Origin of the sequence: Phyllobacterium trifolii, assembly GCF_014192095.1 — a bacterium.
Lineage (GTDB): Bacteria > Pseudomonadota > Alphaproteobacteria > Rhizobiales > Rhizobiaceae > Phyllobacterium > Phyllobacterium trifolii.
Map to the genome: position 1 here is coordinate 1 of NZ_JACHXN010000019.1, position 57,671 is coordinate 57,671.

The 57,671-nt window shown below is 56.6% G+C and carries 53 protein-coding genes and 5 pseudogenes (1 of these 58 running past the window's edge); 20 read left to right on the forward strand and 38 right to left on the reverse strand.

What is annotated here, in order from left to right; all coding sequences use genetic code 11:
- Positions 1–214: 214 nt before the first annotated feature.
- Both FHS21_RS22890 and FHS21_RS22895 read right to left on the reverse strand, forming a co-directional pair.
- Entirely contained in the window at positions 215–1,990 is a 1,776-nt protein-coding gene (locus FHS21_RS22890) for a thiamine pyrophosphate-binding protein (RefSeq protein WP_112532065.1), read from the reverse strand.
- Positions 1,990–3,582, reverse strand: coding sequence for an FGGY-family carbohydrate kinase (locus FHS21_RS22895; protein ID WP_112532064.1), 1,593 nt, complete (start codon positions 3,580–3,582; stop codon positions 1,990–1,992). The genes FHS21_RS22890 and FHS21_RS22895 overlap by 1 nt, the downstream gene beginning before the upstream one ends.
- Positions 3,583–3,878: 296 nt before the next feature.
- Between FHS21_RS22895 and FHS21_RS22900 the strand changes: the two genes are divergently transcribed.
- The 5 genes from FHS21_RS22900 to FHS21_RS22920 all read left to right on the forward strand — a co-directional run bounded on the left by FHS21_RS22900 (position 3,879) and on the right by FHS21_RS22920 (position 8,684).
- Positions 3,879–5,591 (forward strand): glycerol-3-phosphate dehydrogenase/oxidase, encoded by a 1,713-nt coding sequence (locus tag FHS21_RS22900; RefSeq protein WP_183664113.1) that lies wholly within the window; start codon positions 3,879–3,881, stop codon positions 5,589–5,591.
- Entirely contained in the window at positions 5,588–6,379 is a 792-nt protein-coding gene (locus FHS21_RS22905) for a GntR family transcriptional regulator (protein ID WP_183664115.1), read from the forward strand. Before FHS21_RS22900 ends, FHS21_RS22905 begins: the two co-directional genes overlap by 4 nt.
- Before the next feature lie 828 nt (positions 6,380–7,207).
- Complete coding sequence (locus FHS21_RS22910; RefSeq protein ID WP_112532060.1) at positions 7,208–7,477, forward strand: antitoxin; 270 nt, start codon at positions 7,208–7,210, stop codon at positions 7,475–7,477.
- Positions 7,474–7,878 (forward strand): type II toxin-antitoxin system VapC family toxin, encoded by a 405-nt coding sequence (locus FHS21_RS22915; RefSeq protein WP_183664117.1) that lies wholly within the window; start codon positions 7,474–7,476, stop codon positions 7,876–7,878. Before FHS21_RS22910 ends, FHS21_RS22915 begins: the two co-directional genes overlap by 4 nt.
- A 452-nt stretch (positions 7,879–8,330) precedes the next feature.
- On the forward strand, positions 8,331–8,684 hold the full coding sequence (locus FHS21_RS22920; protein WP_183664119.1) for a type II toxin-antitoxin system prevent-host-death family antitoxin: 354 nt from the start codon (positions 8,331–8,333) through the stop codon (positions 8,682–8,684).
- A gap of 213 nt (positions 8,685–8,897) precedes the next feature.
- On the opposite strand, the gene FHS21_RS22925 is transcribed toward FHS21_RS22920, so the two are convergent.
- From FHS21_RS22925 to FHS21_RS22960, 8 genes are all read right to left on the reverse strand, one after another.
- Positions 8,898–10,337 carry an amidase gene (locus tag FHS21_RS22925; RefSeq protein WP_183664122.1) on the reverse strand — a complete coding sequence of 480 codons (1,440 nt, stop codon included), beginning with the start codon at positions 10,335–10,337 and terminating at the stop codon, positions 8,898–8,900.
- Positions 10,338–10,362: 25 nt separating this feature from the next.
- Positions 10,363–11,208 (reverse strand): BtpA/SgcQ family protein, encoded by an 846-nt coding sequence (locus FHS21_RS22930; protein WP_112532055.1) that lies wholly within the window; start codon positions 11,206–11,208, stop codon positions 10,363–10,365.
- Positions 11,209–11,229: 21 nt separating this feature from the next.
- The gene (locus FHS21_RS22935; RefSeq protein WP_183664124.1) at positions 11,230–12,171 is read right to left on the reverse strand and encodes a carbohydrate kinase family protein; all 942 of its coding nucleotides are present in this window, start codon (positions 12,169–12,171) and stop codon (positions 11,230–11,232) included.
- A complete protein-coding gene (locus FHS21_RS22940) occupies positions 12,168–13,307 on the reverse strand; it encodes a hypothetical protein (protein ID WP_158482321.1) in 1,140 nt (379 codons plus the stop codon). The genes FHS21_RS22935 and FHS21_RS22940 overlap by 4 nt, the downstream gene beginning before the upstream one ends.
- Before the next feature lie 74 nt (positions 13,308–13,381).
- Complete coding sequence (locus tag FHS21_RS22945; RefSeq protein WP_246411149.1) at positions 13,382–14,272, reverse strand: ABC transporter permease; 891 nt, start codon at positions 14,270–14,272, stop codon at positions 13,382–13,384.
- 97 nt (positions 14,273–14,369) lie between these two features.
- The gene (locus FHS21_RS22950) at positions 14,370–15,857 is read right to left on the reverse strand and encodes a sugar ABC transporter ATP-binding protein (RefSeq protein WP_183664128.1); all 1,488 of its coding nucleotides are present in this window, start codon (positions 15,855–15,857) and stop codon (positions 14,370–14,372) included.
- 81 nt (positions 15,858–15,938) lie between these two features.
- Positions 15,939–17,042, reverse strand: a complete 1,104-nt coding sequence (locus FHS21_RS22955) for a substrate-binding domain-containing protein (RefSeq protein WP_112532050.1) — start codon at positions 17,040–17,042, stop codon at positions 15,939–15,941.
- Positions 17,043–17,140: 98 nt separating this feature from the next.
- Positions 17,141–17,893, reverse strand: a complete 753-nt coding sequence (locus FHS21_RS22960) for a glutamine amidotransferase (protein WP_183664130.1) — start codon at positions 17,891–17,893, stop codon at positions 17,141–17,143.
- A gap of 171 nt (positions 17,894–18,064) precedes the next feature.
- On the opposite strand from FHS21_RS22960, the gene FHS21_RS22965 reads away from it, so the two are divergent.
- Positions 18,065–18,817, forward strand: a complete 753-nt coding sequence (locus FHS21_RS22965) for a GntR family transcriptional regulator (RefSeq protein ID WP_162702089.1) — start codon at positions 18,065–18,067, stop codon at positions 18,815–18,817.
- Here FHS21_RS22965 and FHS21_RS31600 read toward each other — a convergent pair.
- From FHS21_RS31600 to FHS21_RS22980, 3 genes are all read right to left on the reverse strand, one after another.
- Positions 18,722–19,054, reverse strand: a complete 333-nt coding sequence (locus tag FHS21_RS31600; protein ID WP_183664272.1) for an autotransporter outer membrane beta-barrel domain-containing protein — start codon at positions 19,052–19,054, stop codon at positions 18,722–18,724. The genes FHS21_RS22965 and FHS21_RS31600 overlap by 96 nt on opposite strands.
- Positions 19,000–19,356: an autotransporter outer membrane beta-barrel domain-containing protein gene (locus FHS21_RS22975; RefSeq protein WP_183664132.1), complete on the reverse strand. Its 357-nt coding sequence runs from the start codon at positions 19,354–19,356 to the stop codon at positions 19,000–19,002. The genes FHS21_RS31600 and FHS21_RS22975 overlap by 55 nt, the downstream gene beginning before the upstream one ends.
- A gap of 743 nt (positions 19,357–20,099) precedes the next feature.
- Positions 20,100–20,276 (reverse strand): hypothetical protein, encoded by a 177-nt coding sequence (locus FHS21_RS22980; RefSeq protein WP_162702087.1) that lies wholly within the window; start codon positions 20,274–20,276, stop codon positions 20,100–20,102.
- A 687-nt stretch (positions 20,277–20,963) separates the two neighbouring features.
- Between FHS21_RS22980 and FHS21_RS22985 the strand changes: the two genes are divergently transcribed.
- Positions 20,964–22,238: a hemolysin family protein gene (locus FHS21_RS22985; protein ID WP_183664134.1), complete on the forward strand. Its 1,275-nt coding sequence runs from the start codon at positions 20,964–20,966 to the stop codon at positions 22,236–22,238.
- Positions 22,239–22,458: 220 nt separating this feature from the next.
- On the opposite strand, the gene FHS21_RS31605 is transcribed toward FHS21_RS22985, so the two are convergent.
- The 7 genes from FHS21_RS31605 to FHS21_RS23015 all read right to left on the reverse strand — a co-directional run bounded on the left by FHS21_RS31605 (position 22,459) and on the right by FHS21_RS23015 (position 26,611).
- Entirely contained in the window at positions 22,459–22,728 is a 270-nt protein-coding gene (locus tag FHS21_RS31605; RefSeq protein WP_376772193.1) for an SDR family oxidoreductase, read from the reverse strand.
- 63 nt (positions 22,729–22,791) lie between these two features.
- A complete protein-coding gene (locus FHS21_RS22995; RefSeq protein WP_281386138.1) occupies positions 22,792–23,232 on the reverse strand; it encodes an oxidoreductase in 441 nt (146 codons plus the stop codon).
- Positions 23,233–23,294: 62 nt separating this feature from the next.
- Complete coding sequence (locus FHS21_RS31400; protein WP_312879918.1) at positions 23,295–23,699, reverse strand: zinc-binding dehydrogenase; 405 nt, start codon at positions 23,697–23,699, stop codon at positions 23,295–23,297.
- Complete coding sequence (locus tag FHS21_RS31405) at positions 23,683–24,174, reverse strand: alcohol dehydrogenase catalytic domain-containing protein (protein WP_376772191.1); 492 nt, start codon at positions 24,172–24,174, stop codon at positions 23,683–23,685. The genes FHS21_RS31400 and FHS21_RS31405 overlap by 17 nt, the downstream gene beginning before the upstream one ends.
- A 157-nt stretch (positions 24,175–24,331) precedes the next feature.
- Entirely contained in the window at positions 24,332–25,225 is an 894-nt protein-coding gene (locus FHS21_RS23005; RefSeq protein WP_183664138.1) for an alpha/beta hydrolase, read from the reverse strand.
- Positions 25,226–25,237: 12 nt separating this feature from the next.
- Positions 25,238–26,200 (reverse strand): enoyl-CoA hydratase/isomerase family protein, encoded by a 963-nt coding sequence (locus FHS21_RS23010; RefSeq protein ID WP_183664140.1) that lies wholly within the window; start codon positions 26,198–26,200, stop codon positions 25,238–25,240.
- A 60-nt stretch (positions 26,201–26,260) separates the two neighbouring features.
- Entirely contained in the window at positions 26,261–26,611 is a 351-nt protein-coding gene (locus tag FHS21_RS23015; protein ID WP_112532452.1) for a DUF1330 domain-containing protein, read from the reverse strand.
- A gap of 100 nt (positions 26,612–26,711) precedes the next feature.
- Here FHS21_RS23015 and FHS21_RS31235 point away from each other — a divergent pair, with 100 nt between their 5' ends.
- Entirely contained in the window at positions 26,712–26,840 is a 129-nt protein-coding gene (locus FHS21_RS31235) for a hypothetical protein (RefSeq protein WP_281386139.1), read from the forward strand.
- A gap of 113 nt (positions 26,841–26,953) precedes the next feature.
- On the opposite strand, the gene FHS21_RS23020 is transcribed toward FHS21_RS31235, so the two are convergent.
- Both FHS21_RS23020 and FHS21_RS23025 read right to left on the reverse strand, forming a co-directional pair.
- A complete protein-coding gene (locus FHS21_RS23020) occupies positions 26,954–27,385 on the reverse strand; it encodes a helix-turn-helix domain-containing protein (protein ID WP_162702145.1) in 432 nt (143 codons plus the stop codon).
- Between the two features lie 422 nt (positions 27,386–27,807).
- A complete protein-coding gene (locus tag FHS21_RS23025; RefSeq protein WP_183664142.1) occupies positions 27,808–29,334 on the reverse strand; it encodes an ATP-binding protein in 1,527 nt (508 codons plus the stop codon).
- A gap of 386 nt (positions 29,335–29,720) precedes the next feature.
- On the opposite strand from FHS21_RS23025, the gene FHS21_RS23030 reads away from it, so the two are divergent.
- On the forward strand, positions 29,721–30,359 hold the full coding sequence (locus tag FHS21_RS23030) for a response regulator transcription factor (RefSeq protein WP_112532449.1): 639 nt from the start codon (positions 29,721–29,723) through the stop codon (positions 30,357–30,359).
- A 293-nt stretch (positions 30,360–30,652) separates the two neighbouring features.
- Here FHS21_RS23030 and FHS21_RS23035 read toward each other — a convergent pair whose 3' ends face one another.
- Positions 30,653–32,308, reverse strand: a complete 1,656-nt coding sequence (locus FHS21_RS23035) for a PAS domain-containing sensor histidine kinase (RefSeq protein WP_183664144.1) — start codon at positions 32,306–32,308, stop codon at positions 30,653–30,655.
- Between the two features lie 209 nt (positions 32,309–32,517).
- On the opposite strand from FHS21_RS23035, the gene FHS21_RS23040 reads away from it, so the two are divergent.
- Entirely contained in the window at positions 32,518–34,104 is a 1,587-nt protein-coding gene (locus FHS21_RS23040) for an ABC transporter substrate-binding protein (RefSeq protein WP_312879915.1), read from the forward strand.
- Positions 34,105–34,187: 83 nt separating this feature from the next.
- Here FHS21_RS23040 and FHS21_RS23045 read toward each other — a convergent pair whose 3' ends face one another.
- Together FHS21_RS23045 and FHS21_RS23050 are read right to left on the reverse strand one after the other, a co-directional pair.
- Positions 34,188–34,844: a GNAT family N-acetyltransferase gene (locus tag FHS21_RS23045; RefSeq protein WP_183664146.1), complete on the reverse strand. Its 657-nt coding sequence runs from the start codon at positions 34,842–34,844 to the stop codon at positions 34,188–34,190.
- Between the two features lie 24 nt (positions 34,845–34,868).
- Complete coding sequence (locus FHS21_RS23050) at positions 34,869–35,303, reverse strand: response regulator transcription factor (RefSeq protein ID WP_376772192.1); 435 nt, start codon at positions 35,301–35,303, stop codon at positions 34,869–34,871.
- 429 nt (positions 35,304–35,732) lie between these two features.
- Between FHS21_RS23050 and FHS21_RS23055 the strand changes: the two genes are divergently transcribed.
- From FHS21_RS23055 to FHS21_RS23065, 3 genes are read left to right on the forward strand one after another with little or no spacing between them, the layout of a single operon-like run.
- Positions 35,733–36,668 carry an ABC transporter permease gene (locus FHS21_RS23055; RefSeq protein WP_246411151.1) on the forward strand — a complete coding sequence of 312 codons (936 nt, stop codon included), beginning with the start codon at positions 35,733–35,735 and terminating at the stop codon, positions 36,666–36,668.
- Positions 36,665–37,516, forward strand: a complete 852-nt coding sequence (locus tag FHS21_RS23060) for an ABC transporter permease (protein ID WP_246411152.1) — start codon at positions 36,665–36,667, stop codon at positions 37,514–37,516. The genes FHS21_RS23055 and FHS21_RS23060 overlap by 4 nt, the downstream gene beginning before the upstream one ends.
- The gene (locus tag FHS21_RS23065; RefSeq protein ID WP_183664148.1) at positions 37,513–39,141 is read left to right on the forward strand and encodes a dipeptide ABC transporter ATP-binding protein; all 1,629 of its coding nucleotides are present in this window, start codon (positions 37,513–37,515) and stop codon (positions 39,139–39,141) included. The genes FHS21_RS23060 and FHS21_RS23065 overlap by 4 nt, the downstream gene beginning before the upstream one ends.
- 824 nt (positions 39,142–39,965) lie before the next feature.
- Here FHS21_RS23065 and FHS21_RS23070 read toward each other — a convergent pair.
- From FHS21_RS23070 to FHS21_RS23090, 5 genes and pseudogenes are all read right to left on the reverse strand, one after another.
- Positions 39,966–40,334: a response regulator transcription factor gene (locus FHS21_RS23070; protein WP_112532443.1), complete on the reverse strand. Its 369-nt coding sequence runs from the start codon at positions 40,332–40,334 to the stop codon at positions 39,966–39,968.
- 106 nt (positions 40,335–40,440) lie between these two features.
- Positions 40,441–41,076 carry a response regulator transcription factor gene (locus FHS21_RS23075; RefSeq protein ID WP_246411153.1) on the reverse strand — a complete coding sequence of 212 codons (636 nt, stop codon included), beginning with the start codon at positions 41,074–41,076 and terminating at the stop codon, positions 40,441–40,443.
- The gene (locus tag FHS21_RS23080; RefSeq protein WP_246411154.1) at positions 41,073–42,665 is read right to left on the reverse strand and encodes a sensor histidine kinase; all 1,593 of its coding nucleotides are present in this window, start codon (positions 42,663–42,665) and stop codon (positions 41,073–41,075) included. The genes FHS21_RS23075 and FHS21_RS23080 overlap by 4 nt, the downstream gene beginning before the upstream one ends.
- Positions 42,662–43,462 (reverse strand): SDR family NAD(P)-dependent oxidoreductase, encoded by an 801-nt coding sequence (locus FHS21_RS23085; RefSeq protein WP_183664150.1) that lies wholly within the window; start codon positions 43,460–43,462, stop codon positions 42,662–42,664. Before FHS21_RS23085 ends, FHS21_RS23080 begins: the two co-directional genes overlap by 4 nt.
- A gap of 564 nt (positions 43,463–44,026) precedes the next feature.
- A pseudogene (locus tag FHS21_RS23090) lies at positions 44,027–44,374 on the reverse strand (LysR substrate-binding domain-containing protein); the annotation flags it as partial.
- Positions 44,375–44,491: 117 nt separating this feature from the next.
- Here FHS21_RS23090 and FHS21_RS23095 point away from each other — a divergent pair.
- Positions 44,492–45,610 (forward strand): mechanosensitive ion channel family protein, encoded by a 1,119-nt coding sequence (locus tag FHS21_RS23095; protein WP_183664152.1) that lies wholly within the window; start codon positions 44,492–44,494, stop codon positions 45,608–45,610.
- Between the two features lie 43 nt (positions 45,611–45,653).
- Here FHS21_RS23095 and FHS21_RS23100 read toward each other — a convergent pair.
- From FHS21_RS23100 to FHS21_RS31610, 4 genes and pseudogenes are all read right to left on the reverse strand, one after another.
- Positions 45,654–46,114: pseudogene (locus FHS21_RS23100) on the reverse strand (YbhB/YbcL family Raf kinase inhibitor-like protein).
- A gap of 534 nt (positions 46,115–46,648) precedes the next feature.
- Positions 46,649–47,110: pseudogene (locus FHS21_RS23105) on the reverse strand (IS6 family transposase); the annotation flags it as partial.
- A gap of 73 nt (positions 47,111–47,183) precedes the next feature.
- A complete protein-coding gene (locus FHS21_RS30840; RefSeq protein WP_246411156.1) occupies positions 47,184–47,555 on the reverse strand; it encodes a group II intron maturase-specific domain-containing protein in 372 nt (123 codons plus the stop codon).
- A 75-nt stretch (positions 47,556–47,630) separates the two neighbouring features.
- Positions 47,631–47,888: pseudogene (locus FHS21_RS31610) on the reverse strand (reverse transcriptase domain-containing protein); the annotation flags it as partial.
- Between FHS21_RS31610 and FHS21_RS23115 the strand changes: the two are divergent.
- From FHS21_RS23115 to FHS21_RS23130, 5 genes and pseudogenes are all read left to right on the forward strand, one after another.
- Positions 47,823–48,539 (forward strand): IS6 family transposase, encoded by a 717-nt coding sequence (locus FHS21_RS23115; protein ID WP_183664156.1) that lies wholly within the window; start codon positions 47,823–47,825, stop codon positions 48,537–48,539. The pseudogene FHS21_RS31610 and the gene FHS21_RS23115 overlap by 66 nt on opposite strands.
- A 341-nt stretch (positions 48,540–48,880) precedes the next feature.
- Positions 48,881–48,990, forward strand: a pseudogene (locus FHS21_RS31615) (non-homologous end-joining DNA ligase); the annotation flags it as partial.
- A 137-nt stretch (positions 48,991–49,127) separates the two neighbouring features.
- Complete coding sequence (locus tag FHS21_RS23120; protein WP_183664158.1) at positions 49,128–49,868, forward strand: DUF6088 family protein; 741 nt, start codon at positions 49,128–49,130, stop codon at positions 49,866–49,868.
- A complete protein-coding gene (locus FHS21_RS23125; protein WP_183664160.1) occupies positions 49,849–50,937 on the forward strand; it encodes a nucleotidyl transferase AbiEii/AbiGii toxin family protein in 1,089 nt (362 codons plus the stop codon). The genes FHS21_RS23120 and FHS21_RS23125 overlap by 20 nt, the downstream gene beginning before the upstream one ends.
- Positions 50,924–51,094, forward strand: a complete 171-nt coding sequence (locus FHS21_RS23130; RefSeq protein ID WP_183664162.1) for a hypothetical protein — start codon at positions 50,924–50,926, stop codon at positions 51,092–51,094. The genes FHS21_RS23125 and FHS21_RS23130 overlap by 14 nt, the downstream gene beginning before the upstream one ends.
- A gap of 375 nt (positions 51,095–51,469) precedes the next feature.
- On the opposite strand, the gene FHS21_RS23135 is transcribed toward FHS21_RS23130, so the two are convergent.
- A complete protein-coding gene (locus FHS21_RS23135; protein WP_183664164.1) occupies positions 51,470–51,796 on the reverse strand; it encodes a hypothetical protein in 327 nt (108 codons plus the stop codon).
- 99 nt (positions 51,797–51,895) lie between these two features.
- Complete coding sequence (locus tag FHS21_RS23140; protein WP_183664166.1) at positions 51,896–52,132, reverse strand: hypothetical protein; 237 nt, start codon at positions 52,130–52,132, stop codon at positions 51,896–51,898.
- Between the two features lie 131 nt (positions 52,133–52,263).
- Between FHS21_RS23140 and FHS21_RS23145 the strand changes: the two genes are divergently transcribed.
- Entirely contained in the window at positions 52,264–52,968 is a 705-nt protein-coding gene (locus FHS21_RS23145) for an IS6 family transposase (RefSeq protein WP_183664168.1), read from the forward strand.
- A 202-nt stretch (positions 52,969–53,170) separates the two neighbouring features.
- On the opposite strand, the gene FHS21_RS23150 is transcribed toward FHS21_RS23145, so the two are convergent.
- Together FHS21_RS23150 and FHS21_RS23155 are read right to left on the reverse strand one after the other, a co-directional pair.
- Positions 53,171–53,695 carry an invasion associated locus B family protein gene (locus tag FHS21_RS23150; RefSeq protein ID WP_210283599.1) on the reverse strand — a complete coding sequence of 175 codons (525 nt, stop codon included), beginning with the start codon at positions 53,693–53,695 and terminating at the stop codon, positions 53,171–53,173.
- Positions 53,696–53,820: 125 nt separating this feature from the next.
- Positions 53,821–57,671 carry the 3' portion of an autotransporter outer membrane beta-barrel domain-containing protein gene (locus FHS21_RS23155; protein WP_376772195.1) on the reverse strand. It continues 2,260 nt past the right edge of the window, so only the last 3,851 of its 6,111 coding nucleotides appear in the window; the start codon falls outside the window, past its right edge; its stop codon occupies positions 53,821–53,823.

Consider the following 57,671-nt stretch of genomic DNA (forward strand, 5'->3'; position numbering starts at 1 on the left):
GACATTCAGCGTCGCATGTTCCAAAGTCAGCGAAATATCGCTGAGATGGGGTTTTCCGCCCACTACCTTGGATACATTCCGCAGTTCCAACATTCCTACTCCTCCCAAATGCTTTCATTCTGAGCCTTGTTCATTTCAGTTCTTCGGCCTCCACAAGAGATCTGAAATGCGGTGAATCCTTAAGCCCCTCCACACTTTGGATCGCCGGCCATGCCTACTCCTCCAGTGCTGGCGATATCTTCCAGTCTCTCAGTTTGTAGACGGTTCCGGGCCGGGGCCGTGGTTCGCTCGCCCCCTCCTTCATCCGCCGTTTGAAACTGTGGATGGGCGTTGCAAGATCATCGATGCGAATTTCAACAACGGATGGACCGTCGCAAGCGAAAGCCTTGTCCAGCGCCGGCCCGATCTGGTCGGGTGTTTCGACGTAAAAGCCTTCGAGACCCAATCCCTGCGCTGCAGCTGCAAATCCAGGCTTGCAGCTTTGGTTCTCCAACAGTGCAGATTGAACGTTCTTGAAGAAAATATCCTGCCACAGCTGAATCCAGCCGAGCCGACCATTGTTCAGGACAATATTCACAACCCGTTGCTTGTGTTGCAGCTGGCTCGCCAATTCGCCGATCGTGTAGGAAAACCCTCCATCTCCGGCCACGGTCACGACACGGACACCAGGGCGTGTGGCAGCTGCACCAACGGCCGCGGGGGTCGAATATCCCAGTCCGCCTTGTCCACGTGCATAAAGGAAGCTACGGCCGGCCTTTTTGGCCGGGAGAAAATTGGCGATCCATCCCGCAGAGAAGCTGGCATCAGAGATCACGATATCGTCTTCACCAAGTCGTTTGGCCAGCTCGAACATTGCACGTGGCGGCGAGATCGGAACTTGGTCGCTAACAATCTCGATGCGTTTTTGTTCTTCGCCTTCCGCCTTTACCGCGCTAATCCGCTCGATCCATTGAGGATGCGACTGATTATCGAGCGCAGCGTTCAACAGACTAAGCGTCTCGCGAACATCGCCGAACAGCGGGACTGTCGGACGGAAGGTTCGTCCATGCTCCAACGGGTCAGCATCGATGGTGATTGTAGCCTGTTCCGGAAGAGGCAATGTCCAATTCATCGCGGTATTCTGGCTGGCTTTCGAGCCGCACCAGATCACAAGATCGGCCTCTTTGATCAGCTCGATAGCTGCCCAGGAACCAAGTGGATTCAATGCGCCAGCGGCGTATGGCAGCGTCTCTGCCACAGCGCCGCGGCCCGTCAAACTGGTGACTACGAGGCCCTGGAGCTTTTCTGCGAAAACACCAACATCCCCGGTTGCGTCCGATCCATGTACGCCTCCGCCGCACACCAGTGCCGGACGTTTGGCCCTGCGAATAAGGCTGATAGCCTCTTGGATCGGACCTGCAGGCGGCGCCGAGCGCAGGTAGGGCGCACGGATCGCTCGATCGTCGATTGCAATCTTGATTTTCTCTTCATCCCATTCGGCATCAAAAATGTCGTGTGGAATAATCAACGCCACCGGACCTTGGCGCGGTGACGTGGCTGTGCGAAACGCTGTCCGGATCAGTTCGGGCAGCGCTGCCACGGATGGAACCAGCCAAGCTTCCTTTGAAATGGATTTGAAGAAAGTCAGCTGGTCAAAGCCTTGGGAGGCAATTCCTTTGTCCTTAAGCGGCAGCCAGTCGAGCGGCAATTCACCGACAATGCCAATCATTGGAATGGAGGCATTCAGGGCTTCTACAAATCCAGCGGAGAGCAGATTGGCTCCCGGACCGACTGTCACATCGCAAACACCGGGCTTCCCGGTCAACCGCGCATAAGCGTCAGCGGCGTAGGCCGCATTGCGCTCATCGCGCATCAAGATATGACGAATTCGGTCGGTACGGCGAGAGATGCCGTCATGCAACGCTGTCGTCTGGCCGCCGGGCATGCCGAATATGAGCTCCACGCCATATTGCGCCAGCATTTCCGATACCAGATCTCCTATATGAGCCATTACAATTCTTCCCTGCGTGTTTGTGTGTGTTCGTGTGCCAAGGCGCGTTGACTCCCCGGCGGGGGCGACGTTTTGCTTCTTGTCGGTTTGTTCCAGATGGCGGCGATGCTGGTGACCGTTTCCTTGTAGGTGGAATACTTTTCTTCAATCGCAGAAACCCTTTCGGTAACGGGATCAAAGCGCCGTTCGACCACGACCATTTTCTCGATTGCCGTTTCAATGTCCGCATAAAGCCCGCTTGCAACAGCGCCGCATATGGCAGCACCCTTGGCACCGAATTCCGTACCGTTGGCTATCTCAACGGGAAGGTTTAAGCCGTCCGCGAACATCTGCGCCCACACGTTGCTCCGCGACGGTCCTCCAGCGAGCCGCACGACGTCGGGGATGGCCGCATCAGGTCCTTTCAGGTGGGTCTCGAGGTCGTACTTGTGCGCAAAGACAATGCCTTCATAGACGGCTCGCATTACGTCACCTAGATCGTTGTCAGCCGTCAGACCGAGAAAGCCTCCAGGAGCACCTTGAGGACCGCCAAAAAGGAAAGGGAAAAACAAAATATCGTTGTCCTTCTTGAGGGCGATATCTACCAATGCGTTGCAAACATCATAGATGGATTTACCTTCCTGCAAGGCGCGATCACCCTCTGCTGAAAGCATCGTCTTACACATCCATTCCAGGTTGCTTGCCGATGTGGGCGTGGCTGAAGTCGCAAGAAAGGTCCTGGCAACCGGGTAGGCCGCTTGAATGGTCGGCAGGGGGTTCAAGGTTGGGCGATGATGTAGGGTGGAGTTGATACTGAATGTTCCCGCCACAACGGCCAGCTGGTTGGGAGCCGTGACACCTGACGCAAGTGCGCAGCCCACTACATCGTAAACGCCCCGCGCCACGGGCGTACCGGCAATCAACCCAGTCTGATGTGAGGCAGCTTCGCTCAGACCTGCGGCAATATCTGTCGATGGCAAGACCGGCGGCAGCTTACCGATCCACTCGCCGAGGCCGAGCTGTTCAAGTGCGGTGCTCGCGATTGTACCGGTATTGACATCAATAATACCGGCACAGCCGCCGTCCGTTGCATCCGTGGAAATATCGTTACACAGCCGCATCCTCAAAAAGTCCTTGCATAGGAGGACGTGTGCGGCGCGGTGGAGTGTCTGCGGTTCAAATCGCGAGAACCATGCCAGCAGAGCCAAGGTCTGTCCGGGCCATATCTGCTGTTGTATGTGTGTCGAAAGATCCTTCGACAGTCCTGCCTTCGACCATTCATCAATCAGGGCAGCGCTGCGGGAATCAGTGGAAACAACGCCGTTGCGCACCGGTCGCCCTTCCTTGTCGACGATGAAGACACCTGCTCCAAATCCTGATGGTGTGATCGCAATGATTTGCTCCGGCGCAGTGCCGGTCTTCTCCATCACGCTTCGGATCGCCTGGCACGTCGCCTGCCACATGGCGTCGGCGTCGCGTTCGGTCCAGCCCGCTTTGGGAAACAACATTTTGTTCGGGCGACGCTCGCATGCCAGTTCGTTTCCGAAAGGATCGAACAGGGCAACCTTCGTCATTGTCCCGCCGGCGTCTATGCCGATGAGGCGCTCACGCATTTCTCCTCCCTCTTGCCGCTTTACTCGCCCACTCCTCTGAGCACTGCCAAAATTCTCACTTTGGATCACGACAACTTGTTATTATGAGTTAGCCTATCCAAACTTTTATAATAGTCAATCACCCATTTCCGTTTCCGAAAGAATTGATGGTTTTGTCAACCACATTGGCATTTTTGGCAAATTTTCGTGTTCTTTACATCCGAGAGCTGCTTTCCAAAACTCTGACTTGTAATTATAAGTCTACGCAACCGACTTGCCATTGAACGGCGGAGTTGGACCCGAGGGAGGGCGTAGCAATGCGAACCAGAGCTGATGTTCTTGAGCGATTGAATGCAATACAGGGTCGCTCAGGCAATATCTTGATTGTCGGTGGCGGAGTTAATGGGCTGGGGCTGTACCGTGATCTGGCGCTGCAGGGCTGTCCAGCAGTGCTTATCGACAAAGGAGACTTTGCGTCTGGTACAAGTGCGGCTCCATCCCGGCTTATTCACGGCGGTCTGCGTTATCTCGAGACCGGTGAATTCGCATTGGTGAAAGAGTCGGTTATCGAGCGCAATCACCTGCTTCTCAACGCATCGCACCTCGTCCATCCCTTGCGGGTATGGGTGCCCGCATTCAGTTGGGTGGGCGGCGCATTCTCGGCAGCATTGCGATTCCTGCGGCTGAAGAAAACGCCAGGTGCCAAAGGCATCTTCGTCATAAAGCTCGGACTTTCGTTTTTCGATCGCTTCGGCAAGGCCAATCAGACAATGCCGCGCCATCGGCTCGTGGGATCCAAAGAAGTAAGGAAACGTCTATCCCAGCTTTCAAAAAAGGTGCGGGCTGTTGCCGAATACTACGATGCGCGCGTAACACATCCAGAAAGACTTGCGCTCGAGCTGGCCGGGGACGCCGAACGCGATTGCCCTGAATCGATCGCGATACCATACATGTCTTTGCGGAGTACGATTGACGGCAAGGTCGAACTTTACGATGAGATCGGCAGGCAATCATTTTGGTTGCAGCCTTCGATAGTCGTTAATTGCGCTGGCCCCTGGGTCGATCAGGTTAACCGCGGCCTTGGTATCGATCGTCGCCTTATGGGAGGTACGAAGGGTTCGCATGTTGTCCTTGACAGACCAGATCTCGCTCTAAAACTGGATGGTCTAATGTTATATTTCGAGACTCACGACCATCGCGCCTGCCTGATTTATGCGCTCGATAAAAGGCACGTTTTGCTCGGGACGACTGACCTGCGAACCAGCGATCCAGACGATACGGTTTGCTCCGACAATGAGATCGACTACCTGTTCGAGGTTTTGGAGCAGGTGCTGCCGGGCGTGAAGCCAAGAAGGCAAGACATGGTGTTTTCCTATGCTGGCGTTAGACCCCTTCCCTATAATGATGGCGGAGCCACTGGTGCAATTAGTCGCGATCATTTCCTGACGACTTTTGGCCCTGATGACGACCGCCCTTTCGCTGTCGTGAGTTTGGTCGGTGGCAAATGGACCACTTATCGGGCGTGCGCGGCGCAGATGTCGGATGTGGTATTGCGACATTGCGGCAGGTTAAGGATCCACGACACTCTTGAGGTTGAAGTTGGCGGAGGCAAAGGGTTTTCGCCAAAGCCGCATGACGTGGCGACAAGGAGCCAGGCGCTCGCACGATCTCGCCGCATGGAGGTTGATGACGCAATAAGGCTGTTCAACCGCTACGGCAGCACTGCCGAAGCTATTGCTGCCGAGGTTGAAGCCTGCAATCATGAGCGTCTAACCTTTGCACCAGACTATTTTGTTGGCGAAATCGTTTGGATCGTTAAAAATGAACGCGTGACCAGGCTTGCCGATATTATTTTGCGACGGACATTGATGGCATTTGAGAACAAGGCAAGTGACGGGGTTATCCGGGAAGTCGCCGGCATAGCTGCTTCAACATTGAAATGGCATGAAGCTCACATGGAACATGAAATTCACCAGACGATCGATTCGCTTCGCTTGCGCCATCATGTTCGGATACCCTTGCCGATATGAATACATCTGTAAAACAACGAAAGTTGGTCACCAAAACGGCGAACAGGCGCCTTCCCGAACGTCGCCCGATAAGTGACGGCGGAACGCCACTATGGGCACAGGTAAAATCTTCGATAATCGAGATGATTGCAGACGGCAGGATGGAGCCTCGTTCAAAACTTCCTTCCGAAACCGAGCTTTGCGAAACATTTGATGTCTCCCGAACGGTTGTGCGTGAAGCATTGAAGCAACTCGTCTTCGAACGTTTGGTGTACAAGCATCAGGGAAAGGGGACCTTCGTCGCGGAACGGCGTGATGAACAGGATTTTATTGGATCAACAGTTGGTTTCAGCGATGAGTTGATGGGCAAGAACAAGCTGGTAACACGTCGTGTGATTCGCCAGGAAGTAGCCCTTCCCACCTCGCGGGCGCGCAAACTGCTGCGGCTCGAAAGGGATGAGCGCGTTGTTTTGATTGATCGCGTTATGATTGTCGATGGGGAACCGAGAACCCTCGTGCGCATCAGTCTGCGCCAAAGTGCAGTACCAGGAATTGAAGCGCTGCCGCTCGAAAACCGCTCACTTTATGAAACCCTCCGCCGACAATATGGCATCAGCCTCAAGCGCGCTGAAAGGTGGATCGAAGCCTATACGCCAACCGCAGAAGAAGCGCAGTTGCTGCAAGTTCCAGCTAATAGGCCTTTGGTTTCAATTGAGTCCTGCTCTTACGGAGATGGCGACGATCCTATTGAATATTTCGTAGCTATCTACAGGACCGATCGTGCCAGACTTCATTTCGTAATCAAATAGTATCGAAACCAGCAGGCTTGCAAACATCCTCAATTTCGGATCAAACGCGTGGCAGTGAGTCCTATAAGCATTGTTAAACCGTGAATATTTGAACTTTGAGAATGCCGTGGGACACGAACCGGATCGGTCTCGCGGACGAACAAATTCAAGCACAAGAAGTCCTTGACTTCGGCGTTTGTTCAGAGCCGCAACCTGCGGATAAACCTTCCTTTGAAAATGCCGATAATTCCTGATTTGTGACGAATTTGATTGGTGCCTTAAAGGCTACAATTCTGATCAACAGCAGTTCAACGTCCATGAAGGAGCGCGCGCGCCGCCACCAAATCGCCGATGTGAAAACTACTGTCAAATCGCGCATACACTGCGGCTAGCTGCGAAGGCAAGGTCGCTATCGGCGACCTGCCCTGCGCCGTTGCTCTTTGTATCCGCAGTAAGCCTAACTAATGATGTCTACTTGACAGCTTTTAAGCGGCAGAACCAAAAAATATTCATTGACAAGCACTTAGCTTGACTGAATTGAGCTCTGACCTACCGCATACCATCAAAAAACCAACCATAGAAACAAACGGTCGGACCGCGCGAGTGTTTTTGCGCGTCCTGCACGGGAAAAAATTGATATCTCGTCTAGTGAGCAAGCTGCACACGTGTTCACCGGCGGCTCCCGCCGCAAAGATTGGAGATCGAGATCACAGAGAGCGCTCTGGTCCGCGACAAACAGAGAGCGGCGCAGCCGCGCCGCCTTCATTCGATAGGATACCCGGCCGCCAGCTACTTGTAATCTACCTCGGCACAATGTATATGTCTTTGTATATGCAAAAAGAGGTCAACATGCCCCAACTCCGACACCATGAGCCAGAGCCGTCAAGGGAGGCCAAGCTCTTCCGCAACAACAAGAGCCAGGCCGTGCGTATCCCGGCCGACTTCGAGCTTCCCGGCGACCGAGTGATGATCCATCGTGAGGGTGATCGGCTCATCATCGAGCCGGTGCGCCGCAAGAACCTGCTGGAAGTACTGGCCGGTCTGGAACCGCTCGGGCCTGCAGATCAGTTCCCCGAGATTGATGATACCCTGTTGCCGCTGAAGGATATCGACCTGTGAGCAACCGCTACATGCTGGACACCAACATCGTGTCCGAACTGGCGCGCAACCCGCATGGCGCTGTCACCAGACGCATCGCCGAAGTTGGACCGGATGCGATCTGCATCAGCATCATCACGGCCGCAGAGTTGCGATATGGTTGCGCCAAGAAGGGATCTCCGAAGCTGATGGCGCAGATCGAGGCCATCCTTGGGAGCTTGCAGGTGCTAGCGCTCGATGTGCCCGCTGATGCCGAATATGGCGGTATCCGTGCCGAACTGGAAGCAGCTGGAAAGCCCTTCGGCCCGAATGACCTGTTCATCGCCGCCCATGCCTATGCACTTGGGGCGGTGCTGGTGACGGCCAATACCGGGGAGTTCACGCGCGTCCGCGCCCTGCGGATCGAAAACTGGCTGGGCTAGACGTTTGCAGCGCAACCGCGCCGTCTTCTTGCATCCCGAGCGGTAACCACAGAAGACGTTATGCGATCTTCGAAGCACAGATCGAGAACATTGCCAGGGGTGTGTTGAAGCTAGCTTTGATCACCGTTTCGTTCGGCTTATGGTGCGAGTGTTGTCCAGAACAGGCGATACTCAATAGCGACAATCATGCATGCCATGGCGCACCATTCTGACCGAGCGACCGAAAAGCGCTGTTCGCCTTGGGTATCTCGATCGCAACTGATGATTTGGAATTCACCGAGCGATCAAGCGTGTGCTTTCGCACCGAAATGGGCGATCGTGCTGTATCCAAAAGATGTCGTTAGCGATATGCACTAGACTGATGGCTTCAAACAAAACTCGAAGACGAAGCGGCAACTGATCATTTACAAGGGATACAAAATACATATAATATATATTTTAAGGAGGCGATCATGCTCACATTCTCGTCAATCGAACTTCAAAAACAGATCGGCGACGTCCAAAGAGCAGCGTCTCGCGATGCTGTCGTTATTACATCCCACGGAAAGCCCAGGAACATTCTGCTGTCGGTGGAGGAATTTCGCCGTCTAAAGGAAGCGGCCGGCGAAAAGGTGCCTAACGACCTAAAGGCTAAACGGGCTGTAACCGTTCATCATCTTCCAGATCCACTCGGTTATGACGTATCCGACTTTAAGGCCGCCGCCCGAAAGATGGCCGAAGACGCTTTGTCTGGAAAAACCAAGAAGGCGGTAAATCAGGAGCTTGCGGCTGTGCGGACACGCTTTCCTAAACTGAGAGCCAAATGATCGAGACGGCTGGTCCTGAAGATATTAGGTCCCCAAAATTCCTGATCATGGACAACACACCACTGTCGCTTCTGGGAGCCCATCGAGGCCTTGGACTGGTTTTTTGAGCCAGGCTGCGATGTATGGGGGTCTGCCAAACAACATGTTCCGCTAAGAAACGCCTACGCACACGCGGAGGCACCTTCCAAGGATCGTGGCTGATAGCACCCGAAACTATGGGGCACTTATGGGAGGCCGACGTTTGTCCCAATGCAACTCCTGTTCCATAGTATGAGCAAGCCGCAGCAGAGTGGCTTCATCTCCGTAACGCCCGACCAATTGCACCCCGACAGGAATTCCGCTGTGCGTTTCGGCCACGGGGACTGACATGGCCGGCAGACCGGACATGTTGAACCCAAACAAATAGCCAGCATCGGACCAACGATGTAAATATCGTTTGAGATCACCGTCTTCCATCGACCAATAACCGACAGGACGTGGAGTCTGAGTTAAAGTTGGGGTGATGAAGACATCGTACGCGGCAAGGTCTTTCGCGATTTCTTGACTTGCTTTTCTGACGGCCGCGATACCATGAGCATAGTCGATTGCAGAGAGAGATCGACCGTATTCCAATAAGGACCAATTGAAGGGGGCAAGTTCCTGTTGTTCCACCGGTCTGCCGCTGACGCCTGCTAGTCTATCGAAATCGGCCGCAGTTTCCACGGCATTGATGACATTATAGTGCAGCCAAGCCGCTTCGAGGGAGACTGACAATTCGTGTTGTTCCACGTGGTGACCGAGATTTGCGCATAAGCGAAGCGTTGCTTGAAGGGAGTCCATAACCTCGGGAGCGTATGGCTCCCCCCAAGGCTGCTTGAGTGCATAACCAATGCGCAACCCTTTGGGTGGAATCGCCAGCTGGCTCAACCACGGGCTTATGGGCATGGGTGCTATATAGGGATCTCCGGGTACCGAGCCTGCAACACTATCAAGGTAAGCAGCTGTGTCCCGGACTGTGCGTGTTACGCATAATGTTGCAATGCTACCGTGCCAAAGATCAACGGTTTCCGGACCATACGTGATGCGCCCCCGTGAGGGCTTCAGACCGACGAGCCCACAGCATGATGCTGGCACGCGAATGGAGCCGCCGCCATCCGATGCCTCTGCGAGCGGCACCATGCGGGCGGCAACAGCAGCTCCTGCCCCCCCGCTCGAACCTCCCGATGTTATCTCTGGATTCCACGGATTTAGTGTAGGTCCGTACAGCCGCGGTTCTGTTCCAATCGACCAGCCCCCCTCCGGCGCATTGGTGCGACCGAGCAGCAGAAAACCGGCGGCCTTGATCCGGCTGACCATATCTGAATCATGATCACAGACGAAATCCCGCATGTAACTAAGTCCGTTCGTCAGACTTGTTCCACGCCACATAGATCCAATATTCTTCAAAAAGAACGGGACGCCACCGAACGTTCCTACAGGTGGATTTAAGGCTGCCTTACGTGCCAAATCGAAAGTTTCGATTACCATTGCGTTGAGCCGCGGATTTAGCGCTTCGACAATAGCGATCGCGGTGTCCAATAGTTCCACTGGAGTCACCTGACGCTGGCGCACCAGCATCGCGAGTTCAAGCGCATCGCTTCTTGCATAGAGCTCTGTCAGATCGGAGGTCGCCATGGCCGTAATTCCTCATCGCTCATCATCAGTCGGCATTGTCGCGCAAAGGCCTGACTTGCTCCACCAGCCTGCGGACCCGCTCGATCTCAACGGCGTTCCACCAGACACCATCGAACTTGAGGCTTGAACCAACGATCGCGCCGTCAAGTTTACGCAAGAGTTCGCCAGCATTGCCTGCCGTAATCCCGCTTCCCGCAATCACGGGTAGCTGTGTTCCGCTGCGCACTGCAGAGATTTCGGTCTCGGGCACAGAGTCTCCGGTACGATTTCCGGTGGCAATGGTAACATCCGCACCGTAGAACTCCGCGTCAGCGGCCTGCTCACCGATCGAACGATCCCCGACGATGGCGTGCGATCCGTGTTTCACATGCACATCTGCAAATATGGCAACATCCTGTGCGTCGATCTGTTTGCGGTAACGCAGCGCCTTCGCGCTTTCTCCTTCGATAATACCCTCGTTGCTGACATAGGCATTTACCCACTGGTTGACGCGGACAAATTTAGCCCCGCTGGCTTTCGCGATCGCAAGCGATCCAATCGAACCATTGGCGAGAAGATTTATGCCAACAGGAACGCCAACATTGCGCGCCACTCTATCTGTAATCACCGTCATTGCCGCGATGATTTCCGGGCCGATTTCATGTGGTTTCAAGAACGGAATATCGCCGTGGTTTTCTATAATGATGCCGTCCATACCACCCGCAACGAAGGCATCTGCATCGCTCAACGCCCGACTGATAATTGCTTCCATCGTTTCATTTGCATATCGCGGGGTTCCAGGGAGAGGCAAAAGATGGACGTCCCCGATCAGTGGCTTTCTGATCTTGAAAATTTTGTCGAGGTAGGATGATCGTTGTTCCGAGATAAGCATCTTGCTTCCAATTTATTGAGTTCATGATCGACTGCCGCCGGAAGACAGCGGGCGTATTGCTGCCTCCACTATTTGCAGCCTTGTCAGTTTCTCGTCGGCTGTTGGCTGCTTGGTGGCCAGCGCACCGGATGCTTCCACGATGTAGGATGAGGAGACAGTCGCCATTGCCGCGCAGCCGACTGGAGACTTGCCTGCAGCCAATCCTGCGACAAATCCACCGCAATAACCGTCTCCAGCCCCGGTAGTGTCCCTGACATTGGCGGGCAGTGCGGGCACGTGGGTGAGCGTTCCCGTTCGAGCCTCACACACAAGCGACCCTCGCGCTCCAAGCTTGGCAACCATATGGCATTTGTAACGAATAGCATTTTCCTGAAGCCAGGATTCAAGGCTGGATGGCTGCCATATGCGCTCAATCTCCGCTTGGCTTGGCAAGAAGGCCGTAAGATGGGAGAGGAAATCCAGTTCAAGGTACATCGAAGATTCGATGAAATTGTCGGACAGAATGTCCATCGCCAAAATTGGTTTGGTTTTTAGTGAGCCAAGTTTTTTCGCATTGGAAATGGAACTCGCGGGCCCCTGCGGAGCAATATGGAACGCGCTGGCTCGGGCGTAAGATTCCGGTAGCGGCCCGCGTTGTTCATCAAGACCGAGAGCATCGGAAGAGGAAAGTTTTGGTACCTGCTGTTTGTGAATGTCGCTCTCATGCAGCAACCACAATTCCAGGCCATTGCCTTGGCATTGACCGATGCCTGACGCGTCAATCCCGCGTTCTTCAATCAGCCTGCATGTTTGAGCAAAATAAGGCTTGCCGGCCACTGAGTGAATGCCAACCCCTTCGCTCCATATGTGAGCGCCCACCGCCGAATAGAGTGCGCCTCCGCCCTGCACGGCCATCGAGCATGTGCCGTTGGCGAGGATAATATCGTCCGTTGTCAGCCAACCAATAGTGACAACGTTTATCATACGTGGCCTCCACGGTCATTCAGACAACGGATAACTGGCTGGAGCATTGCCGCATAGACAAGGGCTTTGGATAGATCCACGATGTCCGAGAGAGCGGCCTGAGGTGAAGCGAGATCGAAGTGGCGGTTTATGCCAGGGAATCCAAGGAGCAGAATATTGGGCGTCTTTAGCATCACGCTGATATCGTCACTACGTGAGGTGTAAATGTTGTTGGATTCTTGAACCTTTGTACCCAGTCCCGGCAAGAGATCGATTAAATGCCGCGCCAATGCATATAAGCTTGGTGGCGTCACCGCGCCTCGGGCAAGACTCGAGAATTCACTGAGGACTGCACCCTCGCCTATGCGTACGGAATTCTGGGGCTCGGAGGTCATTTCTTCCGTGTTCAAGGTCATACCGGCCTGCTGCATATCGGCAATGATCGCCAGATCCGGAGGCGGAAGCTGATCGATGATGCGTGATCCTCCCCTACCCATGACCTGATTACCGGATCCGGTCGGTCCTTCTTCCTCATCCGGGAAAGCGAACAGCGCATTGACACCCGCTTCGGCCAAGAGTGGAGCGGCCACTGCCAGCGCGGACACTCCGCCGGCATTGTCAAAATGCCCGGTCCAATATCCATCCTCCTGCGGCAAGCACGGCGTTACCGGAACCACGCGATCCCCTGGTCGAAGACGGGTCGATTGATCCTTTGGCCTAAAAAAGGCATTTCCCAATTCCGACTCAATCCAGCCGTCGTCGACGACAAAGTAACGCTCGTTCAGCAGATCGTAACGGTAGGCTTGTGCCTGCCGTGTTCCATTAATGGTGAGATGGTAGCAGAATGGGACAAGCGGGAATCTGCGTCCATCGAACGGTCGCGTCAAGTAACTGATCGTGTCCATATGTGCGAAATACCATAGGGGCTTTGGCAATGACTGGTCACCTGCAATCAATACCGTGCTGGCTGTATTGCGAAAGTTGGAATCAAGAACCAGCTGCCCGTCTTTCAATGCCCCGTCGCTTCTGAGAAGATCTTGCAGGACCGGCGCGCGCATGGCAGTTGCTGCCGTTGATGGTGCAGGTGTGTCAGCGATTGCCGTCAGATAGCGGGCAATCCTGTCGGGGGTGATGTAGGCGTCGACGCCCGGTTGCATATCCCGCAACTTTTCTGAAAGGTTGGCCAAATGATCTGCAATGGATGCTAGGGACGAGAGATTTGAATTTCGCATCAGGACCGGCCAGACCGAGACATGAAATATACGGCAACAACAATTAGGGCACCCTTGAAGAGTTGCTGTACATAGGGGTCGACGCCCGTAAGGTTGAGGATGTTTGCCAGAACACCGATAATCAAAGTGCCAAGAAACGTGCCCCCAACGGAGCCTTTACCGCCAAAGAGTGAGGTGCCGCCGACAACAACAGCGGCGATCGCATCAAGTTCGTAGCCTTGGCCTGCGATTGGTGTGCCGATGCTCAGCTGCGAGGCATAAACGAGCCCGGCCAATCCCGAAACCCCGCCAGCTATGACATAAACGATGATCTTGTAGAGGCGCACCGGAACACCCGACAGTCTCGCCGCTTCTTCGTTGGACCCGATGGCGTAGACACTGCGGCCGAATGCCGTGAGGGAGAGAATTATTGCGCTAACGGCAAGGATTGCGAGAAGGATGAGCGATGGAATGGGGATACCGAACAGGTAGTCGTTGCCAAGATCATAAAAGGCTTCGTTGAGGATCGGGATGGGCGTACCGCCAGTGTAGAGAAAAGCTAGGCCACGTGCGAAAGACAGCATTCCAAGTGTCATGATAAACGGTGGTATGCCAGCAGATGCGACACCCAGACCATTGACCAGACCTGCGGCCATTGCCACCAATAGTCCGAGCGGGATAGCAATCGCCATGCTGTGAGTTTCTAAAAGACCTGCGTAGATGACAACTGACAGTCCGAGGATAGATCCGACCGAGAGATCAATCCCGCGCGTCAAAATGACGAAGGTCATGCCAATCGCGAGAATGCCGACAATGGCCACCTGCCGCAGAATGTTCAAAAGGTTCGCCGGTGTCAAAAACCTGTCGGAGAGAAAAGAGGCCGCGATCACAAGGATAATGAGGGCAGCCAATACGCCTACTCTCCGCCATATCCTGGCGGCTGACACGGAGTAGGTTTGGAAAGACGTAGGAGTTTTCAGCATTTGAATTGAATCTTCCGGTTATGGATCATTCGGCCAAAGCGGCCGCTCGCATGATTGTGTTTTCGCTTGCTTCATCGCGCGACAAGGTGACTGCAACTTTGCCCCGGCGCAAAACCACGATCCGGTCCGCCAGTCTCAGAATCTCCTCCATCTCAGATGAAATGAGGATGACGCACATGCCAGACCTGACCAATTCATTGATCAAGCTGTAGATTTCGCTTTTTGCACCGATATCGACTCCTCTTGTGGGTTCGTCGAAGATGAGAATACGTGGTTCGACGGCAAGGGCCCGGGCGATGAGAACCTTCTGTTGGTTTCCGCCGCTGAGAGTACGGATTTCCGCATCGGGGCCTGACATGCGGACGTCAAGCCGCTTGACGGCCCCTTTGACGTAGCGCCGTTCCAATGAACGGTTTAAAAAGCCGAGTTTGCGAAAGCGGGCCAGATTAGAAATGGTCGCGTTTTCCAGGACAGATCTGTTGGGTAAGAGACCAAGCGTCTTTCTGTCTTCGCTGACATAGGAAATGCCGAACCTGGCGGCAGTATTTGGACTGCGCAATCGCACAGCTTTACCGAAAACCTTGATTGTTCCGGATGTCGGGCGGATTATCCCGGCAACGGCCTTTGCTACTTCGGTTCGCCCCGCGCCGATGAGGCCTGCCAATCCCACAATCTCGCCTTGGCGCGCGATGAAAGATACGTCATCGAAAGTGCCCCGAAGGCCGAGATGGCTAACCTCGAGGGCGGGCGAGCCGAATTCGCGAACCTGTACATCATGGATCGGAAATTCTCTCCCGATCATCCTGGCTACCAGCCAATCCTGGTCAATCGCTGAAACCTTACTGACGCCGGTTCGCGACCCGTCCCGCAATACGGTTACCGTGTCAGCAATGCGAAAAATTTCCTCGAGGTGATGCGAAATGAAAACAATACCTATTCCCTCAGTCTTTAGTTTTGCCACCAGGTCAAATAGCGTCGACACCATGCTTTCGTCGAGGACAGCTGTCGGTTCATCGAGAATGAGCACTTTTGCCTGGAAGGAAATGGCCTTGGCAATCTCCACCATCTGCTGCTGGGCAATACTAAGTTCCCCGACGGGACGTACAGGATCGATATCGATCATCAGCCGTTTCAAGAGTTCCCTGGTATGCTCCCGTATGCGCCTGCGGTCCACCAAACCCCACCTTGTGTGTGGAAAGTGGCCAAGAAAAATATTCTCCTCCGCTGATAGATGCGGAGCGAGAGACAACTCCTGGTGGATCACAACAACACCCTCGGCAATCGCATCCCGGGGCGATCGAAGTGTCGTTTCGACACCCTCAATCAGCAACTTTCCTCTGTCAGGCCTGTGAACGCCCGCCAATGTCTTGATCAGTGTCGACTTTCCAGCGCCATTCTCACCGACGACAGCGTGGACTTCTCCGGCATGGACCGTAAAATCCACGCCGGAAAGTACAACATTTCCGTCAAACGCCTTCGTCAGCGCTACAGCTTCAAGAAGGATTTTGTCCATTCCGATTGTCCTGCACTATGCGTGAGCGAGCATCACAAGTTGTCTGGCCAGAATTCATATCCCGGCCAGGACTGTCTCGCGTTACTTGCACGGATCAAGCGTGGGCTCAAAGTTGCCCCAGCCACGACCGATCCATTCATCGGCATTGTCGGCCACCACTGTCGGAGAATCCGGTAACTGAAGGCGCTTGCCGGGCATATCGTAATCTTGCGTGCCGGGTATTTCCTTCCCCATTAATTTGTAAAGTGCGGCACGGAGACCGACATCCGCTATAAACGGGGTATAGTTTCCATCAGCGCTGAAGGTTCCGGCTTTGACGGATTTGAATCCGGCATTGGAACCGTCAAATGTGTAATGCCGGATGTGATCGCCACAACGCTTTGCCCGTGCAATGGCAAGCTGCGCGCCCCAAGACGATTCCTCCGCGTGCGAGAAGACAGCGTTGATATCCGAATGCGCCGTCAGGAAATCCTCCATGAGGGGTACCGCCGGTTCGCGTATCCATTGGCCATCGCCGACAGCCAGGACTTTGATATCCGGATATTTTGCCAGGACATTCTTCATGCCTTGATCACGATCCACAGCTGGAGAAGATCCCTTGAGGCCGGTAATGACAACGATATTGCCCTTCCCGCCAAGATCCTTGGCCATGTGCTCAGCGACTTGTTCCGCCATGGTGACATTACTTTGGCCGATAAACAGCGTTTTGTCCGTTGGCACGTCGCGGTCCATGACGATAAGCGGTATGCCGGCGCTTTGGACGGCTCTCGCCGCCGGGACAAGGGCAGCCGATTCTACGGGGCTAAGCAGAACGGCATTCACACCGCGGGCCAATAGATCGCGGACATCGTTGCTCTGCTTGGCGACATCGACGTTGCCGTCGAGTATAACAAGCTTGACGTTAGGGTGACGGCAGGCTTCAGCCTGGAGCGACTCCAGCATCGAGACACGCCAGGGATGGTTGAATGCAGTCTGCGAGAAGCCGATGGTAATATCTTTGGTATCTCCACCAATAGCAATCGGACCTTCGTCAAGCGGCAGAACCGATGTGAATGGGAGCTGTTTGTAATCCGCCAAGAGCTGCGTACAGGTCTTCTGCGAGATAGGCTGGGCGTCCTCTGCATATGCGGAAGATGCGGGAGGCAGGACGGCGATTGATAAAATGGTGAGCAAACGTTTCAACATGCTTTGGTTCCCCTTTGCCTTGATGGCGATACATTGATGAACGGTAGTTCTGGAAAGCTTGATACGCTCCTTCTGTTTGGTGGATACGAGTGGGCTCCTTATCGTTTGGCGAGCCAACTCACGATATTGAGCCAGAGTATGGGATAACCTTCCCACGCTACGAATTCCGGCGGACCCCAGTGGGGGCCACAGTCGGATGAAAAGATGGCGCTCCGTCCAGCGCCGGGTTGACGCACTGCGATGAAGGGCTGGTCGCCAAAACGTGCCACAAGATGAGCATCGGGATGCAAGGTAGACTTATTGAATCCTAGAAAATGCGGCCACTCGGTCAGACCAGCAACTGTAGGATGTGCCGTATCGACAATCTCGGGCCGGATACCCTGCGGCTGTTCGCTCCTGTCATCAGATGCTTGAAGTGAAACAGGCAGAATCCCTTCGACCGGACTATCTTTGTAATTACCTTTGGCCTGGATGCCCTGAAAGGTCAGATATCCGCCAACCATCAGCAAACCGCCACCACCGCGCACAAAATCGGCAAGCAACTGCAGCCGGTTGCCTGATCGCTCCGATCGTATGATTGTGCGGTCCGGTAGAAGAAGTGTGTTCGCGCCAATATCGCTGAGGACCACCACGTCGAACTTATCGAGTTCTTCCTTGCTTGTCGGAAAACTGTCTGCAGCAATATGGCTCGGCTGGTATGTCACATCCACGCCAGCATCGCAAAGGGCTGCGATCATTTCGGTTCCGCCCTCATGATAGGAGGACATTTCGAAAGAATCGAAACCTTTCACATGTATGCTATGCGTCATCCAGGACTCACCGGCAAATAGAAGTTTTATAGGTTCAGACATGCGTGAAGGTGCCTTTTAACTTGTTGGTTTGTCCGATAAATCTGCAGAGTTCGAAGTTGGATGATTGCCTATATCGTGAGGTCGGGAAATGAGCGTTGAATGGTCTGGACAGCACACAATCTTGCATAAACTCCACTTGCATTGTCATGACGTTCGTACGATATGACTGCAATGTGGAACAAACCGCTTCCCGAGTCCAGTCCTCTTCCGCTGTGGTTTCAGATTGCGGAGCGTTTGCGTGATGCTATTGCCACAGGGATTTTCAAGCCGGGAGACGCATTGCCCTCCGAGACCCAGTTGAATGAGGTCTTCGGCATCAGCCGGTCAACTTCTCGCGCGGCCCTAGACAGACTTGAACAGGAAGGTCTGATTGTTCGCAAATCCGGCAAAGGCTCGATCGTCCTAAACCCACGAATCGACCAGCCGGCCAACGAGATGCTCGGCTTTTCTGATGACATGCGGCGTCGCGGGTTCACGCCATCGCATGAAACGTTGTTCGCCGGCCGGGTTCGTGCCTCAGCAGAAGTTGCAGAGGCGCTTGGAGTAAAAGTAAACTCGTCAATTTATCAATCGCGGCGACTATTAAAGGCCGATGGAACCCCAATTGGCTTTGCCGTATCGTGGCTCTCCCCAAAATTCCTCCAGGATAAACCTCCCCCCTCCATAAGGACGCTCAACGAAGGCTCGTTATACGAATGGCTCCATCGCGAGTTTGGAGCAAAAGTTGTTCGCGCCTCAGAATACATCGAGGCAGCGGTTGTCCAGGCAGAAATGGCAGGTCATCTCCATGTGGCCCCAGGTGCTCCCGTGCTGATTATTCGCCGCAGTTCATTTGTCGAAGACCCGCAACCGATCGAGTATGTCATCCTGTATTTCCGGGCAGACCGGTATCGCTTTCAGCTTGAATCGGGCGTAATTGTTTGAGACAGCTCTTGTTCGAGGTGTTTGCCAAATTGAAACCGCCCGAGGACAGCAAAGGCGACGAGTGCTCCCAACAAACCAATTGCAAGGGCAGGATTGGCCCAGTGTGTCGGAGGTTATATCGCTGTCGTACCAGTTGAGTTGCGTCTGCCCGTCGACATAGAAGCCGTTCTGGCCAAGCCAGGTCAGCGTGCCGCCAAAACCGTAGCCGTCGGTGTCGATGGAACCCTTGCCGAACAGGAGGAAACGTCGGTTGAAATCTCGCCAGACTGGAACGTCACGCCGCCCATCAGTGTACCGGACTGGTTTTCGTAGAGCTTGCCGTCAAGGCCCGACTGCAACCTCCAGGTGTTGTAATCATAGTCTGTCTGCGTGGTCGAGCGGTCAGGATCGACCCGCGAATGCGCGCCGTCGATGCGTGCCCATATGGCTCCCGCATCAATGGTGGTGCAACAACGCGACGATATTGATGACGATCTTTTCAAAGCCGCGGCAGACATTGCCGATACGTGGACGAACCTTTCAGTTTCAACCGCAAACAAATTGCGCTCTCTCCAGGGGTTGCCGCCGATAAAGTTTCCTGCTGGGAACTAAGACCTAATTTGATCAAACTCTGCCCGCTCCAATCTGGCAAGCAGGATCCGAAATGCCTCATCCGTGGCAATGGGAAAGTGGCCTGACCTCATTGCCTCCTGAAATTCGTAGTTCCCCATACCGCGCCTCAGCCATTGGGCGGTTGCCATTGAATTAGATTGCCATGATACCACTGGTCGCCCTACCCCGTTATGGTTTGGAACACGCCGGGAGGAGGTTTGTTCCCCCCTTCCGCCACAATTGTCCACCGGTGGACATACGATTGTAGCAAGGAAAATTAAGCGTAAATTGGTTTGGACGATTGGGAGGTGACGATGAACAAACGCCTCGACCACAGACTTGAATGCCCAAAGTGCGGAACGATCTATCTGCGCATCCCGGGCGAAGTGCAGGCCCACACTTTCAATGTAGCTCATGTGACAGAGTGCTAGGGAGATGGATGGATTTGGAAAGTGATTTCTTTGCCCAAGGTGGAGCCAGCGGCATCTTTGAATTGCATGACGGCCAAATCATACGCAGGGAATGATCCTATGCGAATAGATTTCGATGACGATCAGATGATAGGCGGAACGACCCGCCTTACAACCTTTACGGCGTCCTATTCTGTATCGGTATTGGCCTTGCCGGCGTAACTGGTTGGCTGGTTTATTTAGAACGCCTAGAGCCAATGTTTTTATGGAATCAATGAGCCTCAGAACTTCACCCTGAACCCCGCGGTGCCATTGGGACTGTAGCTGTCAGCAAAATTGGACAGGCTGGTGTTGATGGAAACCTCGCTGTAGAGCGAATATTTGTCGTCATTCCAGTTATAGCTGCCGCCAGCACCGGCACCGCCCCAGGTGCGGTCATTGGCCGTGGCGAAGTTCACGCCGGAGACATCGGTGTCGTTGCCACCGAGGAACGAAACCGGTGGCAGCCCTGAGATTACGAGCGGTCTCCAAGCAGCGAGTGCTTATCTCGGGCGGTGCTGATCGATCGCTGCTGTCGCTATCTGCTTCGGGTCACGCATCAAACGCGAAAGAGAGAGGAGAACGAGACACACACATCACCGTAACTTGCCTCTTCCTCCTCCCAAGTAGGCTGACCGCAGATCGGGGTAATGAGGGAAACTCGGTCAGTCCTCTCAGAATACACCCGATCCGGACCGCGATAAGCATGGCCATCCGGCTGTCCGCCTAAAGGCGTATCCCGAATTTCCTTCTGGGCTCCTGGTAATCAATTCCTTTATCGCCGCATCCGCCGTCGCGGCTCCGAAAACCCGCCTCCCAGCGACATTCTTCACTGGAAATCGTAAAGCCATAAACAAGACGGGGCTTGCAATGACTATCGCCGAGCTCAAAAAAGTCCTATGAGGACAGCCGTCGCCACTTGTCCAGAGAAACGATAGCCGAGAAAATCAAGCTCCCTATGGCTTCGACGAAACATGTTCAACCTCCATTGCCTGTTGGACAGCTTCTATGCTTGGCTAAAACGACGCAATTACCTAATTCGTTGCAGCCGGGCATTTAACGAATCCGGCTGTGAACGTTTCGTCCTGGAGTTAGTCTGAAGTCTTATGTTTGAATTGCTGGTTCTCGGTTTTCTTATTCTCCTGAACGGAGTTTTCGCACTTTCTGAACTTGCGGTGGTCTCGGCACGTAAGGCTCGACTGGAGATGTTGCTCGATCGCGGTGTCGCGGGAGCAAGCGCGGCCATTGCGCTTTCGGAGAATCCCGGGAAGTTTTTATCAACGGTTCAAATCGGCATCACACTCGTCGGTATCATCGCGGGTGCGTTCTCCGGCGCAACACTTGGATCGCGCATGAGCGTATTCCTGGCTGGTGTCGGCGTGCGCGCCGATATCGCCGATGTGGCAGGTTATGCTCTCGTTATCGGCATCATCACCTATCTTTCGGTAATCATCGGCGAACTTGTTCCCAAACATCTGGCTTTGAAGAATCCGGAGCGTATTGCCTGCTTCATCGCCCGCCCCATGAACATCCTATCGCTCGTCGCTGCGCCGGCCGTCTGGAGCTTGGATGCGTCGACGCGCGGTGTGTTCAGGCTCCTTGGCATATCGACTGCTTCCGAAAGCGCCATCACCGACGAGGAAATCCTGACGATCGTTGCCGAGGCGGGCAGCACCGGCGTAATCGAGGAGGCAGAACGCTCCATGATATCCGGTGTCATCAGGCTCGGCGATCGCAGCGTGCGCGCCGTCATGACACCGCGGACCGAGGTTGAGATGGTCGACGTTGGCGAAGATGCCGTCTCATTGAAACGTAAACTCATCGCAGCCAGCCATTCCTGTCTTCCGGCTTTTGACGGTGATCGCGACAACGTCGTCGGCGTCATAATGCTTCGGGATATGATCGAGCCGATGCTTGCATCCTCGGCGGTGGTCATCCGCGACCACGTGCGGCACGCTCCGATCATTCCCGATACGATGGATGCGTTGGCGGCGCTCAAGGTCCTGCGGAACGCCGATGTGCCAATGGCCCTCGTTCATGACGAATATGGTCACTTTGAGGGACTTTTGACCCCCGGCGATATTCTTGACGCCATTGCAGGCGCGTTTCGCTCGGATGAGGATCAGTCAGAGAATGAGGCGGTGCTGCGGGACGACGGATCGTGGCTTCTTGCGGGTTGGATGCCGGTCGATGAAATGGCGGAGCTGCTTGGTCTCGACCTGCCGGAACACCGCCACTACGAGACGGTAGCGGGCTTTGTGATCGATCACTTCGAAAGGATTCCCGCAACGGGAGAGGCAATAGAAATCGAGAAATGGCGGTTCGAGGTCGTCGACCTTGATCATCGCCGTGTCGACAAAGTTTTGGCGTCACGTTTGTAACCAGCAGAGCCTCGAGGAAAATCCAACAAGGAGGAGGAAGCGCATTGCCGCCGTAGGGTGTCGATCACTGCGCAGCGGTGGGACTAGCGAGCCATTGCAGGTCTTCAGGATGTCAACGGCGGCAACAGTTCATCAATCCTGCGGCTGGGCGATCACTACCAGCAAAGCAGCCGATCTCACCTAGATTTCTCCATCCACCATTGACGGCACTCGATCCCAGTCAATATGCAGTCTCATTCGACGCCAAGAACAGGGCGGCCTGCGCGATATCGCTGGCCCTGCCGATCCGACCGATTGGGATCTGCTGCTTTGCCTGTTGGCTTACATGTTGAACTTGCCGAACACTCAGGCAGGCGCTTGACAGAATACCATTGCCAATATGTCGGGGAGCGAAGGCGCTAACGCGAATACCTCGGGGTTGTGGTTCACTGGTCAAGGTCCGCGCTATCCACGGGATTGCCGCCCCTTGTGTCGAGTCTTCCCATTGCAGTTCTCGCTTCGCCTTGGTCTAACTGTACACGAGACTATACAAGTGTCACGATCGTCGAACACCTTATACGAAGATATAGCAGCTGGAGTTCTTGAAAAGCCCAGGAAAGGTGCCTATCAGCCCTGACGCGCTCAAAAACTCGACAATTTCCCCATCGCGGACGTCATCTTCCGCCTGCCCAGCCTGGTCGCGACGACGTGGCGCGGGTAGCTGGGGGACGATGAGGCCGCCGGCGTCATGAACGGCCGAGGTCACGCTCCTCCAGCCGGCGATCTGCGCGTCCGACCAGAGGCCTGGAGTGTCGGGGTAGCCAACGCCCTGCGGCGTCACCGAGGTCGCCTCTGTGATGATCAGGCCGGCGCTTGCCCGCTGGACATAGTGTTTCACGTTGATGGGCCCGGGACTGCGCTCGTTGAAATTGCGCGTCCGTGTCAGTGATGCCATGACGATCCGGTTCTTTAGCTGCAGGTCGCCGATCTGGACGGGGTCGAAGAGAGTGGCCATTGGTTTGCCTTCCATATCTATGGTAGAGCGGGGCGCCAGGAGCGGCGGCGCGGTCACAGCAATCACGTGGTGAGGATGATCTTGCCTACATGTTCGCCTGCTTCGAGCCTGGCATGCGCCTGAGCAGCTTGCTTGAGCGGGAACGTCCGGTCGATGATGCAATCGATTTTCCCCACCTCGACCATCGGCCAAACATGATGCTCGACCTGTACCGCGAGGCGCGCTTTCTCTTCCGGGCTACGAGACCGGAGAGTGGAACCTGTGATGATCAGACGCTTCTGCATCAGATCTGGAAGTGACAGCTCCACCTTTGCGCCAGCTTGAAAGGCGATCTGCACCAGACGGCCCATTGGCCTGAGGGCGCGGAGGTTCCTTTCAAAATAGGAGCCGCCGACCATATCGAGGACGACATCGACGCCGCCGTATGCACCTGCGACATCTACGAAGTCATCAGCAGTCGCGTCCAGCTATGTCGGCTCCCAGACTTAGCGCCTGGATTACCTTCCGGGGCCCCCGTCCGGTCGCTATCACACGAGCTCCAATAGCCTTCGCCATCTGAATCGCCATCACGCCGATACCCGAGGTCGCTCCATGGATCATAAAGGTCTCGTTACGCTTCAACATTCCATGCTCGATGACGTTCGCGTACACCGTAAGGGCCGCCTCCGGAAGAGAACAAGCCTGCAAGAAATCAAGCCCCCGTGGTACAGGGAGAGTGAGACCCTGATCTGCGATAGCATATTCAGCGTATCCGCCGCCGCCCAGCAAAGCCGCGACCCGGTCGCCAACCTTCCATCTGCTCACCGCGGTGCCCACTGCCGCGATCTCTCCCGACACCTCTAGGCCGAGCGTTTTTGAAGCACCTGGCGGCGGTGGGTACAGGCCAACGCGCTGGAAGACATCAGGTCGGTTAACACCCGCCGCGCGGACTTTGATCAGCACTTCTCCTGACTGGGGTCCGGGACTGGTACCTTGACAAGCACCAACGCCCCGGCAGGCCCAGTGCCACCCGCGACCGCGACGGCTTTCATCGAAGTTGATGATATCATGGGCTCATTACCCTTCTTGCTTGACCAAAATTCGTCATTCGAAACAAGTTTCAAAGGTGTTGCCTGAACCAGGCGATTGACGCCTGTGCCCCTTTTTCAGCCTCGCCAAGGTACTGGTCGTAGTGGCCGCCCTTCGTGATGATGAGCCTCTTTGGTTCGAGGGCGCGCTCGTATGCCCGCAGAGCTACGTCGGTCGCGGCCGTGTGGTCACGCTCGGCTACCAGCATCAGGAGCGGCGTTGGAGAGACCCTTTCGATCCATTCGCCGGGAGAGTACATCCGGGTCCAGCGAGTTGAGCGGACTGTGACCTTATTCTCCCATATGCCCTCCGGCAGAGGCTGGAGATAGAATTTTACCGCATCAGCGTCGTAATACGAGGAGTTCTGTGTCGCCTCCTCGCTTACTATCGCCTGCGTCGCCGGAGGCTCCCCGCGAAGCTGCGCGCGTTCGTCAGCCGCAAACAGAGCCTCCAATGCCGCGACCTTTTGCGGGGCCACGCGCCGCAACCCCGTGGCGTATCCGTCTATCGTGGGTCCTTGCGACACAACTGCCTTCAGCCTCCGGTCGGTGGCACCCAAGACGATTGCGTGGCCGCCAGCAAAGCTCGTGCCCCAGACGCCGATCCTCGCCTCGTCCACTTCGGGCCGGTCCTGAAGGTATGAGATTGCGCGCCGCCAGTCCGTGATCTGCTGCCAAGGATTCACGTCCTGTCGGGGTTCCCCGCCGCTGTCTCCGAACCCGCGGTGATCATGAAGAAGGACCGCGAAGCCCGCTTCCGCAAAAGCTACTGCGGTCTGTTCTAGCCCATGGTATTTGGTGCCCGCATAGCCGTGGGCCATGGTGATGCCCGGTGCCTTTCCATCTGACCGCTTGGGTAGGAATAGCCATGCTGCCAGTTCTATCCCTCCCTCTGCCGGAAAGGTGACGTCGTACTTCGTGAACATGGATGCTGCTCCTCAATGATTGCCAAGAACGCGGATGATGCCCTCTATGGAGAACTCGGCATCGCGGGTCTGAAGTCCAGCCTGCATGGCGGCACGGACCCTCGCCTGTGTTTCGGGGCGCGCCACGCCCAGACCGAACAGGTCTGAGTCCTTGCGGTATGCTTCAGCGCTACCAAGCGTGATGGCGTTGCAGCTTTCCCGGATGTCGTTGATCCCCTCGACGGGAAAGCTCGCGATCCGCTGCGCAAGGGTGGACACGAAGCCTGCGAGCTCTGCTTTCGGAAGCGAGCGGTTGATCCAGCCATATCGTTCAGCAAGGTCGGCGCTATAATCCTGCGCTCCGAGCATAGCCTCCAGGGCGCGGCCGCGCCCCATCAAACGAGAGAGGTGCTGGACCGCCCCGGCCCCTGGGATCAACCCGAAGGCCGCTTCGATTTGGGAGAAGACTGCCGTCTCCTTCGCTGCGAAGCGCATATCGCATGCGAGGATGAATTCGCTGCCTGCTCCGCGGACGCGGCCTTCGATCTGCGCGATTGTAACGAACTTCGCTTCACTCATGTAGCGGAACAGGAGACCTATGGACGCGTCGCCCGCAAGCTTTGCCGCTGCCTCGCGGTATTCTCGGACCTTCGTCATGTCCACGTGGGGGATGAAGTAGTCGCGATCGGCACTTGAGAACACCACGACACGACAGTCTGAGTTCTCTGCATATTCGATCAACCTGACCAATTCGGAAATGAATTCCGGCCCGATCAGGTTGATGGGAGGGGCATCGATGACGGCGTGGGCGACGCGGTTGGTGTGCGTAACGTGCAAGGTGGTAAATGACGTGCTCATCTCTCGACCTATGGTTTTGATATTGCCCCGATCGACGGTTGCGTGGCTCGATGATCGCAGGGCGTCGAAGGTTACGGGCGGGCTGTAATCCGTTGGAATCCCGGTGCCCGGCTGACCGCCGGGACCCGATTCTGGCATAGGATGCAGTGCGCGTCCTCAATCCGTGGAAGGCGCACGCACGCGGAGTTTGCGGGCAGCTCAGCTGCCCCGAATCGCGCGGCGAACCTCGCTGGCAAAGCCCTTGATGGTGAAGTCCTCGGGAATCTGGTCAATTAGAATGAGGTCCGAAATCGCGTTCTTCAGGCGGAGCGGCAGGATCGCTTGATATGCAGGGGAATTGTACCAGGACGTCGCGGCATCGCGGCTGGGGAATTCCATCAACACGACCGAGCCCGGCCAAGCGCCCTCCACGACGTCGGCAGAGCCCTGGGCCAGCCACCTGCCGCCGAAAGGTGCGACCGTTGCTTCGACCTGTTCGAGGTAGGTCAGTCCCGCGTCGTTCGGAATGTCGCCGGGAATGCGCAGATGATTGATGAGATAGGTCTTCATGATAATGCTCCTTGTGTGGTTGGGGGGAAGAATCGCTCGTCCTAGATCAGTGAGGCGAGCTGTGCCTTCTCATAAGGCTGAGTTCGGCGAGCCGAGGACGATGATGACAGACAAACGCGATAGGCGGCCGTTGAAGCAACTGCAGGGCCTTTCCCATGACGGGCGAGAACTCGATGAAATCGATATCGTGTTTCAACTTCGGGATGCGCGTTACGCAAGTCAGAAGTGATCGCGGCTTGCACCTCGGTTGGCTACCACGTCCGCTAATCGAGCTTTTGAGCCACGAAGTCTCTCGTAACACGTGCGCAATTCCTCTACGGTTATATCGCTTCCGCAATTTGCCTAGCAGCCAAGCGCATCTTGCCGGGATACGTCGAATATGTGGTGAGCAGCGCCCGCATTGTCGCCTTGCGCCATTTGCCAATCCTGAAGAGTTGAATCCCGACCCTGCTGTGCGTAGGCGCTGTTTCGAAGCCAATTATTGGGTGGCTCGCCAACTAGCCGAGTGAATAGACGCGTCATGTGCGATTGGTCGGAGAAACCGCAAGCGAGAGCGATCTCCGCAAAATTTAGCTGCTGCGACAGCATTATGGTTTTTGCGCGCTCGATGCGCCGTTTGATGAGATACATATGTGTCGTCTCACCGAAGCTCTGCTTGAAAGCACGCTGAAACTGACTGGAGCTCAGGCCCACCAGGGAAGCGAGTCCGGAGATCAAGATTCGTTGGTCCAGATTGGCGTCGATGAATTTCTCAACCTTTTGCTTTCGGCACATTCCCAACCCGCCCTGACATTTTCGATGACAGATGACCGAAGTTCGCCGTTGTAACTGCGCTTCGATGGAAAGGACTGCTTCATTCGCGCATAACATCGACGTCCTGGTGTCGATGCCCCAAGTCGTCGATATGAATTCGCGCAACCTGGTAAAAAGCTCGAGCCCTGCAGAATGTCTGAGAAACTCGGAATGGAAGACCATGCTGGGTGGGACAGCTAGATCGGTAGTGCCATTTGCAGCAGTGGTTAGTCTTTCTGATCGCACTGAACCATCCTCCGTGTTGTGGAAGCGAGTTGAAGGATACCATTGCGCAAAAGTTCATCATGCGAAGGACGCCGTTTCGCGTCCGCCGTGCACCGTATCCTTAAGGACTGCAAATCAACCTGCGTTGGCAGGGTGTCATGCCGGTCAATCTGCTTTGATCACCATCTCAGTATCCCGATGGTTGACAAAGACTGGCCCGACAATGAACTTGACGCAGTTGTAAATGGGTATCGATCCCGAGTTTGCTCGAGAACGGACGAGAAATACAGGGCATGGCCCTGCGCGATCTCGTCCTTCTCCCCGCGTTCAGCCAGCTTGTACGAGGCATAGGCGCGGGTGGTGTCCAGCAGCCTGTTTTCCGCTGAACCCTGCACAGAAGAAACCTGAATGAGGGATTTGTCACCCAGGTCCGCGATAGCCTGGGTAAGTCCCTCCCGGTCATCCTCGGCATCGCCCACTGCATGTGCAGCCGCCAGCGTCAGTTCACCAACGAACACCGAAAGCCTGGCGAGGACCGCCTGTTCATATGCGGAAAGACGTCGGTAGCTCCAGTCATGCAACGCTTGCAGAGTCTGATGTCTCGGCAAAGCATCGCGGCGTCCCTGCAGGACAAGTTCGGCGCCGTTGTCGATTAGGTCGACTGTTCCGAGAATTCCATATATGCCGACCCGGCTGGCAACCATCTCGATGGCCAGGGCAATGCGGTTAAGTTGGCTGCAGATGTTTGCAACGATGGGAGCTTCTCTGTCGCTAAGAGTTTCGAGGTGGCCGCTGGCAGTCGCCTTGTCCATGAACTGCACGGCCGGGGTCGCCATGGCCTGAAGAGCCGTGGGCGTTTTATCCAGCGGATCATGCAACCGCTGAAGCTGGTGCACGGTCTCACCATCCAGACGCAGGGCTTCCCGGCTGGTGATCAGGAGATGAACCGTCTCCGCTGCCTGAAAAAGAACTTCGGAGAGCGACGCGGCGGCCTCGATGATGTGCTCGCAACTATCCAGAATGAGCAGTGTACGCCTGTCGGTTAGAAAAGTGAAAATCCCCGGCAGAGGGTCCGAATCTGCAACAGGGCAGCCAAAGGCTGACGCGACGGCGCATGGCAGGTCATCCGGGTCGCTGATCGCTCCTCCATCTACAAAGCAGACGCAATCGTCATCGAACTTGTACCGCAGGGAGTGAGCGATCGCCAACGCGACAGTCGTTTTCCCGATGCCACCCGGACCGACCACGCTCACAAAGCGCTGAGACAACACCAGCTGAGCGAGATTTTTGACGGTGTCGTGTCGTCCGACCAGCAATTGGGGCACTTCCGGAAGCGGACCCGATCTCAAAGCGCTGCGGGCAGTGTTATTGTCCCCCGCAGGGCCTTCCGCGCGCTCGTTCCGGAGAGGCGCGACGAACGTATAACCGCGTCCTGGTACGTTCAAGATATAGCGGGCACCATCCTTCCCATCTTGCAGCGCCTTTCGGAGGGCGAAGACGGAAACACGCAGGTTGGCTTCCTCCACAGTCACGTCGGGCCAAATGAGAGCCATGAGCTCCCTCACGCCCACGACTGCTCCTGTACGATCGATCAGAGCAATCAGAAGATCGAGCTTGCGACCGCCGATGACGATCGGGGCACCATCCTTCTCCAGGAGTCGCTTCGAGACATTGAGGCGGAACGGTCCGAAAGAGTAAACTGACATGCGACGCATCCTGTTTCCACGGGGCAAGGCTGACAACCGGTTGACCGATGCTGCCAATTTCCCTTAGAAAACGAGACCGGTCTATAACATGTTTGTGTGATTGTCGGCCATCAGGCCGCAGATAAGTGAAAATGCCATTGAATGGAGGAACACTTGAGTTTGTTATCCGTTTGCGACCGCATTGCGCCCCAGCTGCAACAAATTTTCAATCGGCCTCAACCCGAATGGAATACTATACAGCAATTCTGCGATGAAGCTTTTCTGCGTCATTAAGGGGTACCGCCGAAACATCGCGAAACTGGGCTGCTGCCCAAGCAATGGTCATTTCCCTGCTGTGGCCTAGGCGCCTTATCTGACTGTGCTGCCTGTCGACCTGGAGGATGTAAATGATTAAAGAGCCGTGCCTGATTTACATCGTCGACGACGATCAACGTATTTGCGAGGCCTTATGCGACTTTCTTGAGGCCAACGGTGTCCCCTCACAATCCTTCAATTCCATTGGCGATTATGTCAAGTTCGATCGACCGAACCTGCCAGGCTGCCTTGTGCTTGACATCAACCTGCCAGACATCAGCGGACTTGAGTTTCAATCGCAGTTCGACCGCGAAAGTCATCCTCCGATCGTGTTCGTCACGGGGCATGGGGACATCCCCTCTTCGGTTCGCGCGATGAAACATGGCGCCGTGGATTTCCTGACCAAGCCGTTCGAACATACGGATCTTTTAAACGCCGTTCAAACCGCTGTTGCACAGGACAGGGTGAGACGCGCGCACCAGACAGAACTCACCGTCCTGAAAGCTCGGCTATCGACGTTAACCCCTCGGGAACGCGAAGTTCTTCCGCTTGTCGTGAGCGGGCTGCTCAACAAGCAGGCCGCAGCCAAACTTGCCATCAGTGAAGTCACCTTCCAGATCCACCGCGGGAGGGTAATGCAGAAGATGCAGGCGAAATCGGTGGCACAATTGGTTATGATGGCTCAGACATTGCAGATATCGATGCCCAATGCGAACCGGAGTGGGCGATAAGTGAAACGTCCGCGAGTGCTGGAGGTGCGGGGAGCAAGCCCCTAGCGAGAAAATCGGTCGGCTGGCCTGCGGTTGTCAGGGAGGCAGGCGTGGAGAACAACTCCGAGAGCAATTTCAAAGATGAAAACCAGAGCAAATTCTGTAGTTAAAGCAATGACACAATAACCCCTTGCTTCATTGATTGCATGATAGCTCTCGACGTCACTTTCAACGGAAGCCGCGAACGACTATTCGACCGATGTCTTTGCGATCAAAAGTACCCACGTTTCGCGGGATCGAGTTCGCAAACAGTCTCAACCAGTCGTGCTAGCCATCGCCCGGTCCAACGCTGGAAGACGGATCGAAAAGACGGTTCCGCGTGGTGCGCCGACACCGGCCCAGATACTACCTTCATGCGCCTCCACGATCGACCGGCAAATGGCGAGACCCATCCCCATACCATCGTCCTTGGTCGTGAAGAACGGCTCGAAGATTTTCGAGGGATCTCGAACGCCTGCGCCTGTGTCGCAGACCTCAACGAGAACAGTCTCGCCCAACCGTTGCACCGAGATCGAGAGCGACTTTGGCTCGGTGGTATTCGATTTCATGGCGTCGAGGCCGTTGCGAATTAGGTTGACCAGCACCTGCTGGATTTGCACGCGGTCGGCGAGCACGATGAGGGGTTCTGGATCTAGGACTGTCTCGATGTGCGCACGTTCCGTCGTCGCCTCTTTGATCATGATGTGACGAACCTCCTGCACGACATCGCGAAGGTCGGTCGGAATCCGCATCGGAGGCTTACGCGCGAACAATGCGCGGATCCGGTTCACGATGTCCGATGCTGCCATGGAATCGCGCACGATGCGCTCCGCCGTTGCGCGGGCACGATGCAAGTTTGGAGGATCTGCAGACAACCAGGCCTGACAGGCATGGCTGTTGGTGACGACCGCCGCGAGAGGCTGCTTTACTTCGTGCGCGATCGAGGCCGAGAGTTCGGCGAGAGTTGTGAGATACGAGGCGCGCGTGAGTTGCTCTTGTGCGCTGCGGAACCCGTCCTCCAAACGGACCTGATCGTCGATGTCAAGCGTGATGCCGTACCAGCGCACGGCATTGCCGTCTGCGTCGAGCACGGGCTGGGAACGCAGGTGGACCCAGCGATAAACCCCATCGCCCCGCCTGACACGCGTCCGGTAGTCCATCAGCACAGCGTGTTCCAGGCAATGGGCGCGCGCGACCATAAAATCGTCGCGGTCGTCGGGATGGATCGAGTCGAGCATCTGCGTGCCAGTCAGATTGTCGTAGGTCTTGCCGTGGAAGTTGACGCTTGTCTTGTTGTTGTATTCCTGCAGTCCGTTCCCGCCAGCCACAGAGATCATCGCCGGAATGCTGTCGAGCAGGGAATGCAAGCTCTGTATAGCCGCGGGGTCCTCTTCTTTGACCAATTTCAGTGCGTGGATGTCGACGAGGGTCCCGCACCAGCCAGTCACCTGCCCGTCTTGATTGCGCAGAGCGCGCGCGGTCGACAGGAACCAACGATGCTCCAGGTCCGCACCGCGAAAACGGTACGTTCCCTGGAACTCCCCGCCCGTCTCCCAGACACGCCGCCATTGCAAGGTCGCTTCCTCGACATCGTCGCAGTGAAGAGCGTACTGCAAAGAACAGGCCGTCCCATACGCGTCCGAACCGAAATGGTCTCGGAACTGCGACCCAAGGCCGATAATGCGATGGTCCGCATCCGCAATCCATCCCAAGCCCGGAACGTCCCCTGCGGCTTCATCGGGGTCCCTGACCGGAGATTTGGCACGGCCAAGCCGCCAGGCGAGAAACAGGCCGCCCGCGAGAGCCCCACTTGCGATAGTCAGCCCCTTAGAGGATTCGCCAACCATGTCGACCAGCAGAGCCAGCGCACACAAGGCTGCTGAGGCGGCAAATATGCCGTAAGAAAAGATCGTCGTCGACCAATGCGGCATCCAATTCCCCCGCGTCTCTCCCAACCGGCCGTGTATGCGGTACTGCTCTTATCAAAGCTCCCAGCCGACCGCTATAGTAAAAACCTGTTATAGCGACGCGGCGTTTCGAAACAACGCCGCTGGTCGGCCCTTTCCAGCATTGAACCTGATTGACAGTGATATTTGAATGCCTCAAGGTCTCTCACTGTCTAGGGATGATCGGGTTTCTGGTGACAAAATTTTGTATGATTTCAAAGGAATGGCGGAGAGCATTCTTCGTTAGATGGTTGCCCCTGGCGGTGACTGTGGTGGCGTTGGCGGCCACTGCAATTGCCTTTTCACGTGCAGCCGAGGCGTCCGACTTATCCGTTGCGCGCGAGTTCGATGCCGAGGGCCTCGATCCCCACAGGCATGGCGGCACCAGGTCCATGCAGGTGACCAACCTGATCTTCGACACGCTGCTTGCGATGGACCGCGACGGGGCGATCTATCCTGGCCTGGCCACCGCCTGGCATGCTTCGGAGGACGGCAAGACCTACGCATTGACGATCCGCGATGACGTCAAGTGCCACGATGGCACCGTTCTGGACGCGGCGGCGGTGAAGGCCAGCATTGACCGCGCCACCGACCCCGCCACGCTCAATCCCAACGCCGAGACCTGGGGACCTATCAAGAGCACCAGCGTTTCGGGCAATGTCGTCAGGATCGACCTCAGCGAACCCTTCGGACCGTTCCTGTCGTTCCTGACCAGCATGCCGAGCGCCATCATCTGCCCGGCCTCGGTCTCCGGCGACAAATACCAACCGGTTGGAACTGGCCCGTTCATGTTGGACAAGTGGACGCGGGACGACCAAATGGAACTCGCGGCTAATCCGGACTACCGCAACTTCAACCCGTTGATCGAAAACCCTGGGCAACCTCACATTGATCGGCTGATCCTTCGCACGATCCCCGATGCCGTGGCTCGCATGGCCGCCCTTCGGTCCGGAGAAGTGGACATGGCGGAGCCGTCGCTGGAGGAGGCCGGCGATCTCCGCGCCGATGCCGACCTCCGGCTTTATGCTGCCGAACGCTCCGGTCAGCTGGTGTTTGCGGGGTACACCTGGAAGATTCCACCGTTCAACGACCCAGCCATCCGCATGGCGATAGCCATGGCACTGAATCGCAAAGCCTATGCCGAAGTCGCCTTCGCAGGACTGGCAAAAGTATCCGATTGCCCGGTCGCGGAAGGCCTTTTTGCCTTTGATCCGGAACAGTGTGCTGCCTGGCTCCCGCCCTACGATCCCGAGCGCGCCAGGGCGCTCCTTGCCAAAGCGGGCTATGGTCCTAAAAACCCGCTTGCCATCAAGCTCCTTGGGCCTCGCCGGGATGGATGGGTCGCCGCTTACCAGATGATGCAGCAGGACCTCGCCGAGGTCGGCATCGAGGCGGAGATCGACACACGCGATCCGAGTTCCTTCATTGAACAAATCTCTGGCCTCAATGTCGCCAGCGATGGAAAACCTGCCCTTTGGACTTTCGGTATTTCGGGGGTCGATCCGGATTACCTGTATTTCGTCTGGAAGCGACCCGGCTTTGCCAATATGGGCATAAACGAGGAACTGGACGCGTTGCTCGAGCAGCAACGACGCCTTTCGGGGACCACTCGCTCGGCAAATATCCACGAAATCGAAAAATACCTCTTGGAGAACCAATACATGATACCCCTTCTTTCGCCGGGGTGGTCGTGGTTGATGGCCCACAGCCCCAGGGTCGAGGGCTTCAAGATGGGCTTCATGGCGTCCCAGTACTTCAACGACGTCAAGGTCGCCGAGTAGAGCCCGCAACCTGGAGGCGCCTGACAGCGGCGTGAATGTCAGGTGGCCGCGAGCTTGCGCCACTTTCCGCACAGCAAAATGGGTCAGCCGTCTTTTGCTGGTCGGCGCATCAGCCGCAGATGCAGCCGACCTTCAGCTGCATCGGCCCCAGCAACGACCCGAAAGCCGCGCCCTTCATAAAACCGCACATTTTGGGCGGTCTGTGTCAGGAGGTAACAAGGAAGCGGTGCCGAATCTACCCGCCTGAGTTGTGCTTGTAGGAGCGCGGTACCGATGCTCTGACGCTGGAAGTCCGGATCGACGCCGAGCAGCGAAAGATACCAGTGGGGCTCGGCTCTCCGCGTGCGGTGCAACCCCTCAAGATCGGACATCATGCTCCGGATGCGAGACCAGGCAATGTCGCCGATCATTTGTGGCACGTCCCACAGGCCGGACTCGCGCAGGACCGGCTCCTGCGGAGGCTGTGTTCCTGGCGGAAACCAGATAGCTATGCCCCGGCCCCCGACATTCACCTCGACGCGCCCTTCGAGACAGGCATATCGGATAAAGGCCGAAGCCATCACCACACCCAGGCGGTGACGGACGTCATCATCGGGAAGCACCCAGACCATACCCGAGTCACGGAAAAAGGATCTCGTCACGACCGCTGCGGCCCATTCGATGTCCGCTGGCGTCAACGGTCGTGTCTCCTCGATCTGGGTATTACCGCCGTTGACGCCACGAATATTCAACACAACCACGGCTGATCTCCTGCCAATTCAGTGTTAACGCTGCTTGCGGCTCAGAAGGGCGCGGTCGACTGCCGCAAGCAGCGCCGCTGCGTAAAAGGGCTTGCGGAAAAGGCCGTAATGGCCCTGGGCATCAGCCCGCTGCTGATCGGCGACGTGGTCGCGGGCAGTGATAAATATAACCGGCAGATCCGGTCGCTCTATGCGTGTGCGTCGGCATAGCTCGAAACCGTCGATTTCCGGCAGTCCAATATCGGTGATGAGGCAATCGAGCGATTGTAACACCTTGCTCGCAAGAAGGAATTGAGGAGAAGGATAAGCGTGGACGGTATGGCCGACCGCCTCCAGGAGTTCTCCCATTGACTCGAGCACATGGGCGTCATCATCGACAACGGCGATAATTGATGCCGCACGTGATGTCATGTCGACTGCATCCTTCTGACGGCTAACCCTCTTGACTTTTTTTGCCATTTTACCAGTTCGCCTCCCGAACTCGTTGCACGCAACGCCGCAGCCCGTAGCGTGACCGGCATCAGTGCAGCTCATTCAAACATGCTTTGCTCAAAGCTCGCCTCAAATCGCATGCGTTGGCAAGATGCGGGCTCAATGCCAGCAGGTATTTCCGTCACAATAGCAAATCAAAGTTCTGCTTCGCTATAATGGAAGAACATTATGGACACCGGGTTGGCCGATGAAAAAGATAGCGACCGTCGTGGCCGGTTGCGACGCCTGAAGGCGACATGAAAGTGGACGCTTGCGGCAGACAGAAAATCGGCTGCCAGCCGAGAGCGATGCGATCGTTCCGGTCTGCCCTGATTGTCGCCTCTGCCCGGCAGATCGGGTTTGCACGCCTCTTTCATCGCCGAATGATTTGGCATACCATTGCCGGGTGGCCCGGAAATGTTGACGGAAATGATAGCCCTCATTGCCAAGCGGATATTGGCCGCTTTTTTTACAGTGCTGGCTGTCCTTATGCTGGCCGGCGTTCTTGTGCATGCTGTGCCGGGCGATCCGGTGACCGCGATGATGGCCAGTTCCGCCTCAATGACGCCCGACGCCGTAAACGAAATGCGCGACCGGCTCGGGCTCGATCAACCGATCTGGAGGCAGGTCGGCGACTACGTGCTCAATGCGCTGACAGGCGACCTGGGTACAAGTTTTCGTGCAAACGAGCCGGTCGCTCTTCTTATTCTTGAAAGACTGCCGAACACCCTGCTGCTATCGGTTGCAGGGCTTGGTCTGGCGGCAATGATCGGTGTGCCGGTTGGTGTCGCCGCTGCCGTCAACCGTGGCAACGGTGTCGACACCTTCCTGACGACCATCATGGTGCTGGCCTTTTCGGTTCCTGGCTTCTGGCTTGGGCTGATCCTGATGCAGATCTTCGCCCTGCGGTTGCGATGGTTGCCGGTGGCCGGCACCGACCTGGAGAACATGGTGCTGCCAGCGCTCACCTTGGGTCTCGCCTATTCCCCAATCGTCGCGCGGATGACGCGGTCCGCGTTGCTGGACGTGCTCGCGGAAGACTTTGTGCGAACTGCACGTGCGCGGGGATTGCCCGAGAGCCAGGTACTGGCGGTACATGTCTTGCGGCCGGCGCTCGTCAATATCGTGACGATCCTCGGCATTGGTTTCGCCTCCATGATGGGCGGACAGGTGATCATCGAAAGCGTCTTTGCCTGGAACGGGTTGGGACGACTGGCCGTACAGGCCATGCTGCAGCGGGACTATCCGGTGATCCAGGGCTTCGTCGTGGCCTTCGCTACCTCCATCGTCGTCATCTCGACATGCCTGGAACTCTTGTATGCGCTGCTCGACCCGAGAATGAGGCGGCTTTGACGCGCGCGCTCGGCGGCACCCATTCGGCCGGTTGGCGTGCCCACTGGAGGTTTATTCTCGGCCTCGGGATCGCAATTTTCCTGGCCGCGGCCGCGCTGCTTGCTCCCTGGGTGGCCCCGTTCGAACCCAATCGCATGGCTGTCGGTCCTCGGCTTGCTGCACCCAGTGCGCGGTTCATATTTGGGACGGACGAGTTCGGGCGCGATCTGTTCAGTCGCGTCCTCGTAGGCGCCCGCCTGTCGCTGGGCATAGGAATCTGCGCGGTGGCTGGCGGGCTGCTGGTCGGCGGCCTCATCGGGCTCGCGGCAGCGTTCTCCGGCAGGATCATCGAAGTTGCGTTGTTGCGCGCCGTGGATTTTCTATATGCCCTTCCTGACACGCTGATAGCACTTTCACTGGTTGCTTTCCTCGGACCGGGAACGCTGAATGTGGCGACTGCGATCGCAGCCGGCATGGCGCCGGTGTTTGCGCGAACGACATACGGGCTCGCCGCCGTGGAACGAGGCAAGCCCTATGTTGAGGCCGCCTCGCTGGCGACCACTGGGCCCTTTAGGCTGGTGCGAGTCCATGTCATGCCGAACATCGTTCAAAGCGTAGCGGTCATGGCGACGCTCGGCGTTTCCTCGGCGGTGCTAGCTGCTGCAGGGCTTTCCTTCCTCGGCCTGGGCGTGCAGCCCCCTGCTCCGGAATGGGGTCTGATCCTGGTTTCCGGCGCCAACTACATGAATAAGGCGCCCTGGATCCTGTTCTTTCCGGGCCTGGCAATCTGCCTGACTGCGCTGTCGCTCAACCTGATCGGCGACGGGTTGCGCGACATGTCCGATCCCCGCGGTGGGAGAACTTCTTGACGCGAGGACCGGCACTGTCCCTGGACAATTTGACCGTCACCTACAATACCCCCGGCGGCCCGGTCGTGGCACTTGAGGATGTCAATCTGGCGTTGCTGCCCGGAGAGGTCATGGCCCTCGTCGGGGAGTCTGGCAGCGGAAAGTCTACGATCGCGCTGGCTGCCATGCAGCTGCTTCCGCCTTCCGCGAATGTCTCCGGTCGAATATGCCTGAACGGCGTCGATCTTGCCGATCTGAATCGGAAGGCGATCAATCGCTTGTGCGGCGCACACATCGGGATGATCTTTCAGGAGTCGATGAGCTCGCTCAATCCCGTCTTGACGATTGCGCGCCAGATGACCGAGGGTCTCGTTTTCCATCGTGGCGCCACCCGCGGGGCCGCGAGGAGCTCGGCGCTCGCCGCCCTTGATGAGGTCGGGATTGCCGATCCGGAGCGGGTCATGGCGCAGTATCCCCACCAGCTTTCCGGTGGCATGCGGCAGCGTGTGTCGATCGCCGCCATGCTAGCGCTCGAGCCCGGCGTCATTATCGCCGACGAGCCCACAACCGCACTCGATGGGGGCATGCGGGCCAGAGTGCTGGATCTGTTGGGGGCCATCAAGAGCCGCAACAAATGCGCGATCCTCCTGATTACGCACGACCTTAACGTGGTTTCGCAAGCAGCCGACCGTGTCGCGGTCATCAAATCCGGTCGCTTGGTCGAGCGTGGAGATGTCCGATCGGTATTCTCGAACCCGCGCCATCCCCACACCATCAGCATGCTTGCGTCGCGTCTGACGCTGGACATTGCAGGAGTGCACCCGAAGGCGTACCCGGCCGTCGGCTTGGCATCCAGGGACGACCCGCCGCCCAAACTCGTGCTAGATAACATTTCCCAACGTTTCGGCACGCGAGAGCACCCGGTTAATGCGCTGAAGAACGTTTCGCTTATGCTCAAATGTGGCGAAACCCTGGGTATCGTCGGTGAAAGCGGCTCCGGCAAGACGACGCTTGGCCGAATTGCGGTCGGCCTCGACCAGCCCACGTCGGGCCGGATATACATTTCCGACCAGGATGCGCGCAATCCGCCGGCGCGCCCCCTTCGAAAGGAGTTCCTGCAATGTCAGATGGTTTTCCAGGACCCACACAGCTCGCTCAATGCGCGTTTGACCGTAGCGCGTCAGCTGGGTGAGCCGATCTTCGCCAGTGGTGTTCGCGACTGGAGCGCCATTCGCGCCCGCGCGACCGAACTGTTTCGGCAGGTGGGACTCAGTTCTGATGGTCTCGACCGCTACCCGCATGAATTCTCGGGCGGCCAGCGCCAAAGGATCGCCATTGCCAGAGCCTTGGCTGCAAACCCTCAGGTCATCGTCGCCGACGAACCGGTTTCATCGCTCGAGACGGCCACCCAAGTGCAGATTCTCGATCTTCTGAAAGAAGTCGGACGGCAGAACAATATTTCCTACATTTTCATTTCTCACGACATCGCCGCGGTTGCCAGAATATGTGACAGGATCGCCGTGTTGCAGCATGGTCGAATTGTTGAACTGGCGCCGACCACGCAACTCCTCACCAGTCCGTCACACCCATACACTATGGCAATGCTAGATGCCGCGCCCCGCAAGGCTCTAAACTACCGCCGCTGAGTGGTGGTTCAAAACACTCTGGACGCCCAATCTTGCCCCAGGATGACGACTGCTTTGCTCGACCGTCTCACCCGCCACTGCGAGATCAGCGCCTGATAGCCCCAACGCAGTTCCGCCCGGCGAGCGCTGACCATTTTGCTCTAACGAGAGGTCCCTTTTGCGCGCCGATCCAGGGGCCCTATTGTGGGCTGATTTGGCACTGGACGGTGCAGCGGCGCGCGCAGCGCTTATTGGACAGAACTTGTTTCTCGGGGCCCAATACGGAGCATCGTGAATCTCGCTTGATTTCGTCGCTCTCGCAGGATGCTATAATGACCGGTATCGTCACACTAGCGATCTTCATATCCGCTGTGTGCGCTGGATCGCCGCTGTTCTCGCTGAGGACTGGTCCAGAGGCAATCATTTACGGTGTTTCATCTTCAACGACCTCGACCCTTTGCTCCCCCTCCTCGTCCCCGTCCCCTGCCCGCTCGAGCCCAGTAAGGATATCACCTGAAGCACTTGAAGACCGCCACCTCTTCGACGTGCGCGTCCTCAGGCTGGATCGGGCAGGCCTGGCTAACGACATATGTGGATACGATCGTTGGAATTGGAGAAGGCGACGGTCCAGGTGCGGTTTTGCCAAGCCTTGCAACATTAGCCGAAACGCCGAAGTCTCACGTCACCAGTGGTTGGTAACTGCTGTTCGCTGCGGCAAAGAGTGTCCAGGATACTGCTGCCCTCGGGGGATTCTCTGATGGGCTGTGTGAAGGTAAAGACGCGCTTACTGATTTTGCCGCTTCAAACAACACTCTCCAGTCATTCCAACAAGCGCTCCGACAAAGTCATTTGGCCAGGCACTGTTCAACGCACTCGATCACATCCTCACAATCGAAAGGTTTCTTGAAATAGGCAGCGGCCCCAGCTGCCATGACCTGCCTGTGTATCCGCTCATCCTCAAATGCCGTAATGAATATGACCGGTGTAGTGTCGCCGGCCTTACGCAGGATGTCGAACAGCTCTACCCCGCCCATCCCATCCATCTGCACATCCGTTATCAGGCAGTCAATTTCGACGCAGTCTCTTTGAGCCAGGAAGGCTTCGGCGTTTGCAAAACCATGGACATCGAGACCGTGAGCACCGATCAGATTCTCCAGTGCAGCCAGCAGGGATGCGTCGTCCTCGACGACAGCTATGGATTTCAGATTGGACAAGGAAAGCCTTTTGCGTACTCAACGCACTTTAATAACATGCAAACAAATGCGCCTGTCGCCGACGAAATTCAATCATACTCAAGTTTAAATGGTTTATATTCAGCGATTACGTTTTCAGGTGCGGCAGGATCGTCTCGTATCCCTTGACAAGCTCGGCAAACGTCCGCACTCCCATCTTCTCCATCACATGGCCGCGATGGATTTTTACCGTTATTTCACTGACGCCCAGTTCGCCGGCAATCTGTTTGTTCATGAGGCCGGTCGTCACCAAGGCCAATACCTGGCGTTCGCGCATTGTCAGGTCCTCATACCGCGTCATGAGCGCGGATACTTCATCCTCGGCAGCTCGGCGGCTCCGGTCCAGCGCCAACGCATTGGAAACTGCATCGAGCATGTCCTGGTCGCGGAACGGCTTGATGAGGAAATCGATCGCCCCCGCTTTCATCGCCCGCACGGACATCGGAACATCGCCGTGGCCTGTCATGAAAATAATCGGAATGTTGTTGCCAATCTTCGCCAACTGGTTCTGAAAGTCGAGGCCACTGACAGCCGGAAGCCGGATATCCAGGACAAGGCAACTCTCCGACGCGCCGCCCTTTGCAAGACGAACCAGGAGTTCCGAAGTTGAACCGAACAGCTCGACACCCATTCCGACCGATTCAAACAGATTGTGCAATGCCTCCCGCAAGTGCACGTCGTCGTCAACGACAAAGACAAGCGGCGATGTTGGCTTCACCATCATCCGGCCTCCGTTTTTACGGGAATGGTGAATTCGAAGGTTGTTCCCGCACCCTGCAGGGAGTTCGCGGTAATGCTCCCTCCATGGGCAGTCACGATGGATTGGCAAATCGACAAGCCCATTCCCATGCCTTCAGGCTTGGTCGTGTAGAAGGGGCTGAACAGTTTTTCCCGGGTTTCAGGTGTAAGCCCTGGCCCGCTGTCGTGGATTTTCACGAGGGCCGCGCGTTCATGGGCAATTGATTCTATCAGCAGATTCCGAATATTTTCGGATGTCTGTGACATGGCCTGAATAGCGTTCAATACGAGGTTCAGGATTACTTGCTGCAGTTGTACCCTGTCACCACAGACCTGTGGGAGGTCGGCAGCCAAAGCGAATTGCAGGCTCACCCGATTGATGTCAATTTCCCTTTGGACCAGTGCAACCGTCTCTTGCAGAACGTCGTTCAGGTTGACGTGTGACGCGACCGGAGACGATTTCTTCGACAATGCACGCAGGTTCTTGATGATCTCGCTGGCGCGTTTGGCATCGGCGACCATGCTCTCCATCGAAGATTGAACTTTCGCCAGATCCGGCTCGGCACGTTTCAGCCAACGCAAGCCTGCTGCCCCATTGGTAATCATGGCAGCCAACGGTTGATTGATTTCATGGGCGATCGACACTGTCAGTTCCCCAAGCGTTGCGACCCGGGCAACATGTGTCAGCTCCATTCGGGCGGAATGAAGCTGATTTTCAGTTTCCCTCCTCGCGGTTACATCCATGATACTGATCAGGACCATGTCGAGAGCCGGACGATCAGCTGGAAATGCAGCGTTATAGAGAACAGTGAGTTGTGTGCCCTCTGCATCGTTGATCACCGTTTCAGCTTCATAACTGGGACTACCGGCCCAGATTGCTGCGAGGAACTTCCATGACTTGTCCATATCCGCGGTGATAATAGTTGGCAGCATCCTCTCCAGCGCATGGATGTCTCCGGCATTGAATATCTTCAGAGCTGTTTCGTTCGCGTTGATCAGCCGTACGGTTTTCGGAATTTTGTTGAGAAATCCTGGATCGAGTTTACGCGCCAGATCGATGTCCCGTATGCCGTCGCTCTTAAGCTTTTCAATGGCGTCTTTAAGCCCGCTGAAATCCATCTGGAGAATGCCCACTCCCGTCGCCAGAAAAATGGTGCGGTAACGCAGTTCACTTTCGGCCAAGACATTCATTGACGTTTTCAAGCGGTAACCGAGGAGTGTTGTGATGGCGATAGCGGCAAGACTGACCAGGCAACGCGCCAACGAATCCTCCAGTTCAATGAGATTATCCGAATGCGATATCAGAAAGCTCAGGACGGTAAGCCCCATGCACGCCGCGCCGACCAACACGATGCCGTTCGGGCCCGCAAAATTAAGAGCCAACAGCACCACGCCCACGTAGAGCACGGCAATGGCAATGTCCAAAGTCGTCAAAGTGTCCAGGAGGAAAACCGCTGAAGCGATGAGGATTGCAGCGAGCGGTGAAAATCTCGACATGCGGTTCCCCAATGTCACCGCGTTCATGTGGCCGGCCATCGCCACACGCTCCAATGAACCCGAGATTGTCGTCGTCATGACTTCGCGTAACGCGGTGCCGGTTTCCCGGTCTGGGTCGCGAGGAACAGTTTGGACCGGGCCGCGTCATATGCATCCCAGAGGCTGGCGTCGGCAACCGAAGGCAAGGTCACGTCTTCGTGATTGTCCAATCCTGCCAGGGCGGCATCGACCATATCCTCGGCCGACATGATTTTCGCCTTGTTCAGCGAGGCCAACGGAACGCCCGAAAGATCCCAAAGTTCGGTCGCGGTTGTGCCGGGAAGCACGACCTGCAAGCGCACCCCGGTACCCGCGAGTTCCTGTTGCAGTCCCCGGCTGAAGTTCAGGACATAGCCCTTGGTGCCGCTGTATATCGCGCTGGTGGGCAGGGCGTGCAGGGAAAGGACGGACGCGATATTGATGATGAGGCCGTCCTTTTGCGACAGGAACGAGGGGAGCACGGCCTCTGTAAGACGCGTCAACGCGACAATATTCAACGCGATCATGGAAGCAGATTCGGCCGCAGATGTATCGGCCAGAGGAGCCAACCTCGAATTGCCGGCATTGTTAACCACAACCCTCAAAGCCGCACTATCGGCAAGACTTCCTGCAACACGGACGAGATCGGCCTCCTTTGTCAAATCGGCGCTGATCACTTCGACTTCGACACCATAAACGGCGCTCAGTTGCCCGGATAAAGCTGCAAGACGCTCCCCGCGGCGGGCGATCAATATGAGATCGTAACCTCGCGCCGCGAATCTTTCCGCATAAACCGAACCTATCCCGGAAGATGCTCCGGTGATTGCTGCCACTTTCCTTGTCCCTGAAGTCGTCATGGGCGGACGTTTCCTTGTCAGTTGTGAAAAGTCGTTGGATTCTGTTTTCGCAGTTGTCTTGACGAGCCGTCGAGCTGCTGGCGGCCGCCAAGGCTACGATTCCGGCCCAACAACATCCAGAGCGTATCTGATTTGTTCATCGGCGAACGTCCTCCATAAAGGAGCGGGTACGCGAAAGCAGGTGCCGGTCCATTAATGTCATGAGGCGATCCTCCTTGAATGGCGGTTCCGCATAGCGCCAGCAACACGGTGCAGAAGTCCGGATGAAATGAGTGGTGTAATTGCTTAACTATCCCGCATCCAACCGCTTGGATTGGAGCCAAGTTGCGTTCCTTGAACAAACACGGCAAATTCCACCAAGGAACCCGATTGCGGTGCAGCGCTGGGCACGAGGAAACAAGGTCCATTTGAACAATACCTGCCGTTCAGACAACAACAAGATTGGCATGTGCCGAAAAGCCAGGTGACTTATCGAGTGGCGGCTTGCACTGGAAAATTAGACGTTGCGTGCACTCACCGTCTCGCTCGCGATTGACCGCTCACCGCATATCGAAATCCGTCATATCAGGCCGCCGATTTGATGTGGTCGATGAAAGCCCGAAGCTTGGGGAGCATCTGGCGCTTGCCCGGATGGTAGAGGAAGACGCCCGGCGTCATGACGGCGAGGTCGTCGAGCACCGACTCCAGCTTTCCGTCGGCGATCGGTGGGCGGATGAGCGGCCCCGGCGCCTGCGCCAGTCCCACGCCCTGGATCGCCGCCCCAAGCAGCGTCGTGTAGTCATGCGCGATCAACGGGCCCGAGACCGCAACCTCGATCCGCTCGGTGCCGTCGACAAAGAACCAATGGCCGATCGCGCCGTTCGAACGGCGTATGCGCAGGCAGGCGTGCCGGCGCAAGTCTTCCAGACAGTCCGGACGGGAGGATTTTCTGCGATGGGTACCGCCGCTGGTTCACATTGTTACCCAGGCAATTTGCGGTGTGCTGTGACGCACTCTTTCAATATCCCGCGCTGCACTCTACTTTGTGGCATGACAGATTTTATTATCCACCTCGAAGCGCAGGTGGGATGGTTGCCGGACTGGATCATCAGCCTTGCCCTCATCGCCGGCGCGGTTGGCATTGCTTTGGTCGCGCATCGCGCTCTTTACAAGCTGCTTACCCGTATCGTTGCCGCTCGGGATTTGTTCTGGCGCTCGCTGGTCTCACGGACCGAGCGCGCCGCCCGCTTTGCGGTTGTGGTGGCTGCACTCGCCCTCGCGGTTTCGGTCGCGCCCCTGACCGATCTGCAAGCCTCGGTGCTTCGTCATGGTCTGCTCATCTGCTTCATCGCGCTGATTGCCTGGATGGTCAAGTCGGCCGCGCATATCTGGACCACCGTTTATCTAAGGCGCTTCAAACTTGATGCCGAAGACAATCTGCTGGCGCGCAAGCATGTGACGCAATCGCGGATCATCGGGCGAATCATCGACCTGTTGATCATAATGATCGCGGTCGCCGCTGCATTGATGACTTTTGATGCGGTCCGGCAATATGGTGTCAGTCTTTTGGCATCTGCCGGTGCAGCTGGCATTGTGGTTGGCTTGGCGCTTCAACCGGTCCTGAAGAATCTCTTCGCGGGCATTCAGCTTGCTATCACCCAGCCGATCCGCATCGATGACGCACTGCTTGTTGAAGGCGAGTGGGGCAATGTCGAGGAGATCACCTCAACCTATGTCGTTGTCAAAATATGGGACTGGCGGCGCCTCATTCTTCCGCTCAGCTACTTCATCGAGAACCCGTTCCAGAACTGGACACGCGAGAGCGCCTCGCTGATTGGCACAGTGATGATCTACCTTGATTACAGTGTGCCGATCGCAGTGCTTCGCAGCAAGGTTGAGGAGATTCTCGCCGCTTCCAAGCTATGGGATCAGCGCGTCGCCAATGTTGCCGTCACCGATTTTAAGGAAAACGTGATGGAAATCCGTATCCTTGTGTCCGCGACGAATTCCGGCCGAACATTTGATCTGCGTTGCGAGGTTCGCGAAAAGCTGATTGATTTCGTTCAGCACGAATATCCGCAGGCATTGCCGCGGATTCGTTTGAATCCCGGCAATGTCGCGACAACAGGGCAAACGGGGACGAACCAATCAGCAACGCGAGAGAACTGAGATTCGCTCAGCCAAAATGCTGCCCCTGTTATGGCTTCGGATTCTACACCTCAAATGTTCCGGTCAGTGTCGCTTGCGCAAGTGTGTATTTCCGTGCTGCATTCCACATCAGCCCAGCACCTGCAGAGCTGGGCACAGAAAGATTCGGAACATCGAGTGCCGCCAAGCGAAAATGATAGTGGTGCACTCCATGATCTTTGGGTGGTTGCGGTCCGTCATAACGCGCATTGCCGAAATCATTCTCCGAAAAACGCGGCGCCTGGCCCGGCACAGTATCCACACTTTCAGGCAATCCTTTGAGTGTCGGCCGAATGTTGAATATTCCACAATGCGGAAAATCCCAGTCGGTGCATCGGCGTCTTCAACGACTAGTGCAAAACTGCGTGTCCCATCCGGAACGCCGCTCCATTTCAATGGTGGAAACAGATTTTCGTGGATACGGGTATATTTTGGGGGAATAGCATCGCCATCAGCAAATGCAGGGCTCACTAACGTCAAGACCATGGGATTTCCTTCAACAGGTGTTCTGACTGGGATTTGTACCGACGCTGCGCTTCACGGACGAAGACCGCGCCCGGCAGGGTTTCCTCCGCCGACATTCTTCCCAACCTGCAAGGACCGAGTTTGTTCCAGGAAATATTATCGCCATATGCAAGACCGGCACACGATGTCATCTGTCCCGAGGACGCCGTCAGCCCAGAAACCGCGCAGTTCAGCTGAAATGGGCATCATCATTCGTGACGCCGACAGGCATGTTGTTGAAGAAGAAGCCAGATAACGCCGGATTTTCCGCAAATGCCATTCCGTCTACGAGTCGGGTTCAAACGCACCTGAAATCTGCTTTCAGTCGACAGGTGGCAGAAATGGCTCGAGCTCGATTTAGCCAAACTTGCACGTGTTCGCCGCGTCAGCAACGGGCCCAGAAGCAGAGGTTATGACCGCCTTGGGCGGAGCCGAACCGCAGACCCACTCAAATGCGGTTTTCTGGGCGATGTCACGTTATCTGAAAACGCCGGCATAGAGTTGACGGCTGAGAATTCAGGCCAGCATTCCGGTCACGGCATTCCATTCCGCCATAGCTGTGAGGCGATGAATGTGGGTGGCGAGAGCTGAGTGTTTGGAGCGTGGCGGGACGAAGAGATTTCGGAATTCCGAGAATATGCTGATGAACCGCTGCAGGCTCCCTGACGATCGGAAGCCCTACATCATTCGCTCCCGTTTTCGCAAAGGAACATGCGCGTTTTCTGCTCGATTGTTGAGACCTTTGTGTGATCGATGCTCGACCTTCGGCATGACCTGGCGTTTTGCCGCTCCATACGACCGCAGTTTGTCAGTGATGATGCGCTTTGGGGTGAGACCTTGCTTCTTCAGGAGCCGGATCATCAACCGCGTGGCGGCCTTTGTGTTCCGGCGGGTTTGGACGATCTCATCGAGAACGTAGCTATCCTGGTCGACGGCGCGCCAAAGCCAATGTTTTCGACCGCCAATGGAAATCACGAGTCGAGTGGCCCGGGGGAATTTCACCCCCAGGCTCTCACAGATCCGGACGTGAGCGTCTCCACTCATCCGGCTCCTACCGTCCAGCTGGTGCCTGATACAGCAATCGCCAATGTGCGAACAGCGCTGGCTCCCGACGCCTTACGTCCTGGACCCAATACCGTGCACGCCGACGATGGCGTCTCAGGCGACGATATTTCGACATCGCCCAGCGTGCCAGGCGCAGATCGAGATGCATTAATGCTCGGGAAAGTGCCGATTTGTGATACCGGCCATAATAGTTCATCCAACCGCGTAGGATCGGATTGAACATCTTGGCCAGATCGTTGATGCGCTTGTCGATACGGCGGTCAAGCTGCCAGTCCCGCATCGTCTGACGGATGGCTTTCGCGGCCCGGTTGCTCATGCCGGGACTGAAGTTGACGAAGGTCTTGCCCCATCGGTTCATCGACAGTCTCGGCCGAAAGGTATAGCCGAGAAAGTCGAATTTCCGGTTCGGGTAATATCCTCGCCGAACGTTATCCTTACAGTACACGATCTGTGTCTTGTCTGGATGTAACGTCAGTCCGCATTCAGCAAACCGCCGCTCAAGTTCCGCTTGCAGCTTTTGAGCTTGACGCTCACTGCTGCAATGACAAACAGCATCGTCGGCAAAGCGTTCAAACGCGCACCGTAACGTTAACTGGAAGCTGATGGAAATGTCGGAAGATGCGGCATGAAAAGCTCCTGCCGTGATCCGCTCTATCGTCGCCATCGCTTTCCCGCCGAGATAATTGCACATGCAGTCTGGCTCTACTTCCGCTTTCCACTGAGCCTGCGCATGGTCGAGGATATGCTGGCCGCCCGGGGCATCATTGTCAGCCATCAAACGATACGAGCATGGGCAGAGAAATTCGGACGACGCTTCGCCAACGAGATCCGGCGAAGGTCGGCCGGTCGATTTGGTGACAAGTGGCACCTCGACGAGGTTGTTGTTACAATTGCGGGCAAGAGACGCTGGCTCTGGCGAGCTGTTGATCAGGAAGGCTTTGTCATCGATGTTCTTGTGCAAAGCCGCAGAAATGCCAAGGCAGCAACGCGCTTGATGCGCAGGCTTCTCAAAAAGCAGGGCCGCGTGCCGCGTGTGATGATCACTGACAAACTTCGATCATACAACACCGCGAAACGGCAGGTCATGCCGAGTGTGGAGCATCGCTCACACAAAGGCCTCAACAATCGGGCCGAGAATTCACATCAACCCATCCGAAGACGAGAACGAATGATGAAGCGCTTCAAGTCAACGCGACAGCTACAGCGTTTCGTTTCCGTCCACGATCCTGTCGCCAACCTGTTCCACTTTCCCCGCCACAGCATTTCATCTTCTGATCATCGTGACCTACGAAATGCCGCCATGCACACCTGGCGGCAGATCGCTCATCTCGACACCGCCTGACAACAGGAAAATGAGAGCGCTATCCAACCTGGCTACTTTAACTTTACGATGCCCCTTTCGGGTTTCGGGAGGACACGCTGTCCATCCTTTCTCGTCTTCTTCTCGAAGACATCTCCCGAAACGCAGGACAGACCGGCGGCTGCAATTGCGGCAGAGCATACCTGGCTTGCGGACGAGCGGGGCTGAAAGCCTTGCGCGGGACGCGGGCCAGGTATTGCGAGTGGCGTGATTGAGGGAAACTGTCAGCCGACGGGCTATCCCTGCGAGACGGTTCCTCTTCCAGATTTCATTGTCCGAAGGTCTGTCACGCCATTCTAAGAAATTCCTGTTGAAATGAGGCAATGACAAAGCCGCCGCGCAAAACATCCCAGCCGCTTTTGCGGATGCTGAAGCACGGCTCAGATCCAGACCGCGCGACCCGGCGCAGCCCCAACTTCCCTTCGATCCGATTTCAGGAGCACACTACATGAGAGTCTAATCTGAATGTGTTCTGACCAATATTTAGATATAAAAATTGGTCAGTAAACCACTTTGCTTGCCAGTGACCAAAATTTGTATATAATCTTCGGTCAGAAAGTAGGGCCCATCATGCCGGATCCAACATCCGATACACTGGAACGCATCCACGACCGGATCGCCAGCACGGCACCTTCCGGCGTTTGGTCGCGAGCCGATTTCCTCGATATAGGGACGCCGAACGCCGTCGAAAAAGCACTGCAGAGGCTAACCAGTCGCGGCGACATCCGCCGCCCTCATCGCGGCCTGTATGACAAGCCGGGCATCAGCCAGCTCACCGGCAAAATGGTGTTTCCGCCGCGCGCCTCATTCATTGATGCGATCGCGCGCCGCGATAAGCTTCGTGTGTGCGTGGACGGCATGACGGCCGCGAACGACCTTGGTTTGACGACGGCCGTTCCGGCCCGTTCCACAATCTATGCGGATACCTATCCCCGAACCATCGAGATCGAGGCTAATGCCGGTGATCCGCATGCCACAAAGCCGGTTATCTATATCTTGGACTTCAAGCGCATTTCGGCAAAGACGGCTTTTTGGGCGGGCCGCCCGGCAATGCGGGTGATCCAAGCCCTCCACTGGTTTCGGGATGAGCGATCCAATCTGGATGCCGTTGTCGATAGTATCGTCCGCTACTTGGGACGAAGCCCGCACAGGCAGCCGATTATCCAGGATCTGCGTGAAAACATCCATTCTATCCCCGCCTGGATGTACCCAGCTGTGGAAACCATAACCCGCGGCTTGCACGCTGCGGAGGTGGAAGGCGGTCCAACGAACGACAATACCAAGGATGAACATGCGCCAGAACTTCATTGAAGTCCTTCGCTCCAGCGCTGACGAGCGCAGAGCACTGTTCTCAACCGCTGCTTCTGACCTTGAGACGCGGGCCGAGAATATCGAGAAGGATCTGTATGTCTGTTGGGTGCTCGACTTCCTGTTCAATAGACGCCCTAGCGATCCAATCGGTCTTTACTTCAAGGGCGGCACCAGTCTCAGCAAGGCTTATGGTCTAATCAAGCGATTCTCCGAGGATATTGACATCGGCATCTACAAGGCGGACCTGAAAGTCCCGCTTGAGGCTGACATCGCCGCACTTCCTACTGTCAATCAGCAACAGAAAGCACTGGCGGATCAGGTGGACGAGGCTGCACGGCGATATATGTCGGGACCCCTCAAAGACTTGCTGGCCAAGGAAATCGCCGCGATCGAAGGAGAGAGCGGACAAACGGGACACTTCTCGCTCGGCTTCGGTTACGATTCGTACCGGAAAAAAGAAGCGCTCGATATTCTCATCGTGGGATACAAAAGTGTCTTCGATATGAGCGGCGGCTATGTCGAGGCGGCGGTGCGCATCGAAGGCGGAGCGCGCCCCGATCCCTCGCGGCGGATCATCCCCTACATCGCGCCAGAAATGAGAGCCGGAGCCGATCTGACCGTTGCCAATGTAATTACCGTTAGGCCCGAGCGGACGTTTTGGGAAAAGGTTCTCATCCTTCACGCGATGACGGAAGTGACCGAAAAGCGAAGTATTGAAGAAAACCCCGAACGGAAAGTTCCCGATTTAAACCGCTATTCACGCCACTACTATGATGTTCACCAGATCTGGACGCATCCCGATTATGGCAAGGCGACAGCATCCATGCTTGATCTCGCGGAGGCGTGCCGGAAGCACAAGGAACTGATGTTCCGGGCGCCGGACCATAGATATGACCGGGCCGTGCCCGGCACCTTCCGACTGGTTCCCACGACTGGTATGCGCAAGAAACTCTCGGCCGACTACGAGAGAATGTCCGCCATGATCTTCGGGACGCCGCCCGAATTCAAAACAGTAATGGCCAGCATTTACGAGCTTGAACAGGTCCTCAACAACGTTGGCCGAAGCTGACCAGGACGATGACGCCGCATCCGCACTACGCCGCTCACTAGCAGAGATGGCGGACGAGGATGATGTGCGCCGGGAGGGCGCAGCAAGAACTCCACGAGGATATCAGGCGCTTGGTGGCGACCGCGCCGCCCGAGATCTGGCCCATCGTATCGCCTGATAGGGACCGGCGTGATGCCGGTCAACTACTCAATCGAAACGTTTTAGGTTTCGCGGATCGATCCGGATTATAGCTCAATTAACCATCCCGGTTCGAAGTCAGAGCGATGGGGATTGGTCACCCGTGCCCCGAACGGACACGAGAATGGGCAGCCATGGGTAAACGGCGCCAGTCAATGCCTCACCCTGATCCGGCCGTTCACATTCGAGGATATTACGCCACCAACGGCCCGGACATTCTCAAACCAAAGCGGCTCCCCCTCACTGACGGGGGACGTGCGGAGGTGAACTGGCTACCTCAAGGACCTGTCCCGGCCCTGATACCCTGGTGTCGTTTTGCAGTTATTCGAGAGGTTCCGTCCAACAATGTCAACATCTAACGCTCGTCGAGAATAGTGTGTTTGGCTTGAAGATCCGGCATTTGCCGGCCGGTGAGGCGCAGGACAGGGCGATACGCACTCGATCTGGTTGGGCTCGACCGGGCAAGCGCTTTCTCGACCAACTCTCGGGCAGTCAGCGACAGCGCGTGGCACCTGCGTGTTGCTCGTCTGCAATCGACCGAAGTCGGTGTGAGAGCATACAAATCGAAATCAAGCGCATCCAACGAGCGACGATCGTTTTCGTCACTCACGATCAGGATGAAGCTTGGCTTTGTCCAAAATCTTTTCGGCTCACCCAGTTGCTGGATATGGACCGCATTCATGAGGCAAATTCGGCTTCTCCGCACTTTCCAATCCGCGCGAAACTGGGCAGGCTGACCCATACTTGGCTACTTGCGTACAATTCGGTTCGGCGGAGGCCGTTACATCGGAGGAGCTATGCCCTTGCCAATGGTGACGAGGAAGGCTTGATTGCCTGGGTCCGTTTTGATCATCACGTCGCAACCAAGCTCCAGCGTCGTTCGGTCGGCAAGTACATACCGCACGATCGGCGCGCTATCTGGCACGCCGATGAGAAAGCTTTTCCTGCCGCCGTCGTAGCTAACCGTGAGTATGCGGCCCGACGTACCAGATATCGCCGATACGCTGCCATTGACCATTTTGGCACCAGTCAGCGCCGCACCTGGCCGATGTCTTTGCCAACCAGCCCGTTGATCATTTGGTTCTGTTGCAAACTCTTTGGTTACGATCGGTGTGGCATTGAACTGCGATATTTTCCGGAGAGCCAACAATGTTCAAGGGCCGCCATTTCGACCAGTCCGTGATCCTGTTGTGCGTGCGCTGGTATTTGGCCTATGGCCTAAGCCTGCGTGACCTGAAGGAAATGATGACCGAACGCGGCATCAGTGTCGATCATTCGACGATCCATCGCTGGGTCGTGCATTTCTCACCATTGTTGTTAGAGCGCTTCAACCAGCGCAAACGCGCCGTCACCGGTAAATGGCATGCCGACGAGACTTACATCAAAGTCCGGGGCCAATGGATGTATCTTTACCGCGCCGTAGACAGCGCGGGTGATACGGTCGAGTTCTGGTTCAGCGAACATCGGGACCTGCCTGCGGCCAAACGGTTCTTCAGTAAGGCGTTCAACCGGCATGGCCGACCCGAGCGCGTCGTCATAGACGGCAGTCAGACCAACCGGGAAGCTCTTGTATCCTGCGATACGACATGTCGCCTACAGGACCGGTCACGACGAAAGCTCAAACCGATCCGCATCCGCCAAAGTCAATACTTGAACAACCGTATCGAGCAGGATCACCGGCGGATCAAGCGGCGCGTCGGACCGATTCTCGGTTTCAAGTCATTCGCAAGCGCGGCAGTTACGCTGTCCGGTATTGAGATGGTACACATGATGCGTAAACGGCAGGCCCGTTACGCTTATAACCCGACGCCATCACTGGCCGAGCAATTCGATATCCTGGCTGCTTCCTTCTGAACAACGGATAGCTCGCGACCAACTGCGTTACCTCGAACATTTGCAACGGAACCACTTTTAGTCCGGCTTTTTCTTTTGAACCATTGCAGGCCCGGGCGAGCGCCCGAACTATAAATTGCGTGATACTCCGAACATGCAGGGTGCAGGATCGGTTTGCCGGTTGAAACCAAATTTGCTTTATGACAACCGAGGCGGCGATTGCTCAACCTCCCCCAAGAGCTGCCAGCCGATCAACCGCCGCAGCAAGCCCACTAAGTGAAATCGACAGCGTGGCTTCCTTCGCATCAACACTTTGTACTTTGACCTTGAGAGAAGTGCCGGTTCTCAAGGTAGCTACGGTTTTCGCGTCGAAACTGAGCGGCACCAGGCAACCGGCTGGCAGACAGGTCGAAAAACGCAAGGGTTTCTGCGGCGCAGCCTCATCGATCTGAAGTGCAGCACCCGCGTCGAGGGTCAGCCCAAAGGGCAGGATCAGGTTGCCAGAAAGGGTACCATCGCTCTTCCCACGCAATTCGATAGCCATAACCCGTTGACCGTTCTGCTGCATCTGCTGTTGCGACACGACGCACACCGCCTGTGGCGTGCCTTGGCAGTTCAGGCTCCAATCCTGGTACGTCTCCTGAAGGGAAGTGGCGCCGCCAGGCAAAACTGATTGCGCTTCCTGTGCGAGGGCCGGGGCTGTTAGGAGGGGAGTCACCAAAGCTGCGGTTGCAGCCAATTGAGCCAAACAGGGTATGCGCACGCGATTACCTCTCTGATACTGATGCCGTAGCTTCTGAAACTGTTACGTGAGTTGTTGTGCTGTCGATTCGATCAGACGGACAGCATCGTCGTGTATCATATATATGCTCCTCACCAGTTCACACTAAACCCGACTTTAGCGCTTATGGAGTTGTTGTCTGACAAATCTTCGAAGCTTCCTCTCGCGATTGCCTCGCCATAGAGGGTATAACGACTATCTGCCCAGCTTATTGAACCGCCGAGCCCGAGCCCGCCCCACAGGGCCTGGTTCTGGCTGACCAGACTGACGCCGGACACATTGACGTCGGAGCCGTCGAGGAAGTCGTAATAGAGATTGGCGATGCCATAGACATGCGAGCGGCTCACCTGCCCTGCGGCATCTGCCCATTGGCTCTCATAGTCCGCGGACAGGCCGAGGCGGCCAAGCAAGCTGTCGCTGTTGCCGAGCGACACGACGGCACTATACGGGTCGGTGAAACCGTCAAAGTCCACAGCGGAATAGGCAAGTTGGGCCTGCGGCGTCAGCGACCAATTGCTGTCAAGCGCGATCTTCTGCCCGGCCTCAATGCTCAGCGCATAACCGAAACCGTCATTGCCATTGGCAAGCGTGGTGCCGAGCGAGGCCGACCGGATATCGCTATCATACCAGGTCGCCTCGGCCTGGGCGTCGATATAAAGGCCGTTGCTCCTGTACCAAGTGAGCGTACCGCCGAACCCATAGCCAGTAGCGTCGATCGAGCCACTACCGAAGAGCGATGACACGTCCGAGGAGACCGTTCCGTAGTGGACGGTAAGCCCTCCGATCAGCATGCCGGCCCCATCTTCATGCAACAGGCCGTCGACGCCTGCCTGCAGCTTCCAGGTGGACACATCGTAGTCAGTCGCAGTCGTAGAAACCTTCGGATCCAGCTGGCTGTGAGCGGCCTGGATGCGGGCCCAGATGGCCTTGCCATCAACCGGCCCTTGGCCTGGAAGGTCCGCTCCCTGCGGTGTAGCGCCCTCACCCCAGGTTCTGTTGCCAACACGCTGCTGCAGCGTGCCGAGTTCATTGAAGCTCTGCAGGACACCCGCATAGGCCTCATAAAGCGGCACGCCGGGTGCATAGAGGGGCTGCGGCGCGGGATTGTCGGGACTGAGATAGGTGGAACGCAAATACCAGTCGCCGTCGTTGGGAGTGCTGATGCCGTTCTTGTAGAGCCGGTAAGCATAGGCACCACCCACCACGGCCTGCTCACCGTCAAAGACATAGTCGCCGGCCAGCGAAAAGCTGCCGTTCGAGGCGCCGCCGACATCGACAATCTCGATACCGTTTTGGGTCTGGGCGCCACCGCCATCAAGATTGATAACCTTGACCCGGGTCGTTCCGGCGGTGTTTCCGGTGATAACGAGCCGGTCGGCCGGCGAAGCATCCCCGCCAAGAACGGTCTCGATTTCCAGCGTGCCGCCGCTGCCGGTATAGTCGCCGGCGACCGTCAAAGTGCCGATCGAATTGCCGGGCGCCACCGTACCACCGTCGAAGTTGTTGGTATCGCAAACGGTGCCTGTGCCTTGCAGGCGGCCGCCCGAGCGAACGTTAACGTCGCCGCACAGGCTGCCGTTGACTGCGAGAGTGCCACCATCAATCGAGGTGACGCCTGCAAAACCCGAGCCTTCCGAGGCAAGCACCATCTTGCCAGTGCCAGACTTGACGAAGCTTCCGCTACCGGAGAGGGTTCCGTCGAGGGTAAGTGTGGTTGCATCATCGGTGAGGAAGCTCCCCTGCCCCAGCAGATCGATGTTCCGGCGGGAGGTGAAGCTTGCCGTCGTATGCAGCGTGCCGCCGTTGAAGCTCAGGGCACCGGCGGCGTCGCCGAGATTGGCATCGGTCGACACCTGCAGCGTGCCGCCGTTGATCGCCGTGCCGCCGCTATAGCTGTTGGTCCCGGTGAGCGCGAGCGTGCCGAGATCAGTCTTGACGAGTTGCGTGTTGCCCCTGAGCTGCGAGGCAATGGTCGCCGTGATATCAGCACCGGCGTTCGTTCCGTCACCAACGCGGATGGTCGATGTCCCCCCGCCGTCGAGGGCGATGGAACCGCCCTGGATGACATAGCCGTCGGCCGCGAACTGCATACCCGAGGACGTGACCTGACCAGGGCCGTTGTCGACCGTCACCATGCCGGCGGCGCCTGCGAAGATGGCAAAGGAGCCGTCCGAGAAGGGGGCATTGATTATGCCCGTCGCATCGGCCCAGTTGTCGTTGCCGCTGGCATTCTGCCAGACGCCGTCGCCGCCTTTGACGGCGCCGTCGAACTTCGGACCGGCAGCACCGTCCCAGTAGTTCAGGGTCAGCCCTTCCGCATTGACGAGGTTCACCTGGTTGGCGATTGCCGTCTGGACGAAGTAGTTCGTCGAAGGAATGCTCCCGACCGACAGCCCGTTATTGGTCAATGCGCCATTGTAGCTGAACACGCGGTAGACGCCGGGGCCGAAGGTGCCGCCTGTCGAGACCGAGACGTTGAGCGTGCCATCAAGAACGAGGTTGCCGCCAACGGTGGTCAGATCGTTGAGAGTGCCGCCAGGAACATTCGCCTCGCCGAAGCTGTAATTGATGATCGAGCCGCTGGAGAGCGCAAGGTTGCCGCTGATGGCGAGCGTGCCGGGCGTACCGTCTGCCGAACCGGGCGACAGCATTGCCCCGTCGGCAACCGCGACGTCACCGCCCATGACGCCGTTACCGCCGAGGGCAGCGCTGATTTCCACCGAAACAGGCCCGGTTGCCCCGCTCTGGTCACCATCGACATAGAGCCCGCCCGCACTGACCCTCGTTGGGCCAGTGTAGGCGTTGTTGCCGGACAGTATCAGCGCAGCGCTACCTGTCTTGGTGAAGCCGCCCGTGCCGCTGACCAAACCTGACAGCGTCAGATCGGCGTCGGTCTCGAAGGTACCGCCGCCAGCTTGGAGCGTCACGCCGCGACCGGAAGCAAAAGCGGCTGTATTGTGCAGTGTGCCACCGTCAAGGTTGAACCCGCCGGCCGCATCGCCCAGATTCCCGTCGCTCGCCACCTGCAGCGTGCCAGCGTTAACGCGGGTGCCGCCGGTATAGCTGTTGGCGCCCGTAAGCACGAGCGTTCCGAGGTCGGACTTCACCAACTGCGAGCTGCCCTCAAGAACGGACCCGACGGTTGCGATATAGCCTGCGCCCGGCAACGTCCCGTCGCCGACCCGGATGGTCGACTGCGGCCCGATCAGGGTGATGTTGTCCCCCTGGATGAGATAGCCGCCAGTGGCGAACTGCATGCCAGAGGCCTGCACCTGGCCGCTGGTGTTGTCGACCTCGACCGTTCCCGCCGCGCCGGCAAAGATTGGAAAGCTGCCGTTGGAGAAGGCTGCATTGATATCGCCAGTCTCATCGGACCAGTTGTCGTCGCTGGCGGCACGCCAGACACCATTGCCGCCATCGACCAGAAAGTTGTCCTTCGGCCCGGCATCACCGTCCCAGAAGTTGAGCGTCATGGCGCTGATGTCGACCAGGTTCACCTGGCCGTCGACTGAGGTCTGCACCACGTAATTAGGAGAGCTCTCCGCGAGCCCCAGATTGGTCAGCGTCCCGTCATAGCTGATCACGCGGTAGATGCCCGGCCCGAAATTCCCGCCCGCGGTCTCGGCAACGTTCAGCTGCCCATCAAGCAGAAGATCGCCATGAACGACGGTCAGGTCGTTATAGGCTCCGCCGGCGACGCCTGCCTGGCCGAAATTGTAATTGAGCGTTGCCAGCGCACCGAGCGCCAGGTCGCCATTGATCGTCAGCGTCCCCGGCGTTGACCCGAGTTCGCCCGGGTTTAGCGCGCCGTTGTCAAAAACGGCAACATTGCCGCCGACTGTGCCGGTACCTCCAAGCACTCCGCCGGCTTCGACGGTGGTTGTGCCTGTCGCGGCCGATTGGTCGCCATCGATGATGAGAGTACCCTCGCGGACGTCCGTCG

Coding starts and splice junctions, on each gene's coding strand:
- FHS21_RS22890 (WP_112532065.1), bottom strand. CDS start 1,990: ATGGCTCATATAGGAGATCTGGTATCGGAAATGCTGGCGCAATATGGC.
- FHS21_RS22895 (WP_112532064.1), bottom strand. CDS start 3,582: ATGCGTGAGCGCCTCATCGGCATAGACGCCGGCGGGACAATGACGAAG.
- FHS21_RS22900 (WP_183664113.1), top strand. CDS start 3,879: ATGCGAACCAGAGCTGATGTTCTTGAGCGATTGAATGCAATACAGGGT.
- FHS21_RS22905 (WP_183664115.1), top strand. CDS start 5,588: ATGAATACATCTGTAAAACAACGAAAGTTGGTCACCAAAACGGCGAAC.
- FHS21_RS22910 (WP_112532060.1), top strand. CDS start 7,208: ATGCCCCAACTCCGACACCATGAGCCAGAGCCGTCAAGGGAGGCCAAG.
- FHS21_RS22920 (WP_183664119.1), top strand. CDS start 8,331: ATGCTCACATTCTCGTCAATCGAACTTCAAAAACAGATCGGCGACGTC.
- FHS21_RS22925 (WP_183664122.1), bottom strand. CDS start 10,337: ATGGCGACCTCCGATCTGACAGAGCTCTATGCAAGAAGCGATGCGCTT.
- FHS21_RS22930 (WP_112532055.1), bottom strand. CDS start 11,208: ATGCTTATCTCGGAACAACGATCATCCTACCTCGACAAAATTTTCAAG.
- FHS21_RS22935 (WP_183664124.1), bottom strand. CDS start 12,171: ATGATAAACGTTGTCACTATTGGTTGGCTGACAACGGACGATATTATC.
- FHS21_RS22940 (WP_158482321.1), bottom strand. CDS start 13,307: ATGCAACCGGGCGTCGACGCCTACATCACCCCCGACAGGATTGCCCGC.
- FHS21_RS22950 (WP_183664128.1), bottom strand. CDS start 15,857: ATGGACAAAATCCTTCTTGAAGCTGTAGCGCTGACGAAGGCGTTTGAC.
- FHS21_RS22955 (WP_112532050.1), bottom strand. CDS start 17,042: ATGTTGAAACGTTTGCTCACCATTTTATCAATCGCCGTCCTGCCTCCC.
- FHS21_RS22960 (WP_183664130.1), bottom strand. CDS start 17,893: ATGTCTGAACCTATAAAACTTCTATTTGCCGGTGAGTCCTGGATGACG.
- FHS21_RS22965 (WP_162702089.1), top strand. CDS start 18,065: ATGTGGAACAAACCGCTTCCCGAGTCCAGTCCTCTTCCGCTGTGGTTT.
- FHS21_RS22985 (WP_183664134.1), top strand. CDS start 20,964: ATGTTTGAATTGCTGGTTCTCGGTTTTCTTATTCTCCTGAACGGAGTT.
- FHS21_RS22995 (WP_281386138.1), bottom strand. CDS start 23,232: ATGGCCACTCTCTTCGACCCCGTCCAGATCGGCGACCTGCAGCTAAAG.
- FHS21_RS23005 (WP_183664138.1), bottom strand. CDS start 25,225: ATGTTCACGAAGTACGACGTCACCTTTCCGGCAGAGGGAGGGATAGAA.
- FHS21_RS23010 (WP_183664140.1), bottom strand. CDS start 26,200: ATGCCAGAATCGGGTCCCGGCGGTCAGCCGGGCACCGGGATTCCAACG.
- FHS21_RS23015 (WP_112532452.1), bottom strand. CDS start 26,611: ATGAAGACCTATCTCATCAATCATCTGCGCATTCCCGGCGACATTCCG.
- FHS21_RS31235 (WP_281386139.1), top strand. CDS start 26,712: ATGATGACAGACAAACGCGATAGGCGGCCGTTGAAGCAACTGCAGGGC.
- FHS21_RS23020 (WP_162702145.1), bottom strand. CDS start 27,385: ATGTGCCGAAAGCAAAAGGTTGAGAAATTCATCGACGCCAATCTGGAC.
- FHS21_RS23025 (WP_183664142.1), bottom strand. CDS start 29,334: ATGTCAGTTTACTCTTTCGGACCGTTCCGCCTCAATGTCTCGAAGCGA.
- FHS21_RS23030 (WP_112532449.1), top strand. CDS start 29,721: ATGATTAAAGAGCCGTGCCTGATTTACATCGTCGACGACGATCAACGT.
- FHS21_RS23035 (WP_183664144.1), bottom strand. CDS start 32,308: ATGCCGCATTGGTCGACGACGATCTTTTCTTACGGCATATTTGCCGCC.
- FHS21_RS23050 (WP_376772192.1), bottom strand. CDS start 35,303: ATGGCAAAAAAAGTCAAGAGGGTTAGCCGTCAGAAGGATGCAGTCGAC.
- FHS21_RS23055 (WP_246411151.1), top strand. CDS start 35,733: ATGTTGACGGAAATGATAGCCCTCATTGCCAAGCGGATATTGGCCGCT.
- FHS21_RS23075 (WP_246411153.1), bottom strand. CDS start 41,076: ATGATGGTGAAGCCAACATCGCCGCTTGTCTTTGTCGTTGACGACGAC.
- FHS21_RS23080 (WP_246411154.1), bottom strand. CDS start 42,665: ATGACGACGACAATCTCGGGTTCATTGGAGCGTGTGGCGATGGCCGGC.
- FHS21_RS23085 (WP_183664150.1), bottom strand. CDS start 43,462: ATGACGACTTCAGGGACAAGGAAAGTGGCAGCAATCACCGGAGCATCT.
- FHS21_RS23095 (WP_183664152.1), top strand. CDS start 44,492: ATGACAGATTTTATTATCCACCTCGAAGCGCAGGTGGGATGGTTGCCG.
- FHS21_RS30840 (WP_246411156.1), bottom strand. CDS start 47,555: ATGAACCGATGGGGCAAGACCTTCGTCAACTTCAGTCCCGGCATGAGC.
- FHS21_RS23115 (WP_183664156.1), top strand. CDS start 47,823: ATGAAAAGCTCCTGCCGTGATCCGCTCTATCGTCGCCATCGCTTTCCC.
- FHS21_RS23120 (WP_183664158.1), top strand. CDS start 49,128: ATGCCGGATCCAACATCCGATACACTGGAACGCATCCACGACCGGATC.
- FHS21_RS23125 (WP_183664160.1), top strand. CDS start 49,849: ATGCGCCAGAACTTCATTGAAGTCCTTCGCTCCAGCGCTGACGAGCGC.
- FHS21_RS23135 (WP_183664164.1), bottom strand. CDS start 51,796: ATGAATGCGGTCCATATCCAGCAACTGGGTGAGCCGAAAAGATTTTGG.
- FHS21_RS23140 (WP_183664166.1), bottom strand. CDS start 52,132: ATGGTCAATGGCAGCGTATCGGCGATATCTGGTACGTCGGGCCGCATA.
- FHS21_RS23145 (WP_183664168.1), top strand. CDS start 52,264: ATGTTCAAGGGCCGCCATTTCGACCAGTCCGTGATCCTGTTGTGCGTG.